Annotated in this window: 46 protein-coding genes and 3 pseudogenes (2 of these 49 cut by a window edge); 32 read left to right on the top strand and 17 right to left on the bottom strand. The window is 66.6% G+C overall.

What is annotated here, in order from left to right; translation table 11 throughout:
• The 3 genes in view from OG874_RS26570 to OG874_RS26580 are tightly spaced (each overlapping or abutting the next) and all read left to right on the top strand, a layout consistent with a single transcriptional unit that may run on beyond the window.
• Positions 1-395, top strand: partial view of a pyruvoyl-dependent arginine decarboxylase gene (locus OG874_RS26570; RefSeq protein WP_330249855.1) — the 3' portion only. 196 nt of this gene lie to the left of the window's left edge; the window shows 395 of its 591 coding nt (coding positions 197-591); the start codon falls outside the window, past its left edge; its stop codon occupies positions 393-395.
• On the top strand, positions 392-1018 hold the full coding sequence (locus tag OG874_RS26575) for a hypothetical protein (protein WP_330249856.1): 627 nt from the start codon (positions 392-394) through the stop codon (positions 1016-1018). The genes OG874_RS26570 and OG874_RS26575 overlap by 4 nt, the downstream gene beginning before the upstream one ends.
• Positions 1018-2589: a GGDEF domain-containing protein gene (locus OG874_RS26580; RefSeq protein ID WP_330249857.1), complete on the top strand. Its 1572-nt coding sequence runs from the start codon at positions 1018-1020 to the stop codon at positions 2587-2589. The genes OG874_RS26575 and OG874_RS26580 overlap by 1 nt, the downstream gene beginning before the upstream one ends.
• Here the strand turns inward: OG874_RS26580 and OG874_RS26585 are convergent.
• Positions 2586-2885 (bottom strand): DUF6319 family protein, encoded by a 300-nt coding sequence (locus OG874_RS26585; RefSeq protein ID WP_330257416.1) that lies wholly within the window; start codon positions 2883-2885, stop codon positions 2586-2588. The two genes, OG874_RS26580 and OG874_RS26585, sit on opposite strands and share 4 nt — an antisense overlap.
• On the opposite strand from OG874_RS26585, the gene OG874_RS26590 reads away from it, so the two are divergent.
• Complete coding sequence (locus OG874_RS26590) at positions 2836-3309, top strand: hypothetical protein (protein WP_330257703.1); 474 nt, start codon at positions 2836-2838, stop codon at positions 3307-3309. The two genes, OG874_RS26585 and OG874_RS26590, sit on opposite strands and share 50 nt — an antisense overlap.
• Before the next feature lie 190 nt (positions 3310-3499).
• On the opposite strand, the gene OG874_RS26595 is transcribed toward OG874_RS26590, so the two are convergent.
• On the bottom strand, positions 3500-4117 hold the full coding sequence (locus OG874_RS26595; RefSeq protein ID WP_330249858.1) for a TetR/AcrR family transcriptional regulator: 618 nt from the start codon (positions 4115-4117) through the stop codon (positions 3500-3502).
• A gap of 209 nt (positions 4118-4326) precedes the next feature.
• Here OG874_RS26595 and OG874_RS26600 point away from each other — a divergent pair, with 209 nt between their 5' ends.
• The 7 genes from OG874_RS26600 (at position 4327) to OG874_RS26630 (ending at position 13575) form a co-directional block, all read left to right on the top strand.
• Positions 4327-5694, top strand: coding sequence for a flavin-containing monooxygenase (locus OG874_RS26600; RefSeq protein WP_330249859.1), 1368 nt, complete (start codon positions 4327-4329; stop codon positions 5692-5694).
• Positions 5695-5705: 11 nt separating this feature from the next.
• The gene (locus tag OG874_RS26605; RefSeq protein WP_330249860.1) at positions 5706-6854 is read left to right on the top strand and encodes a serine hydrolase domain-containing protein; all 1149 of its coding nucleotides are present in this window, start codon (positions 5706-5708) and stop codon (positions 6852-6854) included.
• Entirely contained in the window at positions 6854-7894 is a 1041-nt protein-coding gene (locus tag OG874_RS26610; protein ID WP_330257417.1) for an NAD(P)-dependent alcohol dehydrogenase, read from the top strand. Before OG874_RS26605 ends, OG874_RS26610 begins: the two co-directional genes overlap by 1 nt.
• Positions 7895-7920: 26 nt before the next feature.
• Positions 7921-9600, top strand: a complete 1680-nt coding sequence (locus OG874_RS26615) for a class I adenylate-forming enzyme family protein (RefSeq protein ID WP_330249861.1) — start codon at positions 7921-7923, stop codon at positions 9598-9600.
• Positions 9601-9606: 6 nt separating this feature from the next.
• A complete protein-coding gene (locus tag OG874_RS26620) occupies positions 9607-11346 on the top strand; it encodes an N-acyl-D-amino-acid deacylase family protein (RefSeq protein ID WP_330249862.1) in 1740 nt (579 codons plus the stop codon).
• Between the two features lie 85 nt (positions 11347-11431).
• Entirely contained in the window at positions 11432-12295 is an 864-nt protein-coding gene (locus tag OG874_RS26625; protein ID WP_330249863.1) for an alpha/beta fold hydrolase, read from the top strand.
• 77 nt (positions 12296-12372) lie between these two features.
• On the top strand, positions 12373-13575 hold the full coding sequence (locus OG874_RS26630) for a DoxX family protein (protein WP_330249864.1): 1203 nt from the start codon (positions 12373-12375) through the stop codon (positions 13573-13575).
• A gap of 14 nt (positions 13576-13589) precedes the next feature.
• Here OG874_RS26630 and OG874_RS26635 read toward each other — a convergent pair whose 3' ends face one another.
• Together OG874_RS26635 and OG874_RS26640 are read right to left on the bottom strand one after the other, a co-directional pair.
• Entirely contained in the window at positions 13590-14054 is a 465-nt protein-coding gene (locus tag OG874_RS26635; RefSeq protein ID WP_330249865.1) for an STAS domain-containing protein, read from the bottom strand.
• A gap of 467 nt (positions 14055-14521) precedes the next feature.
• On the bottom strand, positions 14522-15226 hold the full coding sequence (locus tag OG874_RS26640; protein ID WP_330249866.1) for a MerR family transcriptional regulator: 705 nt from the start codon (positions 15224-15226) through the stop codon (positions 14522-14524).
• A 63-nt stretch (positions 15227-15289) separates the two neighbouring features.
• On the opposite strand from OG874_RS26640, the gene OG874_RS26645 reads away from it, so the two are divergent.
• Entirely contained in the window at positions 15290-15763 is a 474-nt protein-coding gene (locus OG874_RS26645) for a DUF6194 family protein (protein WP_330249867.1), read from the top strand.
• A 27-nt stretch (positions 15764-15790) separates the two neighbouring features.
• Here the strand turns inward: OG874_RS26645 and ctaD are convergent, their stop codons facing one another.
• Entirely contained in the window at positions 15791-17536 is a 1746-nt protein-coding gene (ctaD, locus tag OG874_RS26650; protein WP_330249868.1) for an aa3-type cytochrome oxidase subunit I, read from the bottom strand.
• 380 nt (positions 17537-17916) lie between these two features.
• On the opposite strand from ctaD, the gene OG874_RS26655 reads away from it, so the two are divergent.
• The 3 genes from OG874_RS26655 to OG874_RS26665 all read left to right on the top strand — a co-directional run bounded on the left by OG874_RS26655 (position 17917) and on the right by OG874_RS26665 (position 20253).
• Positions 17917-18081 (top strand): hypothetical protein, encoded by a 165-nt coding sequence (locus OG874_RS26655; protein WP_330249869.1) that lies wholly within the window; start codon positions 17917-17919, stop codon positions 18079-18081.
• A gap of 144 nt (positions 18082-18225) precedes the next feature.
• A complete protein-coding gene (locus tag OG874_RS26660; protein WP_330249870.1) occupies positions 18226-18510 on the top strand; it encodes a hypothetical protein in 285 nt (94 codons plus the stop codon).
• A 585-nt stretch (positions 18511-19095) separates the two neighbouring features.
• Positions 19096-20253, top strand: a complete 1158-nt coding sequence (locus OG874_RS26665) for an alpha-hydroxy-acid oxidizing protein (RefSeq protein ID WP_330249871.1) — start codon at positions 19096-19098, stop codon at positions 20251-20253.
• A 2-nt stretch (positions 20254-20255) separates the two neighbouring features.
• Here the strand turns inward: OG874_RS26665 and OG874_RS26670 are convergent, their stop codons facing one another.
• Positions 20256-20879, bottom strand: a complete 624-nt coding sequence (locus OG874_RS26670) for a TetR/AcrR family transcriptional regulator (protein ID WP_330249872.1) — start codon at positions 20877-20879, stop codon at positions 20256-20258.
• Between the two features lie 108 nt (positions 20880-20987).
• Between OG874_RS26670 and OG874_RS26675 the strand changes: the two genes are divergently transcribed.
• A complete protein-coding gene (locus tag OG874_RS26675) occupies positions 20988-22256 on the top strand; it encodes a glycosyltransferase 87 family protein (protein WP_330249873.1) in 1269 nt (422 codons plus the stop codon).
• A gap of 65 nt (positions 22257-22321) precedes the next feature.
• Here OG874_RS26675 and OG874_RS26680 read toward each other — a convergent pair whose 3' ends face one another.
• On the bottom strand, positions 22322-22672 hold the full coding sequence (locus tag OG874_RS26680; protein WP_330249874.1) for a hypothetical protein: 351 nt from the start codon (positions 22670-22672) through the stop codon (positions 22322-22324).
• Between the two features lie 150 nt (positions 22673-22822).
• Here OG874_RS26680 and OG874_RS26685 point away from each other — a divergent pair, with 150 nt between their 5' ends.
• The 6 genes and pseudogenes from OG874_RS26685 (at position 22823) to proS (ending at position 28370) form a co-directional block, all read left to right on the top strand.
• Positions 22823-24022, top strand: a complete 1200-nt coding sequence (locus OG874_RS26685; protein ID WP_330249875.1) for an NAD(P)/FAD-dependent oxidoreductase — start codon at positions 22823-22825, stop codon at positions 24020-24022.
• A gap of 154 nt (positions 24023-24176) precedes the next feature.
• Positions 24177-25142, top strand: coding sequence for an RNA polymerase sigma-70 factor (locus OG874_RS26690; RefSeq protein ID WP_442943111.1), 966 nt, complete (start codon positions 24177-24179; stop codon positions 25140-25142).
• A gap of 116 nt (positions 25143-25258) precedes the next feature.
• A pseudogene (locus OG874_RS44870) lies at positions 25259-25321 on the top strand (hypothetical protein); the annotation flags it as partial.
• 26 nt (positions 25322-25347) lie between these two features.
• Positions 25348-25590: a hypothetical protein gene (locus OG874_RS26695; protein ID WP_330249877.1), complete on the top strand. Its 243-nt coding sequence runs from the start codon at positions 25348-25350 to the stop codon at positions 25588-25590.
• 268 nt (positions 25591-25858) lie between these two features.
• Entirely contained in the window at positions 25859-26596 is a 738-nt protein-coding gene (locus OG874_RS26700) for an endonuclease/exonuclease/phosphatase family protein (protein ID WP_330249878.1), read from the top strand.
• A 334-nt stretch (positions 26597-26930) separates the two neighbouring features.
• On the top strand, positions 26931-28370 hold the full coding sequence (gene proS / locus OG874_RS26705) for a proline--tRNA ligase (protein WP_330257418.1): 1440 nt from the start codon (positions 26931-26933) through the stop codon (positions 28368-28370).
• On the opposite strand, the gene OG874_RS26710 is transcribed toward proS, so the two are convergent.
• Both OG874_RS26710 and OG874_RS26715 read right to left on the bottom strand, forming a co-directional pair.
• Positions 28364-29017, bottom strand: a complete 654-nt coding sequence (locus OG874_RS26710) for a response regulator transcription factor (RefSeq protein ID WP_330249879.1) — start codon at positions 29015-29017, stop codon at positions 28364-28366. The genes proS and OG874_RS26710 overlap by 7 nt on opposite strands.
• Positions 29014-30177 carry a sensor histidine kinase gene (locus tag OG874_RS26715; protein WP_330257419.1) on the bottom strand — a complete coding sequence of 388 codons (1164 nt, stop codon included), beginning with the start codon at positions 30175-30177 and terminating at the stop codon, positions 29014-29016. The genes OG874_RS26710 and OG874_RS26715 overlap by 4 nt, the downstream gene beginning before the upstream one ends.
• A gap of 225 nt (positions 30178-30402) precedes the next feature.
• On the opposite strand from OG874_RS26715, the gene OG874_RS26720 reads away from it, so the two are divergent.
• Positions 30403-31305 carry a sterol desaturase family protein gene (locus OG874_RS26720; RefSeq protein WP_330249880.1) on the top strand — a complete coding sequence of 301 codons (903 nt, stop codon included), beginning with the start codon at positions 30403-30405 and terminating at the stop codon, positions 31303-31305.
• A gap of 6 nt (positions 31306-31311) precedes the next feature.
• Here OG874_RS26720 and OG874_RS26725 read toward each other — a convergent pair whose 3' ends face one another.
• Positions 31312-32121, bottom strand: coding sequence for a nuclear transport factor 2 family protein (locus tag OG874_RS26725; RefSeq protein ID WP_330249881.1), 810 nt, complete (start codon positions 32119-32121; stop codon positions 31312-31314).
• Between the two features lie 177 nt (positions 32122-32298).
• Here OG874_RS26725 and OG874_RS26730 point away from each other — a divergent pair, with 177 nt between their 5' ends.
• The gene (locus OG874_RS26730) at positions 32299-33126 is read left to right on the top strand and encodes an amidohydrolase family protein (RefSeq protein ID WP_330249882.1); all 828 of its coding nucleotides are present in this window, start codon (positions 32299-32301) and stop codon (positions 33124-33126) included.
• A 159-nt stretch (positions 33127-33285) separates the two neighbouring features.
• Here OG874_RS26730 and OG874_RS26735 read toward each other — a convergent pair whose 3' ends face one another.
• Complete coding sequence (locus OG874_RS26735; protein ID WP_330249883.1) at positions 33286-33747, bottom strand: DUF2231 domain-containing protein; 462 nt, start codon at positions 33745-33747, stop codon at positions 33286-33288.
• 97 nt (positions 33748-33844) lie between these two features.
• The gene (locus OG874_RS26740; RefSeq protein WP_330249884.1) at positions 33845-35107 is read right to left on the bottom strand and encodes a PucR family transcriptional regulator; all 1263 of its coding nucleotides are present in this window, start codon (positions 35105-35107) and stop codon (positions 33845-33847) included.
• Between the two features lie 324 nt (positions 35108-35431).
• On the opposite strand from OG874_RS26740, the gene OG874_RS26745 reads away from it, so the two are divergent.
• Both OG874_RS26745 and OG874_RS26750 read left to right on the top strand, forming a co-directional pair.
• Positions 35432-36814 carry a lipase family protein gene (locus OG874_RS26745; RefSeq protein WP_330249885.1) on the top strand — a complete coding sequence of 461 codons (1383 nt, stop codon included), beginning with the start codon at positions 35432-35434 and terminating at the stop codon, positions 36812-36814.
• Complete coding sequence (locus tag OG874_RS26750) at positions 36742-37281, top strand: VC0807 family protein (protein ID WP_330249886.1); 540 nt, start codon at positions 36742-36744, stop codon at positions 37279-37281. Before OG874_RS26745 ends, OG874_RS26750 begins: the two co-directional genes overlap by 73 nt.
• A 5-nt stretch (positions 37282-37286) precedes the next feature.
• Here the strand turns inward: OG874_RS26750 and OG874_RS26755 are convergent, their stop codons facing one another.
• A complete protein-coding gene (locus OG874_RS26755; protein ID WP_330249887.1) occupies positions 37287-37841 on the bottom strand; it encodes a PadR family transcriptional regulator in 555 nt (184 codons plus the stop codon).
• 90 nt (positions 37842-37931) lie between these two features.
• Here OG874_RS26755 and OG874_RS26760 point away from each other — a divergent pair, with 90 nt between their 5' ends.
• On the top strand, positions 37932-38333 hold the full coding sequence (locus OG874_RS26760; RefSeq protein WP_330249888.1) for a nuclear transport factor 2 family protein: 402 nt from the start codon (positions 37932-37934) through the stop codon (positions 38331-38333).
• On the opposite strand, the gene OG874_RS26765 is transcribed toward OG874_RS26760, so the two are convergent.
• Complete coding sequence (locus OG874_RS26765; protein ID WP_330249889.1) at positions 38327-39754, bottom strand: lipase maturation factor family protein; 1428 nt, start codon at positions 39752-39754, stop codon at positions 38327-38329. The genes OG874_RS26760 and OG874_RS26765 overlap by 7 nt on opposite strands.
• Positions 39755-39950: 196 nt before the next feature.
• Positions 39951-40367 carry a MerR family transcriptional regulator gene (locus tag OG874_RS26770; protein WP_330249890.1) on the bottom strand — a complete coding sequence of 139 codons (417 nt, stop codon included), beginning with the start codon at positions 40365-40367 and terminating at the stop codon, positions 39951-39953.
• Between the two features lie 66 nt (positions 40368-40433).
• On the opposite strand from OG874_RS26770, the pseudogene OG874_RS26775 reads away from it, so the two are divergent.
• From OG874_RS26775 to OG874_RS44875, 3 genes and pseudogenes are all read left to right on the top strand, one after another.
• Positions 40434-41486, top strand: a pseudogene (locus OG874_RS26775) (MFS transporter); the annotation flags it as partial.
• A 520-nt stretch (positions 41487-42006) separates the two neighbouring features.
• Entirely contained in the window at positions 42007-42702 is a 696-nt protein-coding gene (locus tag OG874_RS26780; RefSeq protein WP_330249891.1) for an NAD(P)-dependent oxidoreductase, read from the top strand.
• A 12-nt stretch (positions 42703-42714) separates the two neighbouring features.
• Positions 42715-42828: pseudogene (locus tag OG874_RS44875) on the top strand (response regulator); the annotation flags it as partial.
• Positions 42829-42844: 16 nt separating this feature from the next.
• Here the strand turns inward: OG874_RS44875 and OG874_RS26785 are convergent.
• Entirely contained in the window at positions 42845-44182 is a 1338-nt protein-coding gene (locus tag OG874_RS26785; protein WP_330249892.1) for a cytochrome P450, read from the bottom strand.
• Between the two features lie 98 nt (positions 44183-44280).
• On the opposite strand from OG874_RS26785, the gene OG874_RS26790 reads away from it, so the two are divergent.
• Positions 44281-45150 carry a class I SAM-dependent methyltransferase gene (locus OG874_RS26790; protein ID WP_330249893.1) on the top strand — a complete coding sequence of 290 codons (870 nt, stop codon included), beginning with the start codon at positions 44281-44283 and terminating at the stop codon, positions 45148-45150.
• 51 nt (positions 45151-45201) lie between these two features.
• Positions 45202-45960, top strand: coding sequence for a thioesterase II family protein (locus OG874_RS26795; RefSeq protein ID WP_330249894.1), 759 nt, complete (start codon positions 45202-45204; stop codon positions 45958-45960).
• 44 nt (positions 45961-46004) lie between these two features.
• Here the strand turns inward: OG874_RS26795 and OG874_RS26800 are convergent, their stop codons facing one another.
• Positions 46005-57671, bottom strand: partial view of a type I polyketide synthase gene (locus OG874_RS26800; protein WP_330249895.1) — the 3' portion only. Its footprint extends 4686 nt past the window's final position; 11667 of the gene's 16353 nt are visible here — the last part of the coding sequence; its start codon lies off the right edge, out of view; it ends in the stop codon at positions 46005-46007.

Consider the following 57671-nt stretch of genomic DNA (forward strand, 5'->3'; position numbering starts at 1 on the left):
GTGATGCCAACTTGATTCGCCTGTCATCGGTTATTCCGCCACGCGCCACCCTGGCCCGCACCGGGCGCGTCCGCAAGCCGATCCCCTGGGGTGATCGGCTCTACTGCGTCTACGCCGCACAGCACGCGAACACCGCGGGCGAGCGGGCCGGCGCCGGCATCGGCTGGGTCCTGCGCGACGACGGTTCCGGCGCCGGGCTTTTCGTCGAGCACGAGGGCGATACCGCCGCGGAGGTCGCACGGCTGATCCGATCCAGCCTGATCGATATGACCCGCAACCGGCCGCAGCGATTCGGCCCGATCCAGCTGTGCACCACCGAGGCCCGCTCCGACGGCAGGCCGACCTGCGCCCTCGTACTGGCGGCGTACCACACCACGCCGTGGGGGCCCAGATGAACACAGCATCGCGTCGCGATTCAGTGCGGGGTGGCGGTCGGGCGACGGGTGGGCACTCGCTGACGGTCACTATCGAATCGACCATTCCGGACGACCGGATCGAGATGTTCCACAACCTGTACGAGGAGGCCTTCGGCCCCTTGCGCACCAAGGCCATTGCCAGACAGGTCCTGCACCGGTCGGAGTTCCACGAGGAGATGGTCGACCCGCGGGTCGCCAAACATGTCGCGCGCACCGCGACCGGCGAACCCATCGGCGTGACGACGCTGACCAAACATCTGGAAACCGTCCCCTGGATCAGTCCGGACTACTTCGCCGCCCGCTATCCCGAGCACGCGGCGCGCGATGCGATCTATTACGCGGGATTCACCCTTGTTGCGCCAAGTGCGCGACAAGGCGCCGCGTTCCATGCCATGATCAAATCAGTTGTCCAGGTACTGGTGGCCGAGCGCGCCGCGGTCGGTTGGGACATTTGTTCGTTCAACAACACTCGGTTTTCTTTCGCCGACAGCATTCGAGCGGTGCTCGATGAGCAGCAGGCGAACGTCGAAGTCGCGGTGGAGGATTCGCAGACCTACTACGCGGCGAGGTTCACTGGGGATGGAGCGACCAAGGGGGGCTGATGACAGCCAGCGAAGAGCAGCCGACAACCGCTCGGCACCGCCTGGAAATCCGGTGGTGCGCCATACTTCTCGCGGTCTCCGCGATCGGGCTCGCGATGCTGCTCTTCGTCGATTCGCGGCCGTTGACGCTGATGACCATGGCCGTCGTGGTGATCGGATCGCTCACCATGATCGGCCTCGGCCTGCGGCGGTTCCGACCGGCACGACCGCTGCCCTGGTATCTGCTCTCGACCTCGGCTGTACTGTTCGCCGCCGGCACGGCCACCCGGGAGTTCGACCATAACGCGCTTCGCCCGATCGACGACTTGTTCACTCTCGCAGGCTATTTCGGCATCGGCGTGGCCGCGACGCTGTGGCTGCGCCCGCGCCAGGTGCGGCCCAACTACGATCTGCTGCTCGACTCCGCGCTCATCGGACTCGGTGCACTGCTCGCCTCGTGGACCTTCCTGATCTCACCGATCCTGCAATCACATGCCGCCACCGCGAACACCCTGCTCGCCGCGACCTATCCGGTGCTCGACGCGTTGCTGCTGACCCTCATCGCCCACTCCATCGCGACCGCCACCCGATCCGAGACCTCGCTGCAACTGCTGCACGTCGGCCTGATCGCCGTGCTGGTCGGCGATCTCGGCTACAGCCTCGACACCGTCGGCCGCGCACCCGTCGCGCACGAGATGCTGCTGGCGCCACTGCTGGTGGCCTATCTGATCGTCGGCATCGCGGCATTGCACCCGACCATGGCGACCCTCGGTGCGCCGCGGCGCATCCACCCGCATCACTCGCGGCAGCGGGCCAGTTTCATCGCGGTCGCGTTGATCGTGGCCTCGCTGATTCCGGTGGTCGGTTCCATCCTGGACACCCTAGATCGGGTGGTGGTTTCCTCGCTGTGCGCGCTGCTGCTGATCGGTGTGCTGGTGCGCAGCGAGCGGGCCATCGTGCGCAGCGCGCGCAGTGAACGCCGCGCGCAGTACCAGGCCGATCACGACATGCTCACCGGATTGCTGAACCGATCCGCCCTGCTGCGCGCGCTGAATCGCAACCGGGAGTACTGGATCGAACAGCCGCTGTGTTTGCTGTTCATCGACCTCGACGGCTTCAAAATGGTCAACGACAGCTACGGCCACGCGGTCGGCGACGAGCTGATCGCGAACGCGGCCTCCCGGATCCGGCGGGTCATCCGGCGCGACGATGTGGTGGCCCGCTACGGCGGCGACGAGTTCGTGGTGCTCGCGCCGCTCGACCGACAGGAGGCCGCCATGCTCGCGGAACGACTACTCGGCGCCTTCGTTCGGCCGTTCGAGCTGAGCGCGGGCGAGATACCGATCACCGCCAGTGTCGGCCTGGCCTGCGGCAGCCCGCGCAGCTCCGACGACGCCATCTACGACCTCATCCGAGACGCGGATTCGGCGATGTATCACGCGAAGGAATACTCCCTCGGCTACGCGTTCCACGACGAACCGCGCCACGGCGCGGACGCACGCCAGAGCGCCGCCGACTCGGGACGCCGGATCTGGCGCCCGAGCGGCCGGTCGCACAGCGCCAACGGCACCTCCGCCAGCACGGCGGTCTAGTCGGACAACTCCTCGAGCATGCGGCGGGCCTCTTCCAGCTCCGCCTGCAGCTGCTGCACCTTGGATTCCTGCACCACCCGGGCCGCTTCCAGGATTCCGGCCACCACCTCGGCCACCTCTGGATGCAGTACCTTGGCCGCCTGCGCGACCGCGGAGCTGGTCACCGGCAGCCCGCGCACGGACTTCTTCTTACCGCTGACGACGTCGACCGACCATTCGCCGTCCGCGGTCCCGGTGAGCGTCACGGTGACCTCAGGGGCCTTCGCCTTGCTGCGCGCGGCGGCGGTCGCCTTGATGGCGGGCTTGGCCGTACCGGCGGGAGCGGCTGGTTTGGCCGGATCCGCCGCGGGGGCAACGGGTTTCGGGGCGACGGCAGGCGCGGTCGGGCTCGATGCGTGGCTCGGCGGGGTGGACGGTGGCGCGGTGCTCGTCAAGGTCGACGGCTGGGTCACAGTGGATTCCTTCCTGGTTGTCGACTTCGGCTGGGCAGAGCTAGCGGTTGCCGCCTTCTCCCGCGGCGGCTTGGTCAACGTCACTTCGGTCGGAGAAAAGGACAGTACATCCTTCGATCCGGTCGGCTTCACCCGCAGGAAGTCGCTCTCGGATCGATCACCGATCTCGACTACCTTGCCGGACCTCCCCTCCGGCACGCCCACCGCGGCCGCGGTGAACCACACCATCGGCGGGCGACCGACCGCGATGTCCGTGGCGATCTGCTGAATCTCAGTGTCCGACAACGGCTGTGGTTTCGTTCTTGGGGACGGCATGGGCACTCCGAGCGGTATTCGTGGATGGCTGCGTGCACAGATGATGCCGTACACCACCGACAAATTCACAGGCCACCACCGAATCCGCCCATGACCGGCCGAGATCCGAAGACCCAGCGAACATTGAGCTACATTCAATCGGCCTACGTCGCGGGCGCTTGCAGAGCCGGGAACCAGATATCGGTGAGCACCTCGGCGGCTCGGTCGGCGGTGACATCGATCGTGCCCTGCATGGCCCAGCGGGTGAAGAAGCGTTCGAGCTGAGCGACAAGCAGTTCCACCCGCAGGCGGGCCTCGTCCTGCCGATCCGCCGGCCAGCGGGCGAGGTAGGAGGTCATCGCATTCGGCAGCGCCAGAATGCCTTGACGGGCGATCTCGCGGAACTCCGGTTCCAGCGCGGTGGCCTCGTCCCAGGCGGGCAACAGATCCTTGTATTGGTGGAACCATTCGATCGCGCGGGTGACCCAGTCCACGAAATCCGCGCGGGATCCGGTGTCGAGCACCCGGTCCAGATCCTCGTAGAAGTGCAGTGCGGTCGGCACGGTGCCCTGTTCGGCGATGGCGCGCAACAACTCCTGCTTGCCGGCGAAATGCAGATAGAAGGTGGCGCGGCTGCAGCCGACGGCGGCGGCGATGTCGTCGACCCGGACCGCCGCATAGCCCCGTTCGGCGAACAACGCTTTCGCGCCCTCCAGCAATTTCGCGCGGGTCTGCAGCTTCTGCTCCTCGCGCAGACTCAGCGGGTTCGACTTGGTCGGCATGTGTGCGGCTACCTCGTATCGGGTCGTCGGAAAGTCTCGATACAACCTTCGCTAGACATCATGTCATTCACTAGACAGCAAGTCTAGTCAGTGCTATTTTGTTGCCTACGTCACTCCACGGTCGCAGGCGGCCGTGGATGGTTCGGGCGCCGCATCCGGCGCCCGCCGCGAGCGGGTGACGGGCACGCTTTCAGACGAGGACTAGCGAATTGACTCAACGCAATCTGCCCCGGGTATGCGTCATCGGCGCGGGCCCCTCCGGCATCACCGCCGCGAAACGCCTGCAGGACTTCGATATTCCGTTCGATGTCTTCGAGGCCAGCGATGAGGTCGGCGGCAACTGGTACTTCAAGAACCCCAATGGCATGTCGGCCTGCTACCAATCGCTGCATATCGACACCAGCAAATTCCGGCTCGCCTTCGAGGACTATCCGGCGCCCGCGCAATGGCCGGACTTCCCACACCATTCGCAGCTGTTCCAGTACTTCAAGGATTACGTCGACCATTTCGGCTTCCGCGATAAGATCCTGTTCAATACCAAGGTCACCGCGGCCGAGCGCCAGGACGACGGCCGCTGGCTGGTGACCGCGAGCGACGGCCGCACCCGCGGCTACGATGTGCTGATCGTCTGCAACGGCCACCACTGGGATCCGCGCACCCCCGACTATCCGGGTGAATTCGACGGCGTGCTGATGCACAGCCACGCCTACAACGATCCGTTCGACCCGGTCGATATGCGCGGCAAGAATGTCGTGGTGGTCGGCATGGGAAACTCCGGGCTGGATATCGCCTCGGAGTTGTCCCAGCGCTTCGTCGCGGCGAAGCTCACCGTTTCCGCGCGACGTGGCGTCTGGGTGTTGCCGAAATATGTCAACGGCAAAGTCGGTGACAAACAGAGTGTGCCGCCGTGGATTCCGCGCAAGGTGAGCATGAAGCTCAAGCAGCGCTTCGTCCGCAAGTTCCGCGGCGATATGGAGTTCTACGGGCTACCGAAACCGGATCACAAGCCGTTCGAGGCGCATCCCTCGGCCAGTGAGGAGTTCCTGCATCGCGCCGGATGCGGCGATATCGCGTTCAAACCGGCCATCACCGCATTGGAGGGGCCGCGCGTGCGCTTCGCCGACGACAGCACCGAGGAGGTGGACGTGATCGTCTGCGCCACCGGCTACCACATCAGCTTCCCGTTCTTCTCGGATCCGAAGCTGGTGCCCGACGAGCAGAATCGCATTCCGCTGTTCGAGCAGATGATGAAACCGGGTGTGGACAACCTGTTCTACCTGGGCCTGGCCCAACCGCTGCCGACCCTGGTGAATTTCGCCGAGCAGCAGAGCAAGTTGGTCGCCGCGTATCTCACCGGCAAGTACCTGCCGCCTTCGGAGGCGCAGATGAACGAGGCGATCCGCGTCGCCGAAGAGCGCAGGAGCGGGCGCTACTACGACTCGCCCCGGCACACTATCCAGATCGAGTTCGAGGCGTATGTGCGCGATATGAACAAGGAGATGGCCCGGGGCGCGAAGCGTGCCGCCGCCACGGGTAATGCGCTGCCGGTGCCCGCTCGAGCGCTCGAGCGCGTGTGAGGAGCGGGCCGATGACGATTTCCGGCATCTGCACCGACCAATTCGCCGATGTCCGAACGGAATTGGCGAATCAGATCGAGTCGGGCGAGGAGCTCGGCGCATCGATCTGCGTCACCGTCGATGGCGAACCGGTCGTCGATATCTGGGGCGGGCACCGCGATCTCGAACGCACCGAACCGTGGACCGAGCACACCCTGGTGAATGTCTTCTCCATCAGCAAGACCATGACCGCGCTGTCCGCACTGCTGCTCGTCGACCGCGGCGAACTGGATGTGCGGCAGAAAGTCGCGCACTACTGGCCGGAATTCGCCGCGAATGGCAAGGGCGATATCGAGATTCGCCAGCTGCTCGGCCATACCTCGGGCGTCTCCGGCTGGCAGCCGCCGATCGAATTGGCCGATATCTACGACACCGAGGCGGCCAGCGCCCGGCTCGCGGCCCAAGAGCCGTGGTGGGAGCCGGGCACCGCATCTGGCTATCACGCACTGAACTACGGTCACCTGATCGGTGCGGTGATCCGCCGCATCACCGGCCGCACCCTGGGACAGTTCTTCGCCGAAGAACTCGCCGGACCGCTGGATGCCGACTTCCATATCGGCACCGGTCCCGAACATCACCACCGCATCGCGCCGCTGATCCCGCCGCCGCTGCTGGAATTCGATATGGCCTCACTCGATCAGGACAGCATCCTGGTCAAGACGCTCACCAGCCCGCTGCTCGATATCCCGGAGGCCAATAGCGCCGGGTGGCGTGCGGCCGAGATCGGCGCGGTGAACGGGCACGGCAATGCCCATTCGGTGGCCCGCGTGCAGTCGCTGGTGTCCTGCGGCGGCGAGCTGGACGGCCGAAGGCTGTTGTCGGAGAAGACGATCGAGCTGATCTTCGAACAGCAATCCGACGGCCCGGATCTGGCGCTGTTACTGCCGCTGCGCTTCGGCCTCGGCTACGGCCTCCCCCAGCCGCAGACCGCACCGGAGGTTCCCGGCGGCCGGGTCTGCTGGTGGGCCGGATTCGGCGGCGCCATCGTGGTCAACGACCTCGATCACCGAGTCACCTTCGCCTACACCATGAACAAGATGGCGCCCGGACTCATCGGCTCCGCACGCGCCGACGCCTATCTGCGCGCGACATTCGCGGCGGTGCGCGGAGACCGATCATGATGCGGGCACTGCAACTGACCGATCCGGGTGTACTCGAACTGCGCAAAGTCGCGGTGCCCGAGATCGGGCCGACGCAGCTGCTGCTGCGGGTCGGCGCGGCGGGCATCTGCCACTCCGATCTGCATGTGCTGCACATTCCGTTCAAGATGCGCGAGGAGCCGCTGACACTGGGCCACGAGGTCGCGGGCACCATCGAGGCGGTCGGCGGCGCTGTCGAGGGCCGCGTGGCCGGTGAGCGCGGCATCGTCTACCTGTGCTGGTCCTGCGGCGTCTGCCGAGAGTGCGTGAGCGGCAACGAGAATGTCTGCCGCGCCGCCGGTCGCACCGCGATGCCGCCGTGCCCCGGGCTCGGTCCGGACGGCGGCATGGCGGAGTACATCCGCATCCCGGCCAGCTCTTTCGTACCCATTGGCGATCTGGATTTCCTGCAGGCGGCACCGCTGGCCGATGCCGCCCTGTCGAGTTATCACGCGATCAACGGCGCGCGTGCGCAGCTGCGGCCGGGCTCGGTGGCGGTGGTCATCGGCATCGGCGGGCTCGGCCATGTCGCGGTGCAGATCCTCACCGCGACCAGCGCGACGCACGTGATCGCGGTGGATGTCAGCGAGGAGAAGCTCGCCCTGGCTGCTCGCTGCGGCGCGGCCGACGGGCTGATCGCCGGGGCCGATTCCGCGCGAGAGATCCTGGACCGCACCGACGGTCGTGGTGCCGATGCCGTCTTCGATTTCGTCGGTGTCGACGCGACCGCCACCCTGGCGGTGGAGTCGGTGGCCCCCAACGGCGCGTACCGCATGATCGGACTCGGTGGCGGTGCGCCCGAGATCACCGCCGGACCAGCGGGCGGACCCGGCTGGCCGTGGGGCGCTTCGATCCGAAAGTCCTATGGCGGCACCAGATCCGACCTGCTCGACTCGGTCGCCCTTGCGCAGTCGGGCAGGCTCACGGTCGAGGTCGAACGCTTCGATCTCGCGCAGGGCCGCGATGCCCTGGACCGCCTCGAACGCGGTCTGATCACCGGCCGCGCCGTCCTCGTCCCCTAGCCGAACCTCATGAGGAAGTGCCATCTATGACAAAGCCTTTCGACCCACATGCGCTGGCCGCCGCGGCCGTGGCGAAGCTGACCGGGCCGGGTGGTCAGTTCGAGATGACGGTCGAGGATGTGCTCGGCACGCCGATTCCCGTGCTGAAAGACCGCGTCCGGTCGTTGCGCGGGGTGCTCGCGGCCTCGGTCGCATTGGGCGATCGGGACTATCTGGTCACCGAGGACCACAGGATGTCCTATGCCGAACACGCCGCCGCCGTTGGCGCGCTGGCTCGCGCGTTACGCGAACGGTACGGCGTCGAAAAGGGTGACCGGATCGGCATTCTCGCCGCGAATACCCCCGAATGGGTGGTGACGTTCTGGGCCGCACAGGCCATCGGCGCGATCGCGGTCGGCTACAACGCCTGGTGGATGCCGCGCGAAATCGCCTACGGCGTCGATCACACCCGCCCCGCCGTCCTGATCGTCGACGCGAAACGCGCGGCCCAGGTGGCGGCGCTCGACATCCAGGTCCCGGTGCTCACCATGGAGCACGACCTGCCCGCCCTGATCGCCGAATTCGGTGCCGGCGAGCTGCCGGAAACCTCCGTCGACGAGGACGATCCCGCGGTCATCCTGTACACCAGCGGCACCAGCGGCCGTCCCAAGGGCGCGGTGCATTCGCACCGAAACCTGGTGGCGGTCATCGACTATCACCGTTTCAACGACGCGCTCGCCGCCGCGTTCCAGGGCGGTGTCGACGACGGGAGTCCGAAGGGCCGCCGGTTCCTGCTCACCTCACCGCTGTTCCATATCGCGAGCCTGCACAATCTGGTGCTGCCACGGCTGGTGACCGGCGATACCGCCGTCATCTACCAGGGCGCGTTCGACGCCGACCGGATCCTGCGGCTGATCGAGCGGGAGCGGATCAGCAACTGGGGCGCGATGCCGACCATGGCCGGCCGACTGCTCGAGGTCGACCTGTCCCGATACGATCTGTCCTCGCTGGCCGCCTTCTCGCTCAACTCCGCACCGTCCTCGGCCGCACTGCAACAGCAACTGCGCGACCAACTTCCGGTCGCCAAGGCCGCGCTGGTGACCAGTTACGGGATGACCGAATGCAGTACCGCGGCGACGATCGCCGCACCCGCCGAACTCGCGGCGTTCCCGGATACCGTGGGCCGCCCAGTCATCGGAGTCGACCTGCAGATCCGCAACGCGCTCGGCGAGCCGGTCGCCGAAGGCGTGGAAGGCGAAATCTGGGTGCGCAGCCCCTACGTCATGCTCGGCTACTGGGCCGATGACGCCGCGACCGCCGCCGCCATCACCCCCGACCGCTGGCTGCGCACCGGCGATATCGGCGTGCTCGAGCAGGGCCGGCTCCGATTGTCCGGCAGGCGTTCGGATCTGATCCTGCGCGGCGGCGAGAACGTCTATCCGACCGAGGTCGAGCAGTGCCTGGACGAGCACCCCGCGGTTCGCGAGTGCGCGGTCGTCGGCCTGCCCGATGATGACCTCGGACAGCAGGTCGCCGCCCTGGTGGTCATCGAAAGTCCCACTGCGACAACCGAACAGGAGCTGGCCGAGTTCGCGAAACAGCGCATCGCCTACTACAAGGTGCCCGCCCGCTGGCGGCTCACCACCACACCGTTGGCCCGCAACGCGACCGGCAAGGTCGTGCGCGCCGGGATCGCCGAGGCGCTGTCCGCTGATCCTGGGCTGTGAGAATTCATGTACGACACCATCGTGAAGGGTGGGCGCTGGTTCGACGGCGCCGCCTCGCCCTCGGCCATCCGCCACCTGGGCATCCGGGACGGCAGCATCGCCGTCATCTCGGTCGAGCCGCTAGCGGAATCCGACTGTCCGAACGTCATCGACGCCGCCGGGAAGTGGGTGCTGCCCGGCATGATCGACATTCACACCCACTACGACGTCGAGGTGCTGGAGCGCCCGGAACTCGTGGAGTCGATCCGGCACGGCATAACCACCGTGCTGCTCGGCTCGTGCTCACTGTCTACGGTGCACGTCGGCCCGTCCGACGCTGGTGATCTATTCGGTCGGGTGGAGGCCATCCCGCGCGAATATGTGATCGCGGCGATGACCGAAACCAAGTCCTGGACCTCGGCACAGGACTACGTCGAGGCGCTGGAATCACTACCGCTCGGGCCGAACCTCGCCGCTTTCATCGGACACTCCGATATCCGCGCCGCCCAGATGGGCCTGGATCGCGCCACCCGCAAGGAGATTCGGCCCACCGACGCCGAACTCGACGCGATGGCGGCAAAACTCGAGGAGGCGCTCGACGCGGGCTTCGTCGGCATGTCCTCCCAGCAGCTGCTGTTCGACAAGCTCGACGGTGAGGTCTGCCGATCGCGCACCCTGCCCTCGACCTATGCGACCACCCGGGAGCGCCGCAGGCTCAACACGATTCTGCGTCGTCGCGGCCGCGCACTACAGGGCGGTCCGGATGTGGCCCGGCCGCAGAGCCTGGTCGCGATGGCGGCCAGCAGTCTCGGCATCTTCCGAAAGCCACTCAAGGTCAGTCTGCTCTCGGCGGCCGATATCAAGGCCATTCCCGCTGTCGCGCATCTCTTTCCGTTGATCGCCCGGGTGCTCAACCGGCTGGGCGGCGACTTCCGCTGGCAGCATCTGCCGGTGCCGTTCGAGGTGTACTCCGACGGTATCGATCTGCCGGTCTTCGAGGAGTTCGGTTCGGGCGCGGCCGCGCTGCATCTGTCCAATCAGGTGGATGAGCGCCGAGAGCTGTTGCGCGACGCGGACTATCGCCGCCGCTTCCGCAAGGACTACGACAAGAAGTTCGGGCCCCGGGTCTGGCATCGCGATTTCTTCGACGCCGAAATCGTCGAGTGTCCGGATTCCGCGGTGCTCGGCAAGACCTTCGGTCAGGTCGGTCTGGATCGCGGCGGGTTGCATCCGGTGGACGCGTTCCTCGACCTGGTCGTCGAGCACGGCGACAAAGTGCGCTGGCGGACAACGATTTCCAACCATCGTCCGCGAGTACTGGATAAGTTCGCCGCCGATCCCGGTGTGCAGCTGGGCTTCTCGGATGCGGGCGCGCATCTGCGCAATATGGCCTTCTACAACTTCGGGCTGCGCTTCCTGCGCCGCGTACACGATGCCGAGCGCGCGGGCCGACCGTTCCTGTCCCTGGAACGCGCCGTGCACCGCATCACCGGCGAACTCGCCGACTGGTACGGCATCGACGCGGGCCATCTGCGTCCCGGTGACCGAGCCGACCTGGTCGTCATCGATCCCGCGTACCTGGACGAGACCGTCGAGGCTTACGCCGAAAGTCCGATCGAACCGTTCGACAATCTCTCGCGGATGGTCAACCGCAATGACGCGACCGTCACCGCGGTACTCGTCGGCGGCGAATTCGTCTTCGGCAACGGCGAACCCGGTCCAGCACTCGGTACGCGTCGCACGGGTCGGTTCTTGCGCGCGCGGTAATTCGCCTTCGCCGCTGCCGATTTCGGTCTACCTTGGCAAGTACCGGCGTACAGCGTGTTCGCCTGCCCACTCGCAAGGAGGCGACGTGGCGAGCTTCGAACATCGTGGCCGGGCCGTGGTCTACGACCAAGTCGGCAGCGGCCCGCCCATCGTCCTGCTGCACAACGCCGGCACCCAACGCCATATCTGGGACGATCAGATCGGGGAGTTACGACACCGGCACGAGGTCTTCGCGCTCGACCTGCCCGGTTACGGCGAATCCGAGCAGCCGGCGGACGGGTACCGGCTCGCCGACTACGTGCACATGCTCGAAGCCTTCCTCGCCGCGCACGAACTCGCGGATGTCGTCCTGGTCGGGAACCGCCTCGGGTCGGCCACCTCGCTGCGGTACACGATGACGCGTCCGGACAACGTCCGCGCGCTCGTGCTGTGCAACCCGCTGACCTGGCAAACCGTCCGCGCCGGACGCCAAGCCGGACTGGCCTGGGTCGATGCCAGGCTGCCGCTGGCCCCCGTGGCCCGCCGACTGGCCCTGCCCGAGGCCGTCGTGACCCGGATCCTCGCCGATCAACTCGGCGAGCAGGGTCGGCGGCGCATGCTGCACCACTCGCCGCGCCTCATGGCGCACTGGAGCGATAAGGGTCGGCTGCTCGCGCTGCACGGCCTGGTGCAGGACTTTCCGACCTACGCCGACCTCGACGTGTTCACCCCGGGCCCCGGGTTCCCGCCGATCTGCACCATCTGGGGCTCACAGAACCGCATCCTGTCGGCCCGCGCGGGCGTTAAACTCGACGAGACCCTGCACACGCACACCCGGATCCAGCTGAACGATTGCGGCCATCTGCCGATGGTGGAGGATCCCGAAACCGTGACGAGCGTCATCACCACCTTCTTGGCCGCACCGGAGGTACGGCCATATAGCGCGGCAAAACGACCGGTCAAGCCCTGATTCCGGTTTGTTGATCTTGTTGTTTGCCGGCACGGAACGCGGGAACCCGAACCTTGGTCACCGAGGAAAGGGACATCATGCTGCTACGCCGATTTGCCCGACCACTGCTGGCGACCGCGTTCGTCGCCGATGGTGTCGACGCGCTGGTCCACCCCGAACCGCGCACCCAAGCCGCGACCGCGCTGGTCCAGCAGGGCCAGCAATCGCTGCCCGACAGTGTCGCCGTGAAACTGCCATCGGATCCGGGGATGGTCGTGCGGGTCACCGCGATCACCCAGGTCTCGGCCGGTGTGCTGCTGGCATTCGGCAAGGTGCCGCGGCTCGCCTCGCTCGTCCTCGCCGCGACTGTCATCCCCGCCACGGTCACCGAACAGGACTTCTGGGCGGAGAAGGATCCGGAGCGCAAGGCGGCCAAACGCACCGCCTTCCTCAAGGATGTGAGCCTGCTCGGCGGTCTGATGATCGCCAGCGCGGATACCGGAGGTAAACCGTCGCTCGGCTGGCGGGGGCGACGGGCCGCGAGCGATGCGACCGCAGCGGTCTCGGCGGCTTTGCCGTTCGCGACGGCGGCGGATTCGCCGACGGGCGAGGCACTGCGCCGACATGCGTACGACGCCGCGGTCCGCGCACGTGAACTCGGCGATGTCGCCGCGGCGGTCGCGCAGGAGCGCGGTGCCGAAATAGCCGAGACGGTCCGGGAACACGGCCCGGAATGGGCCGAGTTCGCCAAGGGACGTGGCGCGAAGCTGGCCGAGAAGGCGGCGGAACTCGCCGAGATTGCCAGGGAACGCGGGCCCGAAGTCGCCTCGGCGGCACGGGAACGCGGCGCGGAACTCGCTGAAAAGGCCCAGCACCGCGGTACGGATCTCGCCGGACGGGCGCAGCACCGTGGCGCGGAACTCGCCGAAATCGCCCAGCACCGTGGCGCGGAACTGGCCGAACGAGCGCAGCACCGTGGTACGGAACTCGCCGAAATCGCCCAGCACCGTGGCGCGGAACTGGCCGAACGAGCGCAGCACCGTGGCGCGGAACTGGCTGAAATCGCTAAAGAGCGTGGGCCGGAGCTGGCCTCGACCGCTCGCGAACGCGGTGCGGAGCTCACCGAGCAGGCGCACAAGCGTGGCACTCGCCTTGCCGCGAAGGCCGAGCGGCGGGCGAAAAAAGCACAGCCGCGGGTCGATAGGGCCCTGCGCCGCCTCGACAAAGCCCAGGAACGTGTCGCGCAAGCGCAGGAACGGATTGCCGACGCCCGTACTCGCGTGGAGGCACGGCGCCGCTGAGAGCACCGGGGTGCCTATACCCCGGCTTCACACCCGGTCGCGGTTTCGGCGAGCGCCGCGGCCAGCGAGCCGACGCGGCGGAAAGTCGTGGACAACCCCGTGATCTCGATGACGCGATCGACACAGCGCACCGTCGTGATCAATACCATTCGGCCGGCGGCCTGTTCCGCCGCCGCCTGGGCCTCGATCAGCGTCGTCAGCCCGGCGGCGGCGAAGAAGGTGACCGGCGAGAGATCGACGACCATGGTCGAGACCCGAGAACCGTACGCGCGCAACAACATGTCTCGCAGACGCGGCGCGGTACACAGATCGATTTCACCCGCGACGACAATGAGCGTCACGTCACCACGCGGGTGGCTGACCGCGAACTGAATGATCCGGGCACCGGGCATGGTCGAAAGATCGACGCGCTCACCGTGTTCCGGTCCGTCACGGTCGGCGGGTCGACCTGCCGGGTAAGCGGCGAAGTGGGTGGACATGCGCTCGCTCCTGAGGTCCGGGTACAGACCTTTCTCACAAGTGAAGCAGGGTCCGCCGGGTCTGTACAGAGGAGCGCGCCATGCCCGATCAGCCGGGCTCCGGCGGGTCGACGGCGGAGCCCGAATTCGTGGTGAGGATCACACACTTGTGCACAATACGAGCCATCTCCACCGAGGCGGCGGATTCTCGGCCGATCAGGGCTTCGCCACCCGCGCGGAGCTGTCCAGCGTGGGCGCCAATTCCTTTGTGCCCCGGGCGAATTGCGGTGTGACCGGCGCGGTCACCGGAATCCCGACCATCGAGGACAGCTACGCCATGCTGCGCGATTTCGGCACCATCTTCGACGTACCCGGCGCGCCGAACAGCTCATCGCCGATTCGAAGCGCAAGATCGCAGGCACGACGACGCGGGTCGCCGGACAGCCGAAGAAGAATGTGCTGCTCATCTTCCCGGATATGGGCATGCGCTACAGGGAGATCAGTGCGCCGAGGGCGGCGGCCGCCGCGAGGAGGGCCCTGGAGCGGGCTTCGATGCTCGCGTCGCGGGCGGCCAGGCCGGCCATCACATCGTCCCAGCGGCGTGCAGCTCGCAGTTGCGGCATCAGCGCCTGGAGTTGCGGGATACGGTATCCGGCCAAGCGCAGTTGGTGCACGATCCGTGCATCGCGCACGTCGTCGGGTGGGTAGCTGCGCGCTGTCCCTGTGGTGGCTCGACCGGGCGTGACCAGCCCGACGGCGTCCCAGTGCCGCAGTGTCGAGGTGCGCACGCCGAGCGCGCTCGCCAACTCGGAAATGCTCATCGCATCCGATGGCCGCACATCATCGATGGGCTCGTCGGTGATCGCCCTGGCGGCGGCCCTGGCCAACGCGAGATCGCGGCGCTCCCGGTCCAATCGAGCGTGTGCCGCGTCCATGAGGGCGAACAGGCCCGAGCCCGCGTGCGCGGCGCGCATGATCTTCTTGGCGTCGGTCGGACCGGTGCCCGCCGCCAGAGCTCGATAGGCCTGCGCGGAACGCACATGGGATTCGTCATAGATCCGGTAACCGGTAGGACTGCGCGTTGCCAGCGGCAGCACGCCATCGCGCTCGAGATTGCGCACCTGCTGCACGGAGTATCCGGCACGTTGCGCGACGTCGCTGGTGCGGACGCGTGGCAAGTTGCGACTTTTCACATGCTCACCTCCGGAAATCGGTCCACAAGTCTCCACAAGCACTTCAATGTAACGCTAGAACACATGAGCATCGACGAGATCATTGAGTTCATCGAGACCCTCGGCGGGGTGCTGACGCTGCGGCCCGAGCCCGGCGACGGTTCACCCGAAATCGCTTGGGGGGACACGTTTTTCTACTACGCACCCGATGGCAAGGTCCCGACCACGACCCAACCGTTCGCGACGATCGTGACCAAGGACTACCCCGATGACGACGGATCCCGGCTCGACCGACCCGGCGCCTTCCGCCTGAACATCAGCGCCGGCAAGGACGCCTTCATCCGGTTTACCGGCCACGATCCCCGCACGCCGGTCAGCGGCGCTGACCCGAGCATGGTCGACACCGTGCTGGCGCACCCCGTCTATGGGAGCGCAGGGTGGCTGGCCGTGGTGAACCCGGACACGCGGACCGCGGACTCGGTCCGGGAGTTGCTGCGCACGGCCCATGACCGCGCCTGTGCGCGCTACCAGCGCCGCGCCGGATCACAAGCGCACTGACTCTGCTGTCCAAGACCGCGGGAAGGCTTACGGTTCTGCCGCAGGAGCTTCCGTGGTCTTCGACTGTTCCGCGACCTCCGCGGCGTGCTTGGCCTGCGCACCCCATCCGACATGCAATTCGGCGCGCATCCGGTCGACCATATGGGGATAGTGCAGTTCGAAGGCCGGACGTTCGGAGCGGATCCGCGGCAGTTCGTAGAAGTTGTGCCGCGGCGGCGGACAGGAGGTGGCCCATTCCAGTGAGTTGCCGTAACCCCACGGATCGTCCACGGTGACCACTTCGCCGTAGCGGAAGCTCTTGAAGACGTTCCAGATGAACGGCAGCATCGAGGCGCCCAGGATGAACGCGCCGATCGAGGAAATCGTGTTCAGCGCGGTGAATCCATCGCTGGGCAGGTAGTCGGCGTAGCGGCGTGGCATACCTTCGGCACCGACCCAGTGTTGGACCAGGAAGGTCGTGTGGAAACCGACCAGGGTGGTCCAGAAGTGCCATTTGCCCAGGCGTTCGTCGAGTAGGCGGCCGGTCATCTTGGGGAACCAGAAGTAGATGCCCGCGAAGGTGGCGAACACGATGGTGCCGAACAGCACGTAGTGGAAGTGCGCGACCACGAAATAGCTATCGGTGACGTGAAAGTCGAGCGGCGGGGAGGCCAGGATGACGCCCGACAGACCACCGAAGAGGAACGTCACCAGGAATCCGACCGAGAACAGCATCGGCGTCTCGAAGGTCAACTGGCCGCGCCACATGGTGCCGATCCAGTTGAAGAATTTCACCCCGGTCGGCACCGCGATCAGGAAGGTCATGAACGAAAAGAACGGCAGCAGCACGGCTCCCGTGGCATACATGTGATGGGCCCACACCGCGATCGATAGCGCGCCGATCGCCAAGGTCGCGTACACCAGCGTCGTATACCCGAACAACGGCTTGCGCGAGAACACCGGGAAGATCTCGGTCACGATCCCGAAGAACGGCAGCGCGATGATGTACACCTCGGGGTGGCCGAAGAACCAGAACAGGTGCTGCCACAACAGGACCCCGCCGTTGGCCGTGTCGTAGATGTGCCCGCCGAGATGCCGGTCGAACGCCAGCGCCATCAGCGCCGCGGTCAGAATCGGGAAGGCCAGCAGAATGAGAATGCTGGTGACCAGGATATTCCAGGTGAAGATCGGCATCCGGAACATGGTCATACCGGGACAGCGCAGGCAGATCACCGTGGTGATCATGTTGACGCCGCCGAGAATGGTGCCGAGACCGGACAACGCCAACCCCATGATCCACATATCCGCACCGACACCGGGCGCGTGCTCGATGGTGCTCAGCGGTGCGTAGCCGGTCCAGCCGAAATCGGCCGGACCACCGGGGGTGACGAAACCCGCCGTCGCGATCGTCGCGCCGAACAGATACAGCCAGTAGCTCAGGGCGTTCAGCCGCGGGAACGCCACATCCGGCGCACCGATATGCAGCGGTAGCACGCAGTTGGCGAAGCCGAACAGAATCGGGGTCGCGTAGAACAGCAGCATGATCGTGCCGTGCATGGTGAACAGCTGATTGAACTGTTCCGGCGACAGGAACTGCAGGCCTGGCCGCGCCAGCTCGCCGCGCATCAGCAGTGCCATCAGACCACCGATGAAGAAGAAGGTCATCGAGGTGGTCAAATACATGATCCCCAGCACCTTCGGATCGGTGGTGGTGATCATTTTCCAGATATAGGAGCCCTTCGGCCCGGTACGGGCCGGATACGGTCGAACAGCTTCCAGTTGAGTGGTACTCACTGTCGTCGCCACCTTCCAAACCGCCGAGCAGCCGGTGACCGGATTATGCGCCTTTTCTATCACCGGCATGCCGGGTTTGATCCATTGACACCGCACGCGGCGCGAGTGCGGCCCCTTCCCTGGTAGGAGCCGCAGCTGCGACCACGGTGTGATGTGCCGCCGTAGCGTGATGGGAAATTGGCCAGCCCGGTCGACCCGCCGTCGATGCTGGTGGTGGATCCGCCCGAGCACACCCGCTACCGCAAGACCGTCGCACAGACGTTCACTCCGCGCGCCGTCGCCCGGCTGCACGACCGGATCGTCGAGAGCTGCTGCGCGCCGAACCGCACCGCTGGCCCGCTGCAATCGAGGAGATGCTACGTTTCGACAGCCCGGTGCAGATGACCAGTCGAACGGCCTTGTGCGACACCGAGATCGACGGCGCGCCGAGAATCGAAGCAAACGCACCGCACCGCAGACTCGCCAATCTGCGCGGCTACCAGCACATTCCGGTCGTCCTCGGCTCGTCACGCGCGTTCGTTCCCGACTCCGCACAGGTCAGCTAGCTTCAGGCAACCGAACGAACCAGCGACGTGCTACATATCACCGTAACGGCAAATCCTCAGCTATCGATTAGCCCCATGTGTGGACGCACGAGTCATCGCCCCCGCCCGCATATATCCGATAACGCAGTAGGGAGGGCATCGCCGATGAACACCGCAACGGCCCCAACAACTTTCGAAGACATCATCGAATCGCTGAACCCACTCCCGGCCTGCACCTTCCGCTTCGACGACATCCCCTGCCGACATCGCGCCGAATGGCACGTCCGCAAACGCGCATGCTGCCACCCCAGCGCCGCCGACCTCATGTGCGACACCTGCTACTTCCGCATCCACTACTTCTTCGACCTCGGCGTGCACTTCGAATGCGCCGGATGCGGCACGCGATCGACAACATTCGCGACCATGTACCCGATCGCCGCCCGACTCTGACCCGACCACGACCTCCGCGCCATCCGAACCCGCCCGAAGTCCGGACAAGTGCTCGCCGTGCGCTGACGCAGGCAACGTCGAGAGCCATCCTGCATGAGCGGATTCTCGATGTCGCCGACGGAGGGGGTGGGCGCTCAGAACTCGCCCGAGGTCGCTGGGTCCGCTAGCGCGCCCTCAGCGGTTCGTAATCGGTCGGTGAGGGCCGTGAGTAGGTCCATGGATTCTGTGGACAGGCCCAGCGCCAGGTGCACGAGGCGGCGTAGTGGGCTGCTCATGATCTGACCGGCCACGAGAAGGTCGTGATCACTGTGTCCAGGGAGGTAGTCGAGATTCACGGCGAGGTTCTCACAATCTGTCACTTGTTCCCGGATTACCCATCGCACGGCACGTGATGCCGTCGGACCTCGATGCGCAGGTGATCCGGTCCGAACCGCGCCGGCATGTGACGCACATCGCACAGACTCCTTCGCTGCGCCGTGGTCGAATGTTTCGCGGTTCGTCCAGCCTTCATTATGGACATTAGCGTCTAATATTCGGGCAAGTGGAGGCCACCCCTCCGATCGTCCCCTACTGGAGGGCAGAACAGTGGCGTTCGGCGACTATCAGAACGAGATCTATTTCACCGCGCTGAGTGGTCACGCGCCGGATTTCCCGATGGACTACGCGACGCTCGAGGCGAAGGCAGCGGCCGCACTGCCCGCGTCACTGCACTCCTACATCGCAGGTGGCGCAGGTGACGAGCTGACCCAGCGGCGCAATGCCGAGGCGTTCGCGGACTGGGGACTGGTGCCGCGGATGCTGGTCGGCGCGACCGAGCGCGATTTGTCGGTCAGCGCATGGGGACTCACCTTTCCGACCCCGATCTTCCTGGCCCCGGTCGGAGTGATCGGGTTGGTGGGCGATAAGCACGGTGATATCGCGGTCGCCGAGGCCGCCGCGAAAACCGGTGTGCCCGCTGTCTTCTCGACGCTGATGCAGGATCCGCTGGAGGAGGTCATCGGCCATGCCGGCGCGACGCCGAGCTTCTTCCAGCTGTACACACCCAAGGATCGCGATCTCGCCGCGAGTCTGGTGAGCCGGGCGGAGCAGGCCGGATATCGCGGCATCACAGTCACTTTGGACACCTGGATTCCGGGCTGGCGTCCGCGCGACCTGTCGAGCGGCAACTTCCCACAGCTGCGCGGGCACGTACTGAAGAACTACACCACCGATCCGGTATTCCAGAAGATGGTCGGTTCGGACGACCCGCAGTCCATCGTGCTGCACTGGGTGCAGACCTTCGGAAATCCGCTCAGCTGGGACGATCTGGCATGGCTTCGGTCGCTGACCGAACTGCCGATCATCCTCAAGGGCATCTCCCATCCCGAGGACGCGCGCCGCGCGATCGATGCGGGCGTCGACGGCATCTACTGCTCCAATCACGGTGGACGCCAAGCCAATGGCGGTCTGAGCGCGCTGGAGACACTGCCCGGGGTGGTCGAGGCATGTGCCGACCGGGTGCCGGTGCTGTTCGACTCGGGCGTGCGGTCGGGCACCGATGTGATCAAGGCGCTCGGCCTGGGTGCGACGATGGTCGGTATCGGCCGTCCGTACGTGTACGGCCTTGCGCTGGGCGGGGTTTCGGGTCTGGTGCACGTGCTGCGGATGATCCTGGCGGAGGCGGATCTGCTGATGGCGGTGAACGGGTATCCGGATATCGCGGCGGTGCGCGAGAATATTCGGCCGGCCACCTATGGCCGCTGACCCTACGGTGTCATCAGACTGATCAGGAACCGAGTCAGCACCTCGGTCAGCCCGGCGAGATCGGTCCGCGGATCTCCGGTGCTCCAATGGTGCACCAGCGCCATCAGCGCGCCGAAATATCCCGTCACGGCGGCGTGGTACCCACCGGGCGGGACGAAATCCGGTCCGAGCGCGCGCCGGAGCTGATCCTCGAAGAATGTCACCCACAGCTCGCGCTGCTCGAGCCTGCGCCGCTCCACCCGCTCGCTGACGCCGACGACCTCGACGTGCGCGATCCGAGCCCGTCGCGGGTCGCGGCCGATCGACTCCGCATAGGCCCGCACCGCCGCTTGGGCCCGGCCGACCACATCACCCGGTGCGGCCGCGTCCGTCGCCACGGTGACCGCCTGCCTGGCCTCGACCTGGATCGAGTCGTAGACCGCGATCAGCAGATCCATGCGGTTGTCGAAGTGCTCATAGAACTGGCTGCGCGCCAACCCGGCCACCCGGCACAACTCGGTGATCGAACTGTGCTGGTAACCGCTCTCCCCGAAGACCGCCAACCCCGCGGCCAGGAACTGCGCACGCCGCTGGGCACGACGGTCCGCGACGGGGCGTCCGTCGTACATCCGCGATGACGCAGCCACTAGTGGACAATACGGTCCTACCGGCGGGGAAGTCGACGGTGTGCGCTGGGAGCCGACTGCCACTACCGTAGGTCGGCGAGTCCGGACGCGATCGCTGGGAGATGAGCCTTGTCGTTATCGACGATCGAAACGACGGTGGTGCCGTCGGCGCCGGAGCGCCGCACTGTTCCCGCCGTCGCGTTCTGGACGATCTTCGTGCTCGGCGCGGTCGCCGGTGGTTATTACGTCGAGCAGGCCCTCGCCACGCCCGCGATGTTCACGCACCTGATGGATCTCAGCGTCTATCAAATCGCCGGGCACCGGGTGGCCGACGGGGTTTCCATCTACGACACCCCGCTGCTGGGCCACACCCGCGGCGTCTGGGAGTTCGTGTACACGCCGTTCGCCGCGCTGCTGTTCGTGCCGCTGATCGACCTCCACGGTGAGCCGTACACCTGGGTCGGCATGTTGGGGAACTTCGCGATGCTGACCGCGTCGGCCTGGGCGGCGCTGTCGATGCTCGGCTACCGCAGGGACCGGCGGCTGGTGCTGTTGGGTCTGCCGATCGCCGGACTGCTGCTGTGGTGCGAGCCGGTGCGCGAAACCATGGCCTTCGGTCAGATCAATATCTTTCTGCTGCTGTTGGTGCTGGCGGATATGGCGCTGCCCGACTCGTCGCGTTGGAAAGGCGTGCTGACCGGGATCGCGGCCGGAATCAAGCTGACCCCCGCCTTCTTCGTCATCTACCTGCTGGTCACCCGCCGATACCGGGCCGCGGCGACGGCGACCGGCGCGTTCGCCGCGACCGTACTCATCGGCCTCGCCGCCATGCCCAAGGATTCGCTGACCTTCTGGAGCGGCGCGTTCGCGGACCCCACCCGCGTCGGCGTCCCGGAGAATCCGTCCAACGAGTCGCTGCGCGGCATGCTGGCCCGCACCGTCGGCGTCGCCGGCAATCACCAATTGCTCTGGCTGGCAGGCGCATTCGCCATCGCCGCGATCTGCCTGTGCCTCGCGCGACGGTTGTCGCTGACCGGCCACGAACTCCCCGCCGTGGTCCTGTGCGGACTGACCACCACCGCGGTATCCCCGTACAGCTGGGTGCACCACTGGGTCTGGCTCGCCCCGCTCCTGATCTACCTGGCCGACCTGGCATTTCGCCGCCGCGGTATCGCCGCCCCACTCGGCCTCCTACTGGCACTGGCAGTCGCCTCGGGCGGGGTCTTCGCCCTCCTCGGCTCCGCATTCAGCAGCACCATCAACTACCCCTCGGACAAAACGTTCGGTCTACTCATCCACAACGCCTACATCTGGCTGACCCTGGCCCTCTTCACCACCGCCGCCATCCAGTCACGCCGCCTCCGCACACAAGCTGTGGAGCCGTCGAGAATGCGCTGATGCAGGGGCGGCGTTTGCCTGCGCCGGCGCATGGTGATCGCTTGTCCAGCCGGCTCGGTTCCCGGTTAGTACCGGCGGGGCTGGCCCCATTGGTCGGATGGGCGGGTCGGGAAGGTTGTGCCGTCCTCGCGGGGAGCGACGGCGTCGGCCGGGGCGATCATGTCCAGGTAGATCCAGCCGTCGCCATCTTGCACAGGTAGCTGAAGGCTGGCGATCCAGCGGCCGTCGATCAACCGGTACCACGCGCGTTGCTCGGCGGGCATTCGGCCGCGCAGCACCAACCCGTGCTTGCGCACTCCGGACGGAACAGCCCTGCTATCAGGCAGATCAGCGGACAGGACACGGTCTACATCGACATAGACCGGCCGCGGCGGCGAGAACGGACGCCACACCCGCCACCGACGGTTCTCGAACATACTTTCGAGTATGTCACTACCCGAGCAACCCGCGACCACGGGAGTCCACATACCGAGCCCACGCGTGCGGAGTGACCTGCGTCACGCACTGTCACAACAATCGGTCACGCGGTGTCTTGATGCCATACCCCTCGAGACGAAGGAGACACCATGACCGAGAACACCGATCTGGTCGTGATCGGCGGCGGATATGCCGGCGTTATGGCGGCCAATCGCTTGACGCAGCGCGACGACGTGACAGTGACTCTGATCAACCCGCGCGCGACCTTCGTCGAGCGGATCCGCCTGCACCAACTGGCGGCCGGGACCCATGAGACGGTCGTCGAGTACGGCAAAGTTCTGAACGAGCGGGTGCGACTCGTGGTCGACACCGTGACACGGATCGACGCCGCCGAGCGCAGCGTGATGTTGGCGACCGGTGGCACGGTCGGCTACGACTATCTGATCTACGCGGTCGGCAGCGGCAACGCCGACCCGAATGTGCCCGGAGCAGCCGAGTTCGCCTATCCGATCGCCACCTTCGAGGATGCGCGGCGGCTGCGGCCGGTCCTCGACGCCGCGCCCGCCACGACCGCGGTGACGGTTGTCGGAGCCGGTCCGGCCGGTATCGAGACCGCCGCCGAGCTGGCGGAGCAGGGCCGCCGGGTGACCCTGGTGTGCGGCGAGGTGCTCGGCCCGTACCTGCACCCACGGGGTCGACGCTCGGTGGCCCAGCGGCTGGACAAACTCGGGGTGACCGTGATCGAAGGCCCCGATGCGAAGGCGACGGCTGTGACACGCGATACCGTGCGGCTCAGTGGCGGCCACACGCTGCGGAGCACGGTGACCATCTGGACCGCCGGCTTCGGTGTGCCGGACCTGGCCGCCCGGAGCGGGCTGAGCACCGACGCCATGGGCCGCCTGCGCACGGACGAGACGTTGACGAGTGTGGACGACGCGCACATCGTCGCGGCCGGGGATTCGGCGGCACCGTCGGACCTGCCGTTCCGGATGGGCTGCCAGTCCGCGGTTCAGCTGGGCCCGCAGGCCGCCGAGACCGTGCTCAGCCGACTCGCGGGTGAGCAGCCCGCGACCATCGACGTGGGGTTCGCCGGCCAGTGCATCAGCTTGGGTCGTCGCGTCGGCATCTTCCAGTTCTCCGATAAACACGACACCGCCAAGTGGTACTACCTCGGCGGCCGCCCGGGCGCGAAGCTCAAGGAGGTCATTTGCAAGAGCACCGTCTGGCAGCTGTCGTACGAAGCACGCAAGCCCGGTGCGCGCACCTGGTGGGCCAAGGATGACAAGCGCCAGGAACTGCTGCAGGCCGAGCGCGGCGAGGCGCAGACCACCGCTGAACTGGCAAGTTGACGCATCGGTGTCCGGTTGACCAGCAACGGATCTGGGCTGCATGTCGTGCGGCGGGGCACGTTATCGCGGCGTGTCGCCGCACGACATGCGGCGATCGGCGGTCCTATGGGCAACGGATCGCCGTCGACTCGGCGTGTGCGCCGGGTGGTATCTCATGATCCATCGCACCGAACAGGTGTGGTCGAATCGAACGGCTGCCAACAATAAGGACCCTGCTGTGGACGCACGCGAACACGCCACCAACCCGGCGACCGAGATTTTCGTCGCCCACCGCAACCTGCTCTTCACCGTCGCCTACGAGATGCTCGGATCGGCGGCCGATGCCGAAGACGTCCTCCAGGAAACCTGGCTGCGGTGGGTGAAGGTCGACTTGGGGCAGGTAAGCGACGAGCGCGCCTACCTGGTCCGGATCACGACCCGGCAGGCGCTCAACCGGCTGCGCACAATGAAGCGCCGCAAGGAGTCCTACGTCGGCCCCTGGCTGCCTGAGCCGCTGCTCACCGCGCCAGACGTGGCCGAGGACGTCGAGCTCGCCGAGAGTATGTCGATGGCGCTGATGCTCGTCCTCGAGACACTGTCGCCGACCGAGCGGGCGGTCTTCGTGCTACGCGAGGTCTTCGACCTCGGCTACGACGAGATCGCGGCCGCCGTCGACAAGACCCCGGCGGCCGTCCGCCAGATCGCGCACCGCGCCCGCCAGCACGTCGATGCCCGCCGCCCGCGCTCGGTGGTCTCCCCGAGCCAGACTCGGGCGGCGCTGGAGTCGTTCCAGCGCGCACTCGAAACCGGGGACCCGCAGGGCCTGCTCGACGTGCTCGCCCCGGAGGTCGTGCTGATGAGCGACGGCGGCGGTATCAAGCAGGCCGCGCTGCGGCCGGTCATCGGCGCCGAGAAGGTGGTCCGCTTCATCATCGGCGGTACCGCCAAGTTCGGAATCACGCTCACCACGGCCCCCACCGTGGTCAACGGCAACCCGGCACTCGTCCTACACGTGAACGGCGAGATGGACGGCATCTTGGCGTTCCGTTTCGAGGACGCCCGCATCACCGGCCTCTACTTCGTCCGCAACCCGGAGAAGCTGACCCGCATCGCATCCGAGACCTCGCTCACCCTGCGATGACGTGGACGGTCGCTCAGCCGACCGCCGAGCGCAACGCCGTCCAAGAGCGTGAGAAGAGATCACTTCGGTAACGACGATGAATCGTCGACCAGCTCGAACGCGCTATAACTGCGGACGTGACGCAATTGCCGACGCTTGTTGTCATCAGCGGCCCGCCCGGGGCGGGCAAAACGACACTGGCCCATACCATCGCCACCGAAGTGGGATGCCCGGCGATCTGCCGACCTCGGAAGTGGCCGCGCGGCGAATCCGCCAGCGCCACCGGGACAACCCACTGCGACAAGCACATTCGGATCCGCAATCGAGAACGTCCATACCACCTGCGCACGCCTTCGACCGAGTATCGGTCGACGCCCCGTCGCTCGACGTCGACACCACCGACGGCTACCACCCCACGCTCGACGAGATCGTGGCATTCATCAACAACCGAATGCCGTCGCGGCAGTGACGTACGGCACCACAACAACCATCGCGAGAATACGAGCGGGATTCATAGCGGAGATCTCCTGCAACGCTGGGGGACCCGACCCGAACGGTGCCGGACATGACCCGCGGGATCTGAGCCGTATCGCCGGCGCTCGTCGTAGTGCTCGGGCACAATCGCATCGGACCGATTTCAGTACCGTGTGGAATTATCTGGAAGCGCCCGCGATCCCGCTGCCGAGGTACCTACAACGGCGGCGGCTCCCGGCCGATGACCACTAGCATCGTGAGCTGTGATCACCGTGGCCAGTTGGAATGTCCTGCATCGCGTGCACGCGGAGAACTGGGGCTCCGATATCGCGACACACTGGCCCGATGAGGCGGCGCGCATCGCGGCGGTGACCGCCTGGGTCGCGGACCGTACCGAACAGGTCATCGCCCTGCAGGAGGTCAGCGGTGACCAGCTGGCGAGTCTGCGACTCGCATTGCCCGGCAAGGATATTCACGCATTGCGCTATCCACGCGTGCCGCGACCACACAGCGGCACCAGCCCCTTGCGGGATCGCACCGAGCACCTCGTCCTGGTTGTCGACGGACCGGGCCGAGAGGTCGCCGCCGAATCCTTCGAGAACGATCCCGGCAACGGCGCGCTGGCCGTCGAGACGGCCGACATGGTCATTATCGCCACGCACGTCACCGGCGACCCGCGACGCACCCGCCAACTGGCCCGCCTCGCCGAACTCGCCACCCAGGATCGAGCCACGGTGCTGCTCGGCGACTTCAACATCGATCGCGACACCGTCGCCGCCGCCCTCGGCCCCGCCTTCACCATCGCCGACCTCGCACCCGATTCGGTCCCGACGCGCCCACGCATCTCGGATACGAAGTCGCAGTTCATCGACCACGTGATCGCGCGCGGCGCAGTCGTCGAGAACGCGGCCGTCGAGAACGTCGCGGGCATCTCCGACCACAACTACGTGCACGCGACCGTCCTCGAATCGCTTGTTGCCCAACATATTCCACCGAATTGAGCGAAGCTCGTCTGCTAACGACAGGCAGGAGAGTGCGATGCCGACGAAAGCCGTTGGTCAGCGGCGTCGTCCGACGCAGGAACGCGCCGAGGCGACCAGAGAGCACATCCTGGAGATCATCACCGACGAGCTGGTGGCCAACGCCCAGTTGGTGCGGGCTACCGACAGAGCACCCGGAGCGTGGCGAAGCCCCGGTCCGAAGGGGATGGTCCGGGGCTTCAGAAGTGTTATCGCACGGGCCGCTCGCCGGGTTAACCGCGCGCAACGGCGCGCCAGGAGGTCCTCGGCGGCGCTGGTGCCGGAGCGGAAGCAGATCCCAGTAGTCTGTGTGGCCATGGCACGGGATGAGCGCGGTGTGACCGCCCAGAGTGCGGACTTTGCTGCCTGGTACAACGAGGTGGTCTTCAAGGCAGGTCTGGTGGACCGAGGCCCGGCGAAGGGCACCATGGTCATTCGACCGTACGGGTACCGGTTGTGGGAGCAGTTGCAGTCCGAACTCGACCGCCGTATCAAAGACACCGGTCACGAGAACGCCTACTTCCCACTGCTGATCCCGGAAAGCTATCTCAGCCGGGAAGCCGAACACGTCGAAGGGTTTTCCCCGGAGCTGGCGGTCGTCACCCACGCGGGCGGTAAGGAGCTCGAAGAGGCGCTGGTGGTACGGCCGACATCGGAGACGATCATCGGCGAGATGATGGCCAAGTGGATCAGCTCGCACCGGGATCTGCCGCTGCTGCTGAACCAGTGGGCGAATGTGGTGCGCTGGGAGCTGCGGCCACGAATGTTCTTGCGCACCACCGAATTCCTGTGGCAAGAAGGCCATACCGCGCACGTCGACGAGGCCGACGCGCGCCGCGAGACCATGCTCGCCCTCGACATCTACCATGAGGTGGCGCGCGACCTCGCCGCGATGCCGGTGATCCCGGGCGAGAAGACGCCCGGCGAGCGCTTCGCCGGAGCGGTGGCGACATTCACCATCGAGGCCATGATGCGCGACGGCCGCGCACTGCAGGCCGGCACCTCGCACTACATGGGCACCAACTTCGCCACGGCGTTCGACATCCGCTACACCAGCGACGCGGGCCGAGAAGAGTTGTGCCACACCACATCCTGGGGCATGAGCACCCGCATGATCGGCGGCATCGTGATGACCCACGGTGATGACAAGGGGCTGGTGTTCCCGCCGAAGCTGGCGCCGTATCAGGTGGTGATCGTGCCGATCACCCGCGGCGACAACACCGAGGTCGAGAACGCGGCCGACGATCTGGCGCGCCGCCTGCGGGCAGCCGGTGTGCGTACCCACGTCGATGCCCGTCCCCAGCTCAGCCCCGGATTCAAGTACAACGAGTGGGAGATGCGCGGCGTACCGGTCCGGCTCGAGCTCGGGCCTCGGGATCTAGCGGCAGGCACCGCGATGATGGTGCGGCGTCTGGGCGAGGACGGCAAGCAGTCCGTGCCGCTCGGCTCCCTGCCCGAGGTGATGCCCGGGGTCCTGGACGAGTTCCAGGCGTTCCTGCTCGCCCGCGCGACCGAGTTCCGCGACAGTCACACCCACACGGTCGACAGCTGGGCGGATTTCGCCGATGCGGTATCGACCGGATGGGCGCGGGCATTGCACTGCGGCACGTCGTCCTGTGAGGACGACATCAAGACAGCGACCGCTGCCACCCCACGTTGTATTCCACTCGACGGCGAACCCGCGACCGGTGTGTGCGTGCGGTGCCGAGCGGCGTCGGCGTACGGCAAGCGCGTGATCTTCGGACGCGCCTACTGATCGCACAAGCCGTGCTTGTGCGCGTACACGACCGCGTGAATGCGGTCGCGCACACCGAGTTTGGCGAGCACCCGGGATACATGCGTCTTCACCGTCTCCTCGCCGACACCGAGGGCCGCGGCGATCTCGGCGTTGCTGCGCGCATCGGCCAAGAGCAGCAATACTTCTCGTTCGCGAGCGGTGAGTTGCGCGACCTCCGGCGGGGTCTGTGGCGGTGCGAGTGTGCCCGCGAAGCGCGACATCAGACGGCGGGTCATGGACGGATCGATCAGGGCGTCGCCGCGGGCCGCGATCCGGATGGCGGCCACCAATTCCTCCGGCGGCAGGCTTTTCAGCAGGAACCCACTCGCTCCGGCCTGCAGCGCACGGTAGAGGTTGGCGTCGCTGTCGTAGGTGGTGAGCACCAGGACGCGGGTGCCGCCCGCCGCGACGATGGACTCGGTGGCCGCGAGCCCGTCCAACTTCGGCATCCGCACGTCCAGAATCGCGACATCCGGTCGCAGCCGGGCGGTTTCGGCGATCGCGCTGCGGCCATCACCGACTTCGGCCACGCAGGCCAGGTCGTCCTGGCTGTCGAGGACCGCGCGCAGTCCGGAGCGGAACATGCTGTGATCGTCGGCGATCAGCACCCGGACCGGTGTGTTCACGACCCTCCGATCGGCAGGGAAACCCTGGTGTGCCAACGGTTTTCCGCCCGGTCGAGCCCGAATGTCAGTTCGCCGCCGAATAATTCGGCGCGCTGGCGGATCCCGCTCAGACCGCGGTGTTCGGCCGCACCGGCCACGTCGACGGTATCGGCGAGGGGATTCGTGGACTCGAGCACGACCCGGTTCGGCTGGTAGTCCACCAGTAGCTCGGCGTGCTCGCCGTCGCCGTGGCGCAGGGCATTGGTCAGCAGCTCCTGCACGATGCGATACAGCGTCAGATTCAGCGAATCCGGCAGCTCGACCGTGACGCCACGCACGGTGAATTCGACGGCCAATCCGGCTGCGCGCACCCGCTCCAGCAGGTCGTCGATATCGGCGAGTCCGGGCTGGCGCTGGCCGTCGTCCTCGCGGCCGTGCAGCAGATCGAGCTGGCGGCGCAGGTCGACCATGGCCGCCCGGCTGCTCGATTCCACCGCCGTCAACGACCGGGTGGCGGCGGCATTACCGGTGTCGGCCATGGCGATTCGGGCCGCGCCCGCATGGATGCCGATGGCGCTGACGTGATGGGAGATCACATCGTGCAGATCCCGGGCGATGGCCGCGCGCTCATCGGTGACGGCGCGGGCCAGCGCGGCCCGCTGCTCCTGTGCACGGAGTTTGGCCTGCTGCTCGAGATCGGCGATGTAGGCGCCCCGCGCCGCCGTGTACCGACCGACCAGCCACGGCACCACCCCGACCGACACCGTGGTCGCCACCAGTAACCGCCAATCGTGTGAGGTATTGCTGCCGACGAGCAGATGCGCGGCCGCGAAGCCGGTGCACAGGGTGACGACTGTCGCCACCGATTTCGGTCCGACCATCCAGGCTCCGGCCCGATATCCGGCCACCAGAAATCCGACATCGGCGAACCGGGCGGCGAAGCCGTGCCGGTGCAGCATCACGGCTTCGGCCAGCCGCAGCACCACCTGGGCAACGGCCACCGTGCCCGCGGTGCGCGGCGGGGCGGCCAGCGCGAGATCGGCCGAGACGATGCCGATCACCACCGCGGTGGCCTGCCACGGCGCCACCGCGAAGATCCCGTTCAGAACCAGCATCGCGGTATCGACCGCCGCGGCCACGACGGCGACCACCAGCGATTGGCGGGCCAGCGATCTGCTCACATCCAACAGTTCGCCACCACCTTCGCATCGTTTCGACAGTCGGGGACGAGCCGTCCGGGGGCGATCCTACCCAGCGCGAACCGCGGCGCCCGCGATCTCACTGTGCCCGGGCGCGCGGCGCGGCGCATCCCCCGCCCGGGGGACCGCCGATCCCCCGGCAGCGCGATGTTTTCGCAGGCCAGCGCCCGTAACGTGGCGGTACGGAAGTTGATCGGAGGAGCCATTGTGAATGGTGCGCAGTTGTTCATCTACGCCATACCGGCGTTCGCGGTACTCATGTTCGTGGAGTGGATCGACTACCGGCGCGATCCGGATCGCCCGGCCAACGGCCACTCCGGGCGAGATATGGCCTCGAATATCACCACCTATCTGCTCGGCCGATTCCTCAAGCCGGTCTTGCAGTATCTGATTCCGTTCTCGGCGGTGGTGCTCGCCGCCGCGATCACGCCGCTGCACCTGTCGCCGCGGAGCTGGTGGGTGTGGGTGCTCGGGCTGGTGGTCACCGATTTCTGCTACTACTGGGCACATCGCGCCGACCATCGGGTCCGGCTGCTGTGGACCGCGCACAGCGTGCACCACTCCAGTCAGTACTTCAATCTCTCCACCGCCATCCGGCTGCCGTGGGTGCATCCCGCAGCTACCATCGTGCGCGGATTCGCTTGGGTGCCAGCGGCTCTGATCGGCCTGCCGGCGTGGATGATCTTTCTGCTGCAGACCATCGGGTTGCTCTACCAGTTCCCGATCCACACCCAGCGCATCCGGACCCTGCCGCGCCCCATCGAGTTCCTGTTCAATACGCCCGCGCACCACCGGATCCATCACGGCTCGAATCAGCCCTATATCGACAAGAACTACGGTGGCGTGTTCATCATCTGGGACCGTGTGTTCGGCAGCTTCGCCGCGGAGAGCGAACCGATTCGCTACGGCCTCACCAAGAACATCGGCACCGACAATCCGCTGAAGGTCAACTACCACGAACTCGGCGCACTGATCAGCGATGTGCGCCATGCGAATTCATGGAAGGGCCGTCTCGGTTACGTCTTCGGTCCGCCGGGGTGGACCGAGCAGGCGCGCACCGACGACGCGGTCATCCCCGAGTCGGCGCCCGAGCGATCGGTCGTCGGGTAGCCGCGCTCAGGCGATCGGGTGGGTGTAGATGCGGATCGCGATGATTCGGCGGGAGTCGGCGGCGAATTCGATGAATGCGACACCGTAGGCCGAGTCGAGTCGGACGCTGGCGCTCACCGTCCGACCGGCGGCGATCAGCTTGTCCCACTGCATATTTCGGGCTCGATTGGTGAACTCTTCCAACGAGATCCGGGTGCCCGCGGGCAGTTCGATGATCGTGCGGTCACTGAGCAGTCGCCGCACGCGCGAGATATCGGTGGCCGCGGCGGCCGAGAACACCTCGGCCGCAGCGCGTTTGCCGGTCCGGCCGATGCCGCGCAATGCCCGCATCATGCCGAGCATGCCGCCGAAGCCCTGGTTGGCGATCAGTTGCGGACCCAGTTTCAGCGCCGCGCCCAGCCCGGGGATTCCGGTGCGCAGTAGCTGCACGATCATCGCGGCCAACTCCCAGTGCGCCGCCAGCCGCGTGATCTGCCAGGTGCCATCGTCCTCGACGAGGTCGTAGCGCAGATGCATCGGCACGGCCACGGCGGCGCCGGTCGACATGGTGGTCCGGATCAGCAGGTCCCGGACCACCGTCGGCGGGGCGATGAAGTCGTGCTCGACCTGGAAGGCGATGGTATTGGGGCCGATGAAGGTGTCGTAGAACCGTTCGATCGCGGCGCGGCCGATATGCGGACGCGAACCGACCGGATCGTTCACGGTGGCATCGGTGGCGAACAGCCCCACCCAGGCCGCCTTGTCGTGCGCCGCCACCGCGCGCGGCGACGCCCGGACGGCCGCGAGCAGGTCCTCGGCGGTGGAATCCAGCGGCATGACAGTTCCTCCTTGCTACTGCGTCACATAGTAGAACATGTTCTAATTTCGACGCTGCGATTCGATGCTACGGGCCTTCGCCGCCCACCGGCGGTACCGGGAGAAGGTCGCCGTTATCGGCCGATCGAAGGCGTTGATTCCCCTCGCTATCCGAGGCGGCGGTCATACAGTGGCGATATGGCGATCATCGATGCGTGGGCCCAGCATCCGACGGTGCGACTGCTCCAGCACGAAATGCTCGACTCGCTGCGCCGCTGGACCGGTGACACCATTCCGGACCAGCCGCCGCCGGTAGCATCGACGCTCGCGGCCATGGACGCCGGCGGTGTCGACACCGCATTGATCAGCGCCTGGTACGGGCCGGAGGGTGTGCTGATCTCCAATGACCAGGTGGCCGGTTTCGTCGCCGAATCCGGCGGCAGGCTGGTCGGCGTCGCATCGGTCGACCTGCGCAAGCCGATGGTCGCGGTGCGCGAGCTGCGACGTGCGGTCACGGAATTGGGCATGAAGGCGCTGCGGATCGTGCCGTGGCTGTGGGGACTGCCGCCCAATGACCGGCGCTACTACCCGCTGTACGCGGAATGCGTCGAGCTGGGAATCCCGTTCTGCACGCAAGTCGGGCACACCGGCCCGCTGCGCGCGTCCGAGACCGGCCGCCCCATCCCCTATCTCGACGATGTCGCGCTGGAGTTCCCGGAGCTGGTCATTGTCGGTGGCCACATCGGTTACCCGTGGACCACCGAGATGATCGCGGTGGCAACGAAATACCCGAACGTCTATATCGATACCTCCGCCTACACAGTCCGCCGGTATCCACCGGAGCTGGTGGCGTACCTGAAATCCCACGGACGCGGCAAGGTCCTGTTCGGCACCAACTTCCCGATGATCGCGCCGCAGCGAGCATTGGCGGGGCTCGACGATCTCGGCTTGGACGACGAATGCCGCGAGCTATTTCTTTCCGGAAACGCCTGCCGCGTCTTCGGTTTGGCGAAGTCGGCCGAATAACCAGAGGCCGAGGTCCCGGTAGACCGGCCACAGCGCGTCCGACCGAACGTGCGACAGCGGTATCGGCCGCCGGCGCGAAGCCGGACGCCGATACCTGTCACGTCAGGCCGGTAACGTGCCGACGCGGGTGCGGGGCGGGGCCTTGTTGGGTTCGGGGCGCTACGGAGCTTGTGCGCCCCATACCGCGTGTGAACCGGAGTCCCCGACCCGGTAGACCTGCACGAGTGCGGCACCGCCCGCGAGGATCGCCAGTGCCGCGACGAGTGCGGTTATCGCTCGCCCCAGCGGCTTCCCGCGTTCTGCACGCAGGTGGACGACGATGAGCATGGCGGTCACGAGCAGTAGGCCCACGACGAAGTAGATCATCGTGTTGCCGAGGTCGGCGTGCTTGTCGATGGCAGGGGATCCGCCGAGTTTGTGCTCGAGCCACTCGCCGGCGTCGGTTGTGATCGGTGTCAGTGCCACGGTGATCGCGGCCAGGGCGGTGATCAGCCAGATCAGTCGACGACGGGCGGCGGGCCATAGTGCCGCCATGATCAGCAGCACTGCGGTCAGTGGTACGAAGACGACAATGATGTGGACCAGCAGTACGTGGGCAGGTAGACCGTTGATCATCGACATGGGGCACACTCCTGGCGTTCGCGACCGCCGCGGCGGTCGCGGCCCGAGTATCTCTTCCCACTCACGGTTTACCGCGCCGAACGGTTCATCCGAGCAGTTACGTCCGGTTGGCGGCCGCGATGTAGTCCGCGTCGAGGACCTCCGTCGCCTCGGCTACCGGGTAGAAGCGATGCACGGTGAGCGCCGCGGCGAGCAGACGCGAACCCTTGGGTTCGCTCGGATCGATGCCGGTGAGTTCGGCGATGCGCTTGAGCCGGTAGCTGAAGGTATTGGGGTGCACGTGCACCTCGGCGGCGGCCGCCTTGCGATCGGATCCGTGGCGCAGATGGGCGTCGAGCGCCTCGAACAGGTGCGGGCGCAACAGCAGTGGGGCGATGCGGTCGGCCAGGCGATCACGGGCCGGGCCGGGGCGGGTGAGCTGGTATTCGAGCAACAGATCGTCGAGATCGTAGACGCCGCTGGGCCGGTTGAGCAGCCGGGCGAGTTCGGCCAGGTCGGTCGCCTCCTGAACCGCGTGCGGGAGCACATCGCGTTCGGCGGCGCGACGCTCGGCGAGGAAGACCTCGACGCCGAATTGTTCGGTGAGTTCGGTGGCCAGCCACTGATACTCGGTAGAGTCGGATCCGCTTGGTAGCAGGGCGATTCCGGTCGTGCCGTCGAAGGTGCTCAGCGCCTTGGCACCGGCGATGCCGTCCAAGGCCCGCTGCAGCACCCGGATGCGACGCCGGGTGAGCAGATCGGCGACCACGATCGGGTGGTCGTCCGGGCGGATGTGGATGGCCAGCACCGTATAGCGTTCCGCGAGTACGACATCCGCGCGCGCGGCCAGTTCCTCGGCGGGCCGACCGCGCAATAGCGCCGAACACAGTGCGCGGCGGGCCTCCCGCTCCGCGTGATAGATCGACTGCTCGACGTCGGTATACGCCTCCACCACAGCGACATTGATGTCACGCAGCAGATCGAGCAGCCGACCGCCGAAGGCGATCAGATCATTCATATCCTCGGGCGTGGCCACCGCCGCCGCCTGCAGGATCGCCTGACCCGAGCCGTGCACGGCCTGCAGCAACAGCCCCAACGGGATTCGGTCCTCGGCGTGCCGCTCGGCCACCGGGCCGACGAATTCGACCACCTCCGCACCGGTGAAGGCGCGCTGCTCCTGGATCGCACGGAAGAAGGCTTGGCCGCACGCGGCGATCGCCGGAAGCACCTCGTCGGTGAAATGCCCGTCCGGCAGATCGGCGGCCGGCGGTGTCGATCCCAGGCCCGCCGCGAGCATGCGTTCGGCGATTTCGGGTAACCGACGGACCAGTCGGGCGATTATCGGAGCGTCTCCGGACAGCGGGGGTAGGGCAACGGGCATGACGTGCACGCTACCAATGATGGCATTTATCAATAAATCTCGTAGCCCCCGGTTCGTTGTCTCCGGGCACAAGATTTCGGCGGATTATTCTCGTCCGCGTGCAGTGACAACAGACTTCCGATGACCCTGCTCACCTGCGTGTTCCACGCCCACTACCGGTGACACGGGTCACGGTCAACTCCATCCACGGGAGAAAAACACTAAGCTCAATTGTGTTTCGGGACAATTAATTTCCCCGACCCGCGTTGCTATCTTCAAGAAGGATTCCGGCGTCATTTCAAATAGAACACCGTGCCGGTGTGCCGTTCGAAAGGATGTACAGGAATGAGCATGCAGGCCGACACCGGGATGGAATCGGCGCGCCCGGTCGCCGAAATGTTCCCGTCGGGCCGACCGCCGCGGCCGGAACTGGATCGGTTCTATCGGCCGCCCCCGGGTTTCGCCCGCTTCGCCCCCGGCACCATCCTGCGTTCCCGCAAGGTCGAGCTGGCGCTGTTCGGGCGTGTGCCACAAAAGATCTCGGCCTGGCAGCTGCTCTACCGCACCAACAACCTGCACGGCAGCGCGGAGGCGGCGGTGACGACGGTGCTGCTGCCGTGGGGAGCCGATCCGGACGAGCCGCGGCCGCTGGTCTCGTTCCAATGCGCGATCGACGGCGTCAGTTCACAGTGCCTGCCCTCGTACGCACTGCGGCGCGGCGCGCGGGCGCTCGGCTCGATTCCCCAGGTCGAGCTGCCGGTGATCGCGTACGCACTGGCCAGCGGCTGGGCGATCTCGGTGCCCGACCACGGCGGGCTGTCCGGACACTTCGGCGTGCCACGCGAGCCCGCGTATCGGTCCCTCGACGCGATCCGCGCGAGCCTGAACTTCACCCCGCTCGGCCTCACCGACTCGACACCCGTTGCGCTGTGGGGTTATTCGGGCGGCGGCCTGGCCACCGCCTGGACCGCGGAGCTGGCCGCCGAATATGCTCCGGAGCTCGATATCGTCGGCGCGGTCGCCGGTTCACCGGTCGGCGATCTCGGCGCGGCCTTCGCGCGATTGAACGGCACCTTCTTCGCGGGCTTCGCGACGGTATGCGTGGCGGGACTGCGGCGGGCCTACCCGGATCTGGATCACATCCTGCGCGCACATCTGAAATCCGAATTCCTCGACCTGCTCGCGGATGCCGAATCGCGCACCACGCTGCACCTTCTGTTCCGGTTGATGGGCAAGAACATCGACAACTACAGCCACAGCAGCTTCGCCGACCTACTCGCCGAACCCGGTCTGCAGCGGATCCTGGCCGATATCCGGCCCGGCACGCGGGCGCCCGCCATGCCGATGCTCGTCATCCAGGGCGTCAACGACGAACTCATCGCCGTCGACGATATCGACCACCACGTGGCCCGGTACGCGATCCGCGGTGCGCACGTGCGCTATCTGCGCGACCGCCTCAGCCTGCACATGCCGCTGCAGTTCATCGGCGCACCGGTCACCATGCACTGGCTCGCGGACCGATTCGACCAGCGCCCGCTGCCCGCGGCGGGCACCGAAACGGTGTGGTCGGTCGCGTTCACGAAGCGAGAAGTGTTGGGCCACTGGCGTTTTGCCCGACTGTTTGCACGCATGCTCGCAGGCAGGCCGATCCGGCGGTGCTCACCGGCCTCGGCTACAGCGATTTCGCCGGACTGCTCGTCGGAACCCTGTTCTCGGGTGCGGTCCTGATCATCGAGACGATCCGGTCCCGACGCCTCGAACCCTTCGCCGCGATCATGCTCGGCGTCTTCGCCTTCGGCTTGATCGGCTCGCTGATCAGCGGCGATGCCCGCGTGATGATTGTCAAGGATTCCGCGGGCACCGCGATCGTCGGTATCGCCTTCCTGATCAGCACGATGGTCGGCAAACCGCTGACCTATCTGTCCGCGCGCAAGGCGCTCGCGGCCGCCGGACCGGCCAAGCTCACCGAATTCGAGGACTCCTACCGCACCGACCCGGCCAAGCGCCGCGGCTTCACCACCCTCGCGGCGGCCTGGGGCGTCGGTCTGCTCGCGGAGGCGTCCGTCCGGATCCTGCTCGCCTACCAGCTGCCCATCCACACCATGGCCTGGCTGTCCCCGGTTCTGTCGATCGTCTTCTTCGCCCCGCTGATCGCCCTGAGCGTTCGCTTCGTCAAACGCGCCCGCCGCGCCTGACTCCCCTACTCGCGCTGCCGATCCCGGCCTTCGGGATCGGCGGCGAGGTCTTCCCAGAACTCGACGTAGGCCTGCTCGTGCAGGATGCCGAGCCGCAGGATGCGGGCACGCGAAACGCCGCGGATCTTGTCGGTGGGATCGCTCTCGGCCCGCAGTCCGCGGTAGAGCTCGAGCAGACGACGATGCTCCGCGGCCTGACTTTCGGCCAGCGCGACCACATCGCCCGGGTCGCCCAGATCGGCGAAGAAGAGTTTGAGCTGCGCCGGGTCCCGGGTTTCGGCGGGCGGGCTGTGCGGATCGGCGAGCCAGCGCCGCAACTCGGCCCGGCCGGTATCGGTGAGATGGAAGAGCCTGCGCCGCCGCCCGCCCTGTTCGGCCTCCTCGTTGAGCAACCCCTGCTCGGCCAGGCGCACGGGAATCCGATAGAGCTGCGCATGCGGCACCGGCCAGAAGTAGTCCACGCTCTCTTCGAGTCTGGCCTTCAACTCATAGGGCGTGAGCGGCCCGTGCCTGGCGATCAGCCCCAGCACGATGTGGTCCTGCGGCCCGAGCTCCGGCATGCCGCCTCCTCGCTCGCATTGACACCGTCTCACTGAGACTATAAGTTAGTGCCAGCGAGACCGTATCACTGATACTATCAAGGAGTGAGGATGCGCGACTTCGGCATCGACCTGTTCGACCAGTGGACCGCGATGTGGAACGGCGAGCTGGCGCTCGCGGACAAGATCATGGCCCCCGAATTCACCCTCCGCTACGCCCAGCCGGGCACCGACGTCTACGACGACATCCACGATCCGCGGGCCCTCGCCACACGGATCGCCGCGCACCGCGAGTCGGCTCCCGGACTTCGATTCGAACCGCAAGGCGAGGCGGTCATCGAAATGGACGACGCCCGAACGGGATTCGTGGCACACCCATATGGGGCGGAGTTCACCGGACCGGATGGCCGGACGGTGTCCGTGAGCGGCACCGATATCCTGCGCACCGTCGCGGGTGTCATCACCGAGGTCTGGTCGGCCTCCGGCGGGCGCGGCGGCCGCAGCTACTACTGACCCAGGCCCATCGGTGGGAGGTATTCACCCACCAGGGTGCGGTGCCACCAGTTTCGGTCATGCCGTAGTTCGGCGCGGGTTGCGAAGCGGTACAAGTAGATTCGCGCCCGCACGTAGCGGGGCGGGGAGTCGGGGAAGGGGCACCGGCGCAGCAGTCGCAACGTCGCCGGATCGTTGCGCAACAGCCGCTCGACAAAGGCGAGCAGCCAACCGCGGGCATACGTCGGTGAGATCGCGGCGAACCACATCAACCAGTCCAGCCGCAAATGGTATGGGGCCCACTGCCTCGGCAGTCGACGCGGGTCGCCCGGTTTGCCCTTGAACTCGTACTCCCGCCAGCGCGTCCGCTCAGTGATATCGGCTTCGTCGGTGCCCTCGAACACCACCTCCTCGCGGGTCCGGCCGATATTGCCGAACGCACCGTAGGTGTTGACGAGGTGCAGCGGATTGAAGGACACGTTCATGCGCTGATGCCGGGAGATCAGGTTGCGCGCGGGCCAGTAGCTGAGGAACACCACGGCGACGGTGAACGCGATGATCAGGCCCGCGAACCACGGTGGCGCGGCGGGCAATGCCGGCGGGTCGGGTACCGGCAGCACCGCCGCGGCCGACGATCCGGCGATCGCGGTGGCGGCCAGCAGGATCGTCATCCAATTCAGCCAGGCGAAGTTCCCGGACAGCACCAGCCACAGCTGAGTGACGATGAGGAACGCCGCGGCCACACTCGCCACCGGCTGCGGCGCGAAGAGTCCGAAAGGCACGACCAGCTGCGCGAAGTGGTTGGCCGCCACCTCGACTCGATGCAGCGGCCTGGGCAGTCGGTGGAAGAACCAGCTCAGCGGACCGGGCATCGGCTGGGTCTCATGGTGGTAGTACAGGCAGGTCAGATCCCGCCAGCAGGCATCCCCGCGCAACTTGATCAGCCCGGCGCCGAACTCCACCCGGAACAACAGCCACCGCGCCAACCACAACACCAGCACCGGCGGTGCGACCCGATCGTTGCCGAGGAAGATCGCGAGGAACCCGGCCTCCAGCAGCAGGGACTCCCAGCCGAAGGCGTACCAGGCCTGCCCAACATTGACGATCGACAGATACAACACCCACAGCACCGCCCACAGCAGCATCGCCGCCCACAGGGGTACCAGATGCGGCGCACCGACCGCCATCGCGGCCGACAGCAGCACGCCACACCAGGCCACGGCGGTGAAGAACCGATCCGAGAAGTGGAACTGGAAGATGCTGGGCGCCGAGCGGAACGAAACCCGCCGCACGAAACGCGACACCGGCAACATTCCCCGCTCCCCGATCAGCGCCGGGAATTGCCGCGCCGCCGCCAGGAACGCGATCAGGTAGATGACGCCGAGGCCGTGCTGGAAAACCAGCCTGCCCAGCCAGTACTCGGAGTCGGTGAAGGACATCATTGTCCGCTCCCCCGTACCACCCCCAGTGCCACCGAGAGCGAATCCGACGCGGCAGCGGCACCCCGTCGATCACCGAAGGGCGTCATACCGAAGCGGTACCCGACAGCCACGTGGGCAAACAGGCCCCGCTCAGCGCTACTCGAACAACTGGTCGTCGAGGATATCCGTATCGCCGTCGACCGATTTCAATCATGACCTAGATCGACACCGCCGCCGATCTTTTTTCCACATCTCGAGAGGTGGCCTTCGATCTATCGCCTTCGAGGACGGCCGCGAGGTATTCGGAAATGGCGTCGCGGTTGCGAATGAGAACCTCGATGCGGCGGGTCATCCGGTCGCGCTCGTGCTCCAACGTCGCGATCATCTCCGGAGTGGCATCCGAGAAGTGGATGACGCGGGGCTTGTCGAGACACGGCAGGATCTGCTTGATGATCCGGGTGGGCAGACCGGCATCGAGCAGCCCGCGAATCTGGCGGACCCGGTCGACGAACGCGTCGTCATACGCGCGGTAGCCGTTCGCACAGCGTTGCGAGACGATCAGGCCCTGCTCTTCGTAGTACCGCAGGAGTCGGCGCGAAGTTCCGGTACGTTGCGACAGCTCTCCGATGCGCATGTGGGCCACCTCATAGGACGGGACAGCTTGACCCTCACATTAATGTGAGGGTTCGAGCATACGTGCATGGTCAATCGCACAGCACACTCGAACGACTCTCCGATAGCGAAAGATCGCCCGCGACTGCCGATTTCGGCATTGCTGGCGCTGACGACCGCCGCCTTCCTCACGGTGCTCACCGAAGCCCTGCCTGCCGGTGTACTGCCGGGCATGAGCGCCGGCCTGCACGTCAGCGAGTCGGCGACCGGACAACTGGTGACGGTCTACGCGATCGGCACCGCGCTGTCGGCGATTCCGTTGTCGGCCGCGACGGCAGGATGGCGGCGCAAACACCTGCTACTCGCCGGGGTGGCGGGCTTCCTGGTGGCGAACACGGTGACCGCGGCATCACTGGTGTTCGCACTGACGCTCATGGCCCGGTTCGTCGCCGGGATCGCGGCCGGGGTGGTGTGGGCCCTGCTGGTCGGCTACGCCCGCCGGATGACGCCGGAAGCATTGCAGGGCAAGGCGATTGCGATCGTCATGGCCGGTATTCCACTCGCCTTGTCGCTGGGAATTCCGGCGGGGACGTTCCTGGGCGCGACGCTCGGCTGGCAGATCACCTTCGGCGTGATGTCGGTGCTCGCGGTGCTGCTGATCGGATGGATCGCGGCGACCGTACCGGATTTCCCGGGACCGGGCCGGGCCGGGCGCATCCCGATCGTGGCGACCGCGAAAGTACCGGGCGTGGCTGCGGTGCTCTTCGTGACGCTGACATTCGTGCTGGCGCACAACATTCTCTACACCTACATCGCCACCTTCCTCGACGAGGTCGAGCTGGGCGGGCAGGTCGGTCCGGTGTTGTCGGTCTTCGGCATCGCGTCGATGGTGAGTATCTGGTTCACCGGAGCGCACATCGATCGCCGATTGCGCGGATTGACCGTTGCCGCAACGATTCTGGTCGCGATTGCGGTAGCGATATTGGCTGCGCTGTCCGGTAGCGCGGCGCTGGTGTTCGCGGCGGCGACACTGTGGGGCCTCGGCTGGGGTGGTGTACCCACGCTGCTGCAGACCGCCGCGGCCATCGCGGGCGGCGAGGCCGCCGATACCGCGCAAGCCATGCTGGTCACCCTCTGGAACGCGGCAATGGCAGGCGGCGGCGTCATCGGCGGCATCCTGCTGTCCGCATTGGGACCACGGGCCTTCCCGTGGACCGTGCTGGCATTGCTCGCCGTGAGCTTGCTCGCGATCATGACCGCCCGGTCGCGTCCGTTGGCGCGGGCGGCACGTCCCATGCGGCAGGGGTCTGCGTCGCGCAATGGCGTGCTTCGTTCATGAGAGCGCGCGCGGGTGGGGTGAGGTGGCTTCGGCGACGGACCGCGGCGACCGCAAAAGGCGCCGACCCTGCCGCGACCCAGTACCTCGATGCCGGACTGGTCATTTCGTCGAGGTCCTCACCCGCAGCGGCTATCCCGAGGCCCGGGCGATGGCGAACTCCGCCGGAGCGGGCAGAGATCGGTGGCGCACGTCACATCACCGTGCTGTCACACGGGCACAGGCACCGGCATCTTGTGTTCGTCCAGGTACCGAGTGGGCGCAGGCGGCCCGCCGCGCGCAGCTTCCCGGACCGTTTACCAGTAACCAGTGAAGGACAGTCGTCATGCGAATCACCGTCTTCGGAGCCAATGGCCCCACCGGCCGCCTGCTCACCGGCCAGGCACTTGCCGCCGGACATCGGGTCACCGCGGTCACCCGGCAGCCGGACTCGTTTCCACTGCACCATGATCGGCTCGAGGTAATCGGTGCCGATGTGCTCGATCCGGAGGCCGTCGACGCAGCCGTGGCGCAGCGGGATGCGGTGCTTTCGACGCTCGGGGTGCCCGCTGGAAAGGAACCGATCAGCACCTATTCGCGTGGTGCGGCCAATATTGTCGCCGCGATGCAACGGCATCGGGTGCGCCGGCTCGCCATGGTCAGCTCGAGCGGGGTCGACCCGCACCCGTACTCCGATGGCGGGTTCCTGTTCAACCGAGTATTCCTGCCATACGTGACGCGGGTGCTGGGTAAGACGCTGTACGACGATATGCGGCGGATGGAAGCGCTGGTCCGGGCCAGCGATCTGGACTGGACGATCGTGCGCCCGAGCGGGCTCTACCACCTGCCGTCGGTCACCGGCTACACCCTCGTCGAGGGCCACGCCGACGGCAGGTTCACCGCCCGTGCGGACCTGGCCGCGAGCATGCTGGCCCTGCTGGACGACAACCGCTACCGCCGTAGCACCGTCGGCATCATCACCACCGTCGACAACCCCACCTTGCTCCAGTGGATCCGCCGGGAAGCACTCACCAAAAGCTGAGCCGCCGACGCCGCGATCGGCGTCTCCCGCATCACCGCCTGGCGCAACCTGGGGAAACTGGCCGGGCGCCGCGCCGATTACGGCAGGGCGGGGCGGCCGAAGACCCGGTATCGCTGGAAGGGCTGAGCGCCCGTCCCAGGTGTCAGCTGCCGGGCATGCGGTCGCCGGATGCCATGGACGGGACAACCCGCGCACCCGCCGGTCGCCCCAGCCGGGCAGGCATGTGCTCGTAACCGTGCAGGGTGGACAGGCCGCGGCGGCGTGGTTCGCCGTCGAGGCGCAGGTCGGGGAAGCGTTCGAACAGGGCGGGCAGCGCGTGGGCCGCTTCCAGCCTGGCCAGGCTCGCGCCGATGCAGGCGTGGATGCCGGAGCCGAACGAGAGGTGCTCCTTGGCGTTGGCACGGGTGATGTCGAATCGATGCGGATCGGGGAACTGCGCGGGATCACGGTTGGCGCCTGCCAGGGACACGATCATCGACTTTCCCGGCTGAAGGTGAACGCCCGCACCGAGATCCACCGGTTCCAGTACGCGGCGAGCGGTCATCTGCACCGGCGGGTCGAACCGCAGCACCTCCTCGATCGCGCCGGGCCAGCGCTGCGGCTCGGCGCGCAGAAGGTCGAGCTGGTCGGGGTGGGCCAGCAGGAGTGGGATCGCGTTGCCGATCAAGTTCATCGTGGTCTCGAAGCCCGCGCCCATCAGCACGTTCGCGCTGGCCATCAGCTCGGGGGTGCTCAGTCCACCCGAGGACACCAGGACGCTGAAGATGTCCTCGCGGGGTTCGCGGCGCAACTTCTCGATGTGGGCGGCGAGATAATCCTCCATCGCCGCCGTCGCGGCCATCGCGCGCCGGTGCGCCCGCCAGGAGATCCCGACGTCCAGCAGCGGGGTGACCACGTCACCCCAGCGCAGGAACAGATCGCGGTCGGCGGCGGGGAAACCGAGCATCTCGGCGATGACGGCGATAGGGACTTGCGCGGCGAAATCGCCGATCAGGTCGGCCGATCCGTGCGCGGGCATGGCGTCGAGTAGTTCGGTGGTGACCTCACGCACCCCGTCGCCCAACCGGGCGACGGCGCGCGGGGTGAACGCGGAGGCGACCGGCTTGCGCAACCGGCCGTGCTCCGGCGGGTCTTGCATGAACATCGACGGCGCCTCGATCGGGTTGGGCGGCAACACGACTCGCTCGGCGTAGCGGCGCAGCGGGCCGGGCACAGTGGGGTCGATCGGGGTGCGCACGCCGAATCTTCTGTCGCGCAGGACCTCCCGGCACAGCTGGTAATCGTAGATGGCGTATCCGGTCCGCGTGATCTGCACCCCGCCCCCCGCACGCAGCTGCTCGATCAGCGAATACGGATCGTTGCGGCCTTCCTCGCCACTCAGCAGCCGGGCGAACGGGTCGCCCGAGCGGTGCATCGCGCGCAACCCCAGCCGCGGCAACCCGTGCTCGGCTGCCCACCTGACCGCGTACCGTGCGTTCATCAAAGCCCCCGTGTCCCGCGGCAAAACTCCATTGAGTACCCAGTCTTCCACGCCCGCAACCATTGGGCGGCGTTTCGTTTGCTGTGCAAGACTGCACTGTGGCCGAGACCGCTGAACTCATTACCAACGTTTCCGACACCGCCCGCTGGGTGGCCGCCTACCGCGCCGTCGAATCCGCCCGCCCCGATGCCCTCTTCCACGATCCCCTCGCCGACCGAGTGGCCGGGGAGCGGGGCCGCGCCATAGTCGGCCACGGACCGCGCTTGATGCACAATGGCTGGAACCTGATCACTCGGACCAAACTCATCGACGACCTGATCATGAAGACCATCGCGCAGGGCTGCGATCGGGTGCTCAATATGGCCGCGGGTATGGATACCCGCCCGTACCGGCTGGATCTGCCATCCGAATTCCCTTGGATAGAGGCCGATCTCCCCGAATTGGTCGCCGAGAAGAACAAGCTGCTGGCCGGGGAGTCGCCGCGCTGCGCGCTCACCCGCACGGCGGTGGATCTCGCCGATCCCGAGGCGCGGCGGCAGTTCCTGGACGAGGCCCTCGCGGGTGCGCGGCGGGCGCTGGTGCTCACCGAGGGTCTGGTCTACTACCTCACCGACGACGATGTCGTCAGCTTGGCCGCCGCGCTGAATCGTCCGGAAATCGCTTGGTGGGCAGTGGATGTCAATAACCAGGCGCTTGTGAAGCGAATCAACAAATCCACCACCGAACTGCTGGCCAGCGCCCCCTGGCGGTTCGGTCCGGTCGATCCGCTGGGCTTCTTCGCCGACCTCGGCTGGACGGCCGACGAGGTGGAATCGCTGGCCTGGGCGGCGCACCGGTACCACCGGCTGCCCTGGTTCATGAAGCCGTTCACGCTCTTCCCGCAGCCGGATCCCCGCAAGGCGGTCGAAAAGTCGTGGATGCCTTGGAGTTCGGTGGTGCGGCTCACGCGCACAGCACCGAGCCTTTAGTACGCACGCCCATCGCATACAGCTGCCCGTAAACGAAAGGCTCTCCACCCTATGGGTAATGGCTGGCTACGTCCCCTGTCCCCCGCGCCGAGGGATGGATCTCATACATTGGTTTGCTTTCCGCACGCCGGCGGCTCCGCCATATCTTTCGGGCCATTGGCCGAATGCGTCGGGTCAGAATATGAGGTACATGCCGTCCAGTATCCGGGGCGACAAGATAGACGACGTGAACCGCTCGTGGGGAATATTTCGGACCTCGTCGATGGCCTGCTTCCCGAGCTGATAGAAGCAGTTGGGGGTGCCCAGGAGTTTTCCTTGTTCGGGCACAGTATGGGATCTGTCGTAGCTTTCGAGGCATGCAGGCGGCTCGAGCACGAAGTGGGAGCGAGCGCGCGGGTCCTGTTCGCGTCCGGTCGGCGCGCGCCTTCGGCGCCGCTACCTGAGCTGCGAATGCACCTGCTGAGCGATCGAGAACTCGCTGAGCATCTACTGCGGTTCGGCGGTACACCATCGGCGCTGCTCGAGGATCCTGAATTTCGAGAGCTGATCCTGTCGATCGTCAGGAACGACTACCGAGCCATCGAGACTTACGAGTGCAGTACGGACGCGATGGTCAGCAGCCCTATCGTCGCAATTGTCGGCGATCGTGACCCCGATGCAAGTCTCGCGGAAATCGAGGTATGGGGCTCGCACACCTCTAGAAGCTTCTTTGCGAAATCATTCCCAGGCGGTCACTTCTTCATCGATTCGAATTGCCGGCCGGTAGGGCAGCTGATCCGCGATCATTGCGCTCGAGCGCTGTCGAGCTAGGCCGGAACGACCGGGTGAGCACGTCGCCCACCCGGTCGTTGTTCCTAGCTCTCGAGCCAGCCCTCGATCGCTTCGGCAGCATCCGCTGAGCCGTCCTCCAGGATCGTGAAGTGGTCGGCCTGTAGCGACACAACGGTATGCGTTGCATCCCACGGTTCGGCCTGCCAGTCCATACGATCCGATGAGCTCCCCAGGAATGACTGGGCGCATTGGATGAACAGCGTCGGCGTGACTACGGAGCTGGGCGCCATCTCCTGTAGCAACTCCACATACCGGCCCATGCCGGTCAACCGGGCCGGGTCGAAGCGACCGAACGTAGCTTCGTTCGACACCATGTGTTCAGCCATCGCCCGAAGCAGCCATTCGCCATCGTCGTGCACCTTGTAGGTGTCCAACATGACCACGCCGGCGGGCGCCGGGCCACCAGCCGCTTCCAGGTACTCGGTGACCAGGTAGGCCAACAGGCCGCCCGAGGAATACCCGAGGAGAACGAACGGATCGCCCTGCGCCGCCTCGAGGACGCAGCGCGCCAATCCTTCCAATGCCGCCGTCGGCGTCGTCGGCACTGGCTCCCCCGTACTGAAACCGATCGGCGGCAGCGCCAAAACGTCACGGGCCGTTCGCAGGTGCGATGCGATCCTGGCGTACTGATGTGCGCCGCCGGTGGCCAGTGGCGGCGTGAGGCAAATGATTCGCGGCAGGGCGGGGCCCGCGGCGAGTCGCGCAGGCACCGGCAGCCGGTCCAGTTCATGTGCCGCGGAGAACTGCTCGCGCAGCTCCGCCGCCGCCTTCAACAAGGCGAAGCCCTTGCCGGCCTGGCCATTCGATACCGCGCCACGGAACATCCCGTACAACGAGTCGTCGTCGCCAACGTGCTCATGGCCCCGTGAGTCTGCGGTGAGCTCCTTCTGCAGATATCGGGCCAGCGCCGCCGGCGTCTTGTGATCGAAGATCGCGGCGGTCGGCAGCGTCAGGCCGGTGGAAGCGTTGAGCGCGGTTCGCAACTCCATGGCAGCCAGTGAGTCGAACCCCGATTCGAGGAAGTCCCGCTCGGGGTCGAGTGCATCAGCGCTCTCATGTCCCAGCAGTCTGGCAGCGTTCTCGAGGATGTGCGTCCGAAGCCACTGTTCCTGTTCGGACTCCGAGAGTTGTGCCAGTCGCCTGCGGAGTGCACCCGCATCCTGTATTCCGGTGCTCTGCCGCCGCCCGGCTCGCTTGGCCAAGTCACTGAGCAGCGCGGGCACCGCGTCCCGAGCACGCAGTGCGGCCAGGTCGATCTCGACCGGTACGTGCACCGGACGCTCCGAAGACAATGCCGCATCGAACAATTCGAGCGCCTTGTCCGCAGCCAGTGGCGGCAGACCTTGGCGACGCATACGCTGCCGGTCGGCCTGGCTGAGCCACTGCGAGAGGCCGGTGTCGATATCCCACAGGCCATAGGCGAGCGAGGTGGCCGGCAAACCTTCGGCGTGACGGTAGGTCGCGAGCGCGTCGAGGAACAGGTTGGCCGCCGCATAGCCGCCCTGACCCGCTGGCAGTATCGAGCCTGCCACCGAGGAGATCATCACGAAGGCGGACAGCCCGGCTGCACGGGTGAGCTCGTGCAGGTACCAGGCGGCGTCGGCCTTGGCACCCAGGGAGTAGTCGATCTGCTCCGGCGTCAAGGTGTCGACCAGTCCGTTGTGGGCAACGCCCGCCACGTGGACGATCGCGCCCAGCGGATGCGCCGCGGGTATCGAGGCCAGCAGGTCTCGCAACGAATTACGGTCTGTGACATCGCAGGCGGCTACGCGAACCCGGGCACCGAGAGCGTCGAGTTCCTCGATGAGATCCGCGGCCGCGGCAGGTCCGCGTCGGCCGACCAACATCAGGTGTCGCACACCGTGCTCGCTCACCAGGTGCTTGGCGAGGTGGCTACCGATCCCGCCGGTGCCACCGGTAATCAACACAGTCCGTTCGGAATCCCAGGGTGCCGGCCGCTCCGATTCGGGCGATCCGGCGCGGACGAGCCGCGGCACCCGTGTCCCCTCCGCATGGACAGCCAGTTCCGGCTCCCCCGTATTCGCCGCGGCGACAAGATGATCCGTCGTTATCGCTGCAGGGGCCTCGATGAGCACAATCCGCCCCGGGTTCTCCGCCTGCGCCGCGCGCACCAGACCCCACACCGCAGCCGCGGCCGGGTCGGCCGTGCTGTCGGTGATCACAGCCAGAGTGCGTGTGGCGTAGCGCTCTTCGCTCAGGAACTCCTGGATGACGCCGAGCGTGGCGTGCAAAGCTGTCCGCAGGCGGACCGGCACTTCGACGCCGTCGACCGGAGGCCGGAAGAGCAAGACCGAGGACGACTCCGCCGCGCTCCACTCGGCCCACGAGACTCCTGCCACGGATCGCAGCTCCGGGCCGGGCCGCCAAGTGATCTCGTACAGCGCGTCGTGCCCGGACCGGGTTGAAGCCGAGAGCAGTTCGAGGGACAACGGGCGCAACGCGAGGGACTGTACCGACAGCACTGCCGCGCCACCGGAATCGGCCATTGTCAGGGCGACCGTCCCCGGATTCAGCCAGGTCAACCGAACCCGCACCCGCCGGGCGCCGTCGGCGTGCACACGCACCGAAGACCAAGCGAATGGCACGAGGGTCGGCCGCTCGGCGTCCTCGTCCACGCCCTGGGGAAGGCTGAAGGACAGTGCGTGCATGGCCGCATCGAGCAGCGCCGGATGTACGCCATAGCCTCGGGTAGAGGTCTGCTCGGGCAGAGCGACCTCAGCGAAGATGTCCTCGCCGCGGCGCCACACGGCTACCAACCCTTGGAAAGCAGGCCCGTAGTTGTACCCGTTGTCGGCGAGTGTGTCGTACGCGCCATCCAACCTCACCGCCGCGGCACCGACCGGTGGCCACTGAGCGAAGTCGGCCCAGCCTTCCGGTTGGTCGGTCTCCCGGCCCGGGCTCACCGCACCTTCGGCATGGTGCGTCCACGGGAACGACGGATCGTCGTCATCCTTGCGCGAGTAGATGTCGAGCCGTCGGCGACCGGTCTCGTCACCGTCACCGAGGATCACTTGGATCTGCACTCCGCCATGCCCCTGGAGCACGAGCGGCGCACGAAGAGTGAGTTCCTCCAGTTCCGGACAGTCGACCTGATCTCCGGCGTGAACGGCCAGCTCGACGAATCCGGTGCCGGGCAGCAGCACGGTACCGAGCACGTCATGATCGGCCAGCCAGGGATGGGTGGCCGTGGACAGGCGGCCGGTGAATCTGACGCCCCCGCTCTCCGGCTGCGCCACCACCGCGCCGAGCAGGGGGTGTTCGGTGGACCGCAGACCGAGCGTGTATGCCTCTCCTGTGTGCAGTTGGCCTGTTGTCCAGAAGCGGCGGTGCTGGAAGCTGTATGTCGGTAGATCTGTCTTCGTGGCTCCGGTGCCGGTGTAGTAGCTCGTCCAATCCACCGTCGAACCTGTGACGTGCAACCGGGCGAGGCCCGTCAGCAGGGTCGCGGGGTCGGCGTTGTTTCGTCTGGTCAGAGGGATTGTGGTCGCGGTTTCGAGCGTCTGGGCGATCATCGGGGTCAGTACGGCATCGGGGCCGACCTCGGCGAACCGAGCCACACCCATCCCCGCCATCGCGGCGACGGCATCGGCGAACCGCACCGTGTCACGGACCTGACCGACCCAATACGACGGCTCCGACATCTCGTGCTCGACCCGGGCACCGGTTACCGTGGACACCAACGCAATGCGCGGACGGGTGAACGTCAAACCCTCGATCGCCGAAGCGAATTCGGCCAGCATCGGCTCCATCAACGCCGAATGGAAAGCATGCGACACCCGCAACCGATGCGTACGCCAACCACGCTCGACGCACGCCTCGACGACAGCGGCGACATCGTCCTCGACACCGGAGAGCACCACCGACGACGGACCATTGACCGCCGCGACCGACACCCCACCAACCAGCAACGGCAGCACATCGGCCTCCGACGCACCGACAGCCACCATCGACCCACCCGTCGGCAGCGCCTGTATCAACCTGCCCCGCGCCGCCACCAGCACACACGCGTCCGCCAGCGACAACACGCCCGCCACATGGGCGGCAGCGATCTCGCCGATCGAATGACCCGCCACGACATCCGCACGGACACCCCAGGATTCGAGCAGCCGGAACAACGCCACCTCGAACGCGAACAACCCCGCCTGCGCGAACACCGTCGCATCGACCAGATCCTCGGTCGACAACGCCGAATCCAGCGAAACCGACTGCCCCAGCAATGGATTCAGGCGCGCGACGATCCCGTCGAAATGCTCGGCGAACACCGGGAATGCCGCGCGCAACTCGGTGGCCATACCGGCCCACTGCGCGCCCTGACCGGAGAACACCAGACCCGTCGAACCCAACACCGCGCGGCCGGTCACCACGCCCGGTGCTTGCACACCGTCAGCCAACGCCCGCACACCCGTGAGCAGACCATCACGGTTGTCGGCGACGATAACCGCGCGATGCTCGAACACAGCACGCGTGGACGCCAGCGAGAAACCGATATCGATCGGATCGTGTTCGCCCACATGCGATGTCAAACGGTCAGCCTGACCGGTGAGAGCCGCACCGCTACGCGCCGAAACCACCCACGGCAGCAATTCACCGGCCGGGACAGTCTCGGCCACCGGCTCCGGAGCCACCACCGGCATCGGGGCCTGCTCGATGATGACGTGAGCATTCGTCCCGCTGATACCGAACGAGGACACACCCGCACGTCGCGGCCGATCTGTCTCCGGCCACGGCACCGGCTCGGTCAGCAATCGGATGTGCCCCTCGGTCCAGTCGACCTTGGTGCTGGGCTGATCCACATGCAGCGTCCGCGGCAGCACGCCGTGCCGCATCGCCATCACCATCTTGATCACACCACCCACACCCGCCGCGGCCTGGGCGTGACCGATATTGGACTTCAACGACCCCAACCACAGCGGGCGGTCCGGGGCACGGTCTTGGCCGTAGGTGGCCAACAGGGCTTGGGCTTCGATCGGATCGCCGAGCGTGGTACCCGTGCCATGGGCCTCCACCGCGTCGACCTCGGTCGGTGCGACTCCGGCGTTCGCCAGGGCCTGCCGGATGACCCGCCGCTGCGACGGACCGTTCGGAGCAGTCAAACCATTCGACGCGCCATCCTGATTCACCGCCGAACCGGCGATCACCGCGAGCACCTGATGACCGTTGCGCCGCGCGTCGGACAGCCGCTCCAATACCAATACGCCGGCACCTTCGGACCAACCGACACCGTCGGCCGCGTCGGCGAAGGACTTGCACCGACCGTCCGGCGACAACCCGCGCTGCCGGCTGAATTCCACAAACGTCTCCGGGGTCGCCATCACCGCCACACCACCGGCCAAGGCCAGATCGGATTCACCCGACCGCAAGGACTGCGCGGCCAGATGCATTGCCACCAGCGACGACGAACATGCCGTATCCACCGAGACAGCCGGGCCTTCCAACCCCAGGGTGTAGGCGACCCGCCCGGAGACCAAGCTGCCGGTAGCGCTGCTACCGCTTCCCTGGGCGTAGTCGTGGTACATGACACCGGTGAAGACTCCGGTCGAACTGCCACGCAGCACCGCCGGATCCACACCGGCGCGCTCCAACGCCTCCCAGGTCGTTTCCAGTAGCTGCCGCTGTTGCGGATCCATCATCGTGGCTTCGTTCGGGCTGATCCCGAAGAATTCCGCGTCGAAGTCGGCAGCAGTGTGCAGGAACCCACCTTCCCGGGTGTAGGACTTGCCCGCGCGGCCGGGTTCGGGATCGTAGATGCCGTTGATATCCCAGCCTCGGTCGACCGGGAGCGTCGATACCGCATCCTCGCCGATACGGACCAGTTCCCAGAGTTCCTCAGGGGAGGTAACCCCGCCGGGGTAACGGCAGGCCATTCCGACCACAGCGATCGGGTCGTCGTCGACAGATCTGCTGGCGGTGACCACGATGTCCTGGCTGGTGCCGGTGAACTCGTCGGCCAGATACTTGGCCAGAGCCTGCGGTGTCGGATAGTCGAATACCAGAGTCGCGGGCAACCGCAGACCCGTGACGGTGTTGAGGGCATTGCGGAACTCGACGGCGGTGATCGAATCGAAGCCCAGCTCGTTGAAGGCCTTGTCGGCAGCGATGGCGCTCGCGTTCTGGTGACCCAGAATCGACGCGACCTGACCACGGACGATCTCGACGAGAACGCCGAGGCGTTCGCTGTCGAGAGTGTTCGTCAACCGAGCGCGTAGTGCCGTGGCGGCAGCCGAGGCCGCTTTACGGCGAGCAGGGATCAGACCAGCGAACAGCGGCGGCACGACGACCCCTGGACTGCGCATGGCGTTCAGATCCAGACGGGCGAGCACGAGCGTCGCCGTGTCCATCCCTGTCGCGGCGTCGAACAGCGCGAGGCCTTGTTCCTGCGAGAGCGGCAACAGGCCCGAACGAGACATGCGGTGCCGGTCGACATCGCTGAGTTCCCCGGCCATACCGCCGTCCCACAGACCCCAGGCGAAAGACTGACCGCTCCGGCCCGAGGCCCTGCGGTGTGCCGCCAGGGCATCCAGGTAGGAGTTGGCCGCGGCATAGTTGCCCTGCCCGGCGTTGCCGAACGCACCGGCCGCCGAGCTGAACAGCACGAACGCTTTCAACGGCAGATCGGCGGTCAGTTCGTGCAGGTGCAGGGCAGCATCTACCTTGGGCCGCAACACCGTGTCCATCCGATCCGCGGTGAGCGAACCGATGGAACCGTCATCGAGCACGCCGGCCATATGGAACACACCGGTCAGCGGATGACCGGCAGGCACGTTGGCCAGCACCTGCGCCAGTCCATCACGATCGGCGACATCGCACGCGACGAACTCGACCTCGGCACCCAGACGCTGCAACTCCATTCGCAATTCGGCAGCAGCAGGACCGGACTCGCCGCGCCGGCTCAACAACAACAGGTGCCGAACACCCTGTGTGGCGACCAGGTGCCGGGCGAACAACCCACCGAGCAGACCACTGGCACCGGTGATCAGAACAGTATCGTCCGGGTCGAAAGAGATAGTCGCCGAAGCGGTTTCGGTGGAGACAGCCGAGGTGGAATCGACACGGGCCAGCCGCGCGATGTGTACTTGCCCATTACGCACGGCCACCTGAGGTTCGGCCGCGGCCACGATCGCGCCCAGCGGCGCACCGAGTTCGGAATCGGTGTCGAGCAACAAGATTCGGCCAGGATTTTCCGCCTGTGCGGAACGAACCAGACCACACACCGCCGCACCGGCCAGGTTCGTGATGTCTTCCCCGGCTACCGAGACAGCACCGCTGGTGCGGATTACGAGGACCGATTCGGTGCACCGATCCTGCGCAGTCCAGGACTGGAGGACCTCGAGAACCTCGTGCGTCGCAGCGTGGATGGTGGCGGGATCATTACCCGACGGGCAGTCCAGAACCACGACCTGTGGAACCACCTCGTCACCGAGATCTGCCCATCCCACCACTGACCCTTTCGAGCGACCAGACAAGTAGTCGCTAGCGGCGGTTTCGGCCTCGGACACCGAGATCGGCGTCCAACCGACCTGGAACAGAGCGGTACGGGCAATGGGTGTGCCTGCCGTGAGTTGTGCGGGATCGATCGGCCGGGAAGCCAGCTGCCGCACGGTCGCCACCGGGGCGCCCGTCGGGTCCGCGAGATCCAGAGCGACACCGTGTTCACCGATACGGGTGAGCCGAACACGCAACGCGTCGGCCCCGGCCGCATGCACGGTGACACCGGACCACTCGAACGGCAACGCCGGCCCGGCCCCCGCCGCAGGCTTGTCGTCGGCGAATCGCAAGGCATGCAAAGCGGCGTCGAGCAGCGCCGGATGCACACCGAACCGTTCCGCCTCGGATCGGGCCTGCTCGGGCAATTCGACCTCGGCGTAGACCCCGTCCGCTGCGCGCCACACCGACCGCAGCGCCTGGAACACGGGACCGTAGTGATAGCCCTGCGCATCGAGGGAGTCATAGACACCATCGATATCGACCGCGGTCGCTCCGACCGGCGGCCACTGCACCAGATCCACAGCCGCGCTATCAGATCCGGACGCGAGCACGCCTTCGGCGTTCAGCGTCCACGACCGCGACGAATCGACATCATCATCGGGGTGGGAGAAGATTCGCACCCCGCGACGGCCCGCGCTGTCCTCGCCACCGACGACAACACGCACCGCGACCCCTGCCGACTCCGACAGCACCAGCGGCGCCCGCAGAACCAGCTCATCCAGGACCGAGCAGCCCACCCGCTCCCCGGCGTGCATGGCGAGTTCGACAAGACCGGTGCCAGGGAACAACACGGTGTCCATAACCCGGTGATCGGCCAGCCATGGATGCGTTTGCAGCGACAATCTGCCACTGACAGAGACCACATCGGAGTCCGGCTGCGACAGCACCGCCGAAACCAAGGGATGTCCGGTAGCCACCAGGCCCATCGCCCGAGCGTCACCACTACCAGCGGACCCTTCGGCCATCCAATAGCGCCGGCGCTGGAAAGCGTAGGTGGGCAAGTCGATTCGCTGGGCTCCGGTGCCGGCGTAGCAACCGGCCCAGTCCACCTCGGCGCCGGAGACGAACAACCCGGCCACCCCACCCAACACCGTGGACGGATCGGCATGGCCTCGACGCGCCAGCGCCACCACCGCCGCAGTCGCGGCCGCCGCCCTGTCGTCGAGGGTCTGGGCGACCATCGGGGTCAGTACCGCATCGGGCCCGACCTCGGCGAACCGGGACACACCCATACTTGCCATCGCGGCGACCGCATCGGCGAACCGCACCGTGTCACGGACCTGACCGACCCAATACGACGGATCACGCATCTCATCGGTGACGCGGGCACCAGTCACCGTGGACACCAACGGGAGGCTCGGCCGAGCGAACGCCAAACCCTCTATCGCCGAAGCGAATTCGGCTAGCATCGGCTCCATCAACACCGAATGAAAAGCATGCGACACCCGCAACCGATGCGTACGCCAACCACGCTCGACACACACCTCGACGACAGCGGCGACATCGTCCTCGACACCCGAGAGCACCACCGACGACGGACCATTGACCGCCGCGACCGACACCCCACCAACCAGCAACGGCAGCACATCGGCCTCCGACGCACCGACAGCCACCATCGACCCACCCGTCGGCAGCGCCTGCATCAACCTGCCCCGCGCCGCCACCAGCACACACGCATCCGCCAGCGACAACACCCCGGCCACATGGGCAGCAGCGATCTCTCCAATCGAATGACCCGCCACGACATCCGCACGGACACCCCAAGATTCGAGCAGCCGGAACAACGCCACCTCGAACGCGAACAACCCCGCCTGCGCGAACACCGTCGCATCGACCAGGTCATCGCTCGCCAATGCCGAATCCAGCGAAACCGACTGCCCCAGCAATGGATTCAGGCGGGAGACGATCCCGTCGAAATGCTCGGCGAACACCGGGAATGCCGCGTGTAGCTCAGTAGCCATATCCGCCCACTGCGCACCCTGACCGGAGAACACCAGACCCGTCGAGCCCGCCACCACACGACCGCACACCACACCCGGAACGGACTCGGCGCGACCCAGCGCTTGTGTGCCGGCCCGAAGGCCGTCGCGTTCGGGTGACAGCACCACTGCCCGGTGGTCGAACAACACTCTCGAAGTTGCGAGCGAGAAGCCGATATCGATCGGGTCGTGGTCGTCGGCATGCGATGCCAGACGCCCAGCCTGATCAGCAAGAGCCTGCTCACTGCGTGCCGAGACCACCCATGGCAGCACGCCACCGGCCGGGACGGTCTTGACCACCGGCACCGGAGCCGGGTCCGCTACCGGGGCTTGTTCGACGATGAGGTGGGCGTTGGTGCCGCTGAGTCCGAAGGAGGACACACCGGCACGACGCGGTCGATCCACCTCCGGCCACGGCACCGACTCGGACAGCAACCGGATGTGGCCTTCGTTCCAGTCGACTTTGGTGCTGGGCTGATCGACATGCAGGGTTTGGGGCAGCACGCCGTGCTGCATCGCCATCACCATCTTGATCACACCACCCACACCGGCGGCGGCTTGCGCGTGACCGATGTTGGATTTCAACGATCCCAGCCACAACGGACGATCCGGGTCACGATCCTGGCCGTAGGTCGCCAGCAACGCCTGCGCCTCGATCGGATCACCCAAAGTGGTACCGGTGCCATGGGCTTCGACCGCATCGACGTCCACCGCCGAGACCCCGGCGTTGGCCAAAGCCTGTCGGATCACCCGCCGCTGCGAGGGACCATTGGGCGCGCTGAAACCATTGGAGGCACCGTCCTGATTGACCGCCGAACCGGCGATCACCGCGAGAACCTGATGACCATTGCGGCGAGCGTCGGACATCCGCTCCAACACCAGGACACCGGCACCCTCGGACCAGGCGACACCATCGGCCGCATCGGCGAAGGATTTACACCGCCCGTCCGGCGCCAATCCCCGCTGCCTGCTGAACTCGAGGAACATCTCCGGTGTCGCCATCACCGCCACGCCACCGGCCAACGCCAGATCACACTCGCCCGACCGCAATGACTGCGCGGCCAAATGCATTGCCACCAACGACGACGAACACGCCGTGTCGACGGTGACCGACGGCCCTTCCAGGCCGAAGACATACGACACCCGGCCGGAGACCAAACTCCCGGCGGCCCTGCCCTGCGCGTAGTCGTGGTACATCACACCGGTGAACACGCCGGTCGAACTGCCACGCAACACAGCCGGATCCACACCGGCACGCTCCAACGCCTCCCACGACACCTCCAGCAACAACCGCTGCTGCGGATCCATCACCGCGGCCTCGTTCGGGCTGATCCCGAAGAAGTCCGCGTCGAACTCGGCCGCCGAATACAGGAACCCGCCGCGACGTGTGTAGGTCTTGCCCGCCTTACCGGGTTCGGGGTCGTAGATGCCCTCGATGTCCCAGCCTCGATCCACCGGCAACTCACCGGTGGAATCGGCCCCCGAGACGACCAGACGCCACAGATCCTCCGGCGACGCGACACCACCGGGGAAGCGGCAGCCCATCGCCACCACCGCGATCGGCTCGTCGTCGGCTCGGACCCGGCTGACCGCGAGCTCATCGACGGCCCCGGTGCCGGTGAGCTGGGAATCGATGAAGTCGGCAACGATCTGCGGGTTGGGTTGATCGAAAATGAGGGTGGCGGGCAATTGCAGACCGGTCGCGGCATTGAGCTTGTTGCGGAACTCGATAGCGCTGAGCGAGTCGAACCCGAGCTGCTGGAACGCTTGATCGGGTTCAACCGCATCGACGGAGGCGTGCCCGAGGATTTCGGCAGCTACCGAGCGAACGAGGTCGAGCAGGGCGCGCTTGCGATCGGTATCAGAGAGGCCGGCCAGCTTCTGCGCAAATGCCTGACCTGCTGGGGTTCGAGTATTCCGACGCACAGGGATCGGTGCGATCGCGCGGACCAGGGCCGGGATCTGCTCGCCCCGGGTTCGAAGCACGGCAGGCTCGATCCGTAGCGCCACCAACTGGGCGGTATCGGTGGCTATCGCCGCGTCGAACAGCGCCAGACCCTCGGCCTCGGACAGCGGCGGGAAGCCCTGCCTGCGCATCCGATCGAAGTCGTCCTCGGACAGCTCCGCGCCGAGCCCGCTCGATCTCGCCCAGAGTCCGTAATCCAGGGAGGTCGCGGGCAGTCCCAGGCTGTTTCGATGGGCGGC

It is taken from the genome of Nocardia sp. NBC_00565, assembly GCF_036345915.1.
GTDB lineage: Bacteria > Actinomycetota > Actinomycetes > Mycobacteriales > Mycobacteriaceae > Nocardia.

What these genes read in the sequence shown, in the direction of transcription:
- OG874_RS26605 (WP_330249860.1), top strand. Translation starts at nt 5,706, where the DNA reads ATGACGATTTCCGGCATCTGCACCGACCAATTCGCCGATGTCCGAACG.
- OG874_RS26645 (WP_330249867.1), top strand. Translation starts at nt 15,290, where the DNA reads ATGAGCATCGACGAGATCATTGAGTTCATCGAGACCCTCGGCGGGGTG.
- OG874_RS26595 (WP_330249858.1), bottom strand. Translation starts at nt 4,117, where the DNA reads ATGCCGACCAAGTCGAACCCGCTGAGTCTGCGCGAGGAGCAGAAGCTG.
- OG874_RS26685 (WP_330249875.1), top strand. Translation starts at nt 22,823, where the DNA reads ATGACCGAGAACACCGATCTGGTCGTGATCGGCGGCGGATATGCCGGC.
- OG874_RS26620 (WP_330249862.1), top strand. Translation starts at nt 9,607, where the DNA reads ATGTACGACACCATCGTGAAGGGTGGGCGCTGGTTCGACGGCGCCGCC.
- OG874_RS26655 (WP_330249869.1), top strand. Translation starts at nt 17,917, where the DNA reads ATGACCAGTCGAACGGCCTTGTGCGACACCGAGATCGACGGCGCGCCG.
- OG874_RS26680 (WP_330249874.1), bottom strand. Translation starts at nt 22,672, where the DNA reads ATGTTCGAGAACCGTCGGTGGCGGGTGTGGCGTCCGTTCTCGCCGCCG.
- OG874_RS26730 (WP_330249882.1), top strand. Translation starts at nt 32,299, where the DNA reads ATGGCGATCATCGATGCGTGGGCCCAGCATCCGACGGTGCGACTGCTC.
- OG874_RS26770 (WP_330249890.1), bottom strand. Translation starts at nt 40,367, where the DNA reads ATGCGCATCGGAGAGCTGTCGCAACGTACCGGAACTTCGCGCCGACTC.
- OG874_RS26615 (WP_330249861.1), top strand. Translation starts at nt 7,921, where the DNA reads ATGACAAAGCCTTTCGACCCACATGCGCTGGCCGCCGCGGCCGTGGCG.
- OG874_RS26690 (WP_442943111.1), top strand. Translation starts at nt 24,177, where the DNA reads ATGATCCATCGCACCGAACAGGTGTGGTCGAATCGAACGGCTGCCAAC.
- OG874_RS26765 (WP_330249889.1), bottom strand. Translation starts at nt 39,754, where the DNA reads ATGATGTCCTTCACCGACTCCGAGTACTGGCTGGGCAGGCTGGTTTTC.
- proS (WP_330257418.1), top strand. Translation starts at nt 26,931, where the DNA reads ATGGCACGGGATGAGCGCGGTGTGACCGCCCAGAGTGCGGACTTTGCT.
- OG874_RS26660 (WP_330249870.1), top strand. Translation starts at nt 18,226, where the DNA reads ATGAACACCGCAACGGCCCCAACAACTTTCGAAGACATCATCGAATCG.
- OG874_RS26575 (WP_330249856.1), top strand. Translation starts at nt 392, where the DNA reads ATGAACACAGCATCGCGTCGCGATTCAGTGCGGGGTGGCGGTCGGGCG.
- OG874_RS26760 (WP_330249888.1), top strand. Translation starts at nt 37,932, where the DNA reads ATGCGCGACTTCGGCATCGACCTGTTCGACCAGTGGACCGCGATGTGG.
- OG874_RS26695 (WP_330249877.1), top strand. Translation starts at nt 25,348, where the DNA reads ATGCCCGGCGATCTGCCGACCTCGGAAGTGGCCGCGCGGCGAATCCGC.
- OG874_RS26780 (WP_330249891.1), top strand. Translation starts at nt 42,007, where the DNA reads ATGCGAATCACCGTCTTCGGAGCCAATGGCCCCACCGGCCGCCTGCTC.
- OG874_RS26630 (WP_330249864.1), top strand. Translation starts at nt 12,373, where the DNA reads ATGCTGCTACGCCGATTTGCCCGACCACTGCTGGCGACCGCGTTCGTC.
- OG874_RS26610 (WP_330257417.1), top strand. Translation starts at nt 6,854, where the DNA reads ATGCGGGCACTGCAACTGACCGATCCGGGTGTACTCGAACTGCGCAAA.
- OG874_RS26745 (WP_330249885.1), top strand. Translation starts at nt 35,432, where the DNA reads ATGAGCATGCAGGCCGACACCGGGATGGAATCGGCGCGCCCGGTCGCC.
- OG874_RS26635 (WP_330249865.1), bottom strand. Translation starts at nt 14,054, where the DNA reads ATGTCCACCCACTTCGCCGCTTACCCGGCAGGTCGACCCGCCGACCGT.
- OG874_RS26795 (WP_330249894.1), top strand. Translation starts at nt 45,202, where the DNA reads ATGGGTAATGGCTGGCTACGTCCCCTGTCCCCCGCGCCGAGGGATGGA.
- OG874_RS26725 (WP_330249881.1), bottom strand. Translation starts at nt 32,121, where the DNA reads ATGCCGCTGGATTCCACCGCCGAGGACCTGCTCGCGGCCGTCCGGGCG.
- OG874_RS26740 (WP_330249884.1), bottom strand. Translation starts at nt 35,107, where the DNA reads ATGCCCGTTGCCCTACCCCCGCTGTCCGGAGACGCTCCGATAATCGCC.
- OG874_RS26580 (WP_330249857.1), top strand. Translation starts at nt 1,018, where the DNA reads ATGACAGCCAGCGAAGAGCAGCCGACAACCGCTCGGCACCGCCTGGAA.
- OG874_RS26785 (WP_330249892.1), bottom strand. Translation starts at nt 44,182, where the DNA reads ATGAACGCACGGTACGCGGTCAGGTGGGCAGCCGAGCACGGGTTGCCG.
- OG874_RS26755 (WP_330249887.1), bottom strand. Translation starts at nt 37,841, where the DNA reads ATGCCGGAGCTCGGGCCGCAGGACCACATCGTGCTGGGGCTGATCGCC.
- OG874_RS26735 (WP_330249883.1), bottom strand. Translation starts at nt 33,747, where the DNA reads ATGTCGATGATCAACGGTCTACCTGCCCACGTACTGCTGGTCCACATC.